Below are 57,671 nucleotides of genomic sequence, written 5' to 3'. Positions count from 1 at the left end.
TTCGCCGACGACCTCGAAGGCGCCCCGCAGGCGGATGTCCTCGGATGAGCCGCCCACGAGGACCCGGATGGGCCCGGGCTCCAGGAGGAAGCGTCCGTCGAGGCCGACGTAGCCGAGCTGGCTCATGGCCACGGTGAACTCGACGGTCGACGCCGAGCCCGGTGCGAGGCTGAGTCGGGTGAACCCGACCAGCTCCTGGGCGGGCCGGGTGACACCGGTGGCCTGGTCGGCCAGGTAAAGCTGGACGACCTCGTCGCCTGCGCGTTCACCGGTGTTGCGCACCGTCAGCCGGACGGACACCGCCGCGTCGATGTCGACCTGGGACGGGCTGATCGCGAGATCGGTGTAGTCGAACGTGGTGTAGCTCAGGCCATGACCGAACGGGAACAGTGGAGTCGACGGCATGTCCAGGTAGCCCTGATGCATGTCGTGTTCGGTCCGCCGGAAGCCGGAGCCGGTCGGCTGACCGACGTGGATCGGAACCTGCCCGGAGTGGCGGGGAAGCGAGATCGGGAGCCTGCCGCCGGGGTTCGCGGTACCGAAGAGAACCTCGGCGAGGGCCGCGGCCGCGTGCTGCCCGCCGTAGTAGCCGTACAGCAGCGCCGGCAGGGATTCGGCGATCGCGGTCAGTGCCAACGGCCGGCCCGTCTGGACGACACCCACGCACGGGGTGCCGGTTGCCACCACCGCCTGGACGAGCGCGACCTGGTTCGCCGGAAGACCGATGTCGGCGGTGTCGCTGCCCTCGCCTTCGGTGATGTCGGCCGTGAACCAGCCGCCCCGGCCGCCCAGGGCGAGGATCACGACGTCGGCGTCCTGGGCCGCCGCCACCGCCGCGGGGATGTCGGCGGGTTCCCCGTCGAGCACTCCGCACCCGGCGGCCACCGTCACCGTGGCGTCGACGGCCGCGGCGCGGACGGCTTCGGCGATGGACTGCGCGCCGTACATCTCGCGCAGGTAGTCGTCGATCGTCTTTTCCAGCGGGCCGGAAAGCTCTTCGATCATCATCCGGACGGCATCCTCCGAGACCGCTCCGGCCATCTGCTCGGTACCGGGAATGGTGGCCCCTTCTCCCCGGAACCGGGCGGCGAACATCTGCAACGCGCCCGGGTAGGTGTAGGCCGGGAAGGCGACCGTGACGCTGTCGGCGTGCGGGCCGATGACCGCGATGCGCCGCAGGCCGCGAGACAGCGGCAGTAGCCCGTCGTTCCTGAGCAGCGTGATGGACTGCTCGGCGAGACGACGTGAGAGCTCGACGCCGTCACGGGCCGTCGCGTTGATGACCACCGGGTCTTCGGGGACGTAGGGCTGGTCGAACAGGCCCAGCGCGAACTTGTCCCGCAGCACCCGCCAGCAGGCCTGATCCAGCTGCCCGATGGGAACGTCGCCGTCGCGGACCGCCCGGGCGAGCGCAGGGCCGTAACCTTCGGCGATCGGCAGCTCGACGTCGAGGCCGGCCGCCAGTGCCAGCTTGCCGGCCTCCGCGGCGTCCCGGGCGACCCGAAGCCGCCGGTGCAGGTGGCCGATGGTGTCGTAGTCGGAGACGACGGTGCCGGTGAAGCCGAGGCGGCCGCGCAGCAGGTTGGTGAGGACGTCACGGCTCGCGCCGGCCGGGACGCCGTCGACGGTGCTGTAGGAGTTCATCACCGCCGCGAGCCCGGCGAGCCTGATGGCGGCCTCGAACGGGCGGGCGTACACCTCGTAGAGCTCGCGGGCGCCGACGGTGGTCTTCGCCATGTTCTGACCTGCCTCGGTGGCGCCGTAGCCGAGGAAGTGCTTGCCGGTCGCGATGGCGCCCTCGCGCAGGTCGGTTCCCTGCAGGCCTCGGGTGAACGCGACACTCATCGCCGAGACCAGATACGGGTCCTCGCCGTAGGTCTCGTGCACTCGACCCCAGCGCGCGTCCCGTGCGACGTCCATCACCGGTGAGAGCACGAACGGATGGCCGATCGCCCGGACCTGCCGGCGCAGGACGCCGGCCATCTCCTCGACCCCGGCCGGGTTCCAGGTCGCGGCCAGCCCGATCGCCGTCGGGAACGTCGAGAAGCCGGGCGATACCACCCCGTTCAAGGCCTCGACATGGAAGATCGCGGGAATGCCGAGCCGGGTACGGGTGACCAGGAAACGCTGGACCTCGTTGACCGCCCTCGCCACCTCGTCGGGTGTCTTGTGACCCAGCATGCCCAGCGCGGAGACGTGCCCGATTCCCAGCCCCAGCAGGCGATCCGCCTCGTCAGGCAGCAGGCCGCCGACACCGAGCAGGCCGACAGGCATGATCCCGGTGATCTGCTGTGCCTTCTCCTCGACGGTGAGCTTCCGCAGGAGTTCGGTCGCGCGCGTCTCCGGACTCGAGGTTGCGTTCAGCTGCATGGATGGCTCCCTGCCGCGCTGTGGTCGGGGTGACCCGACGGCGTGCCGGTGATCGGGACTTCCTCGGCCCGGCCTGCCGGTGCCGCCTCGATGCGGACGTCCACGGGCGGGCAGCCATCGGCGGTGACGGTCACTGTGATCGCGCCCGGCGCGCTGGGACGAACGACGGCGAGCACCCGCCCGTCGAAAGTCATCCGCACCGTGTCGAAGAAGTTCTCCTCCGACCGCGGGTCCGCGCTGCCGAAGCCCTGCAGGATTCCCGGCCCGGCCAGCTCGATGGCGACCCGGCGATCGGCGGTGTTGTACAGATTGCCGTCGGCGTCGACCAGCGTGACGGACACGAAGGCCAGATCGCGATCATCGGCCGTGATCTGGTTCCGGTCGGTCGTGACGTCGAGCCGGACGTCGCCGGTGGCGGAACTCAGACAGGTGCGGCCGGTCTCACCGCCGTCGGTGTAGGCGACGGCGGTGAGCTCGCCAGGCTGGTAGACGGTTTCGAAGGAGGCGGTGAACCGGTTCTTCTCTCCTGCCGGCGCCCTGCCGACCGAACGCCCGTTGACGAGAAGTTCGATCTCATCCGCGGCGGAATAGACGTCGACACGGACCGGCCTGTCCTCGTGGCCGTTCCAGCTCCAGCTGGAGACCGAGTCGCTCCACGACCACCAGGTCGCCAGCCGGACCGGCTCGCGGTGCCGCCCGGGGCGATGGACCGCGATGTAGGGCTCGGTTCGCAGCCCGAAGACGATCTCCCGGTAGTACGAGGCCGGGCGTCGGTGACCGGTGATGTCGATGTCACCACACCAGGCCGTGAGCCACGGGAAAGCACCCCGGTGACCCGGTGTCCCACCAGCCGGCGGTGGGGGATCGCTCTGGTACTCGACCCTGCCGATCCCGGGCTCGCCCAGATAGTCCCAGCCGGTCCAGGTGAAGTCCCCGATGACGTGACTGTTGTCCCGCACCATCCGCCAGTTGCGGTCGATGTCCGACGGGTACGTCTCGGTCCCGACGATCACCCGGTTGGGGAACAGCGTCCGGTCGAGCTCATACCGGGATTCGAGGTAGTTGTAGCCGGCGACATCCAGGTAGGCCATGGACTCCGCGGTCCGGGTCGTCACGAGCTCCGAGGTCATCAACGTCGGCATGAACTCGCGAAAGCGGGTCATGAGCTCGTTGACGTCGCCAGTCCCGCCGCCGGCCGAGCCGCCGTCCGCGGTGCTGCTTTCAGCGGATTCGGCCCTGTCGGCAGCCGTGGTCGAGAAAAGCTCCGGTCCCGCGGCGAGCAGGCCGTTCACGGCGTTCGTGACAAACCGGGTGCCGTCGAGTTCGCGAACCTTCTCGGCGAGCCGGCGACCGAGCACCGCCCCCGCGGCGGTGCCCACCTCCGGGATCTCGTTTCCGATGGAGTAGAGGACCACGCTGGGATGGTTGAGGTCCTTGACGACCATCGAACGCAGGTCCGACTCCCACGAGCCGGCGAAGTCGCCGGCATGGTCGTGAGCGGACTTCGAACGGGTCCAGACATCACTCAGCTCGTCCATCACGAGCATTCCGAGTTCGTCGCACGCCTCGAGCAGCGCCCTGCTGATCGGGTTGTGGGCGCTGCGGATCGCGTTGAACCCGGCCTGTCTGAGGATTTCCACCCGGCGCCACTCGGCCCGGTCGATGGTGGCCGACCCGAGCACACCGTTGTCGTGGTGAACACAGGCACCGCGCAGCTTCACGGTCTCACCATTGATCCGCAGGCCGCGCCGCGGGTCGACGGTCAGCGAACGGATACCGAAGCGCGTCGTCTGCTCGTCGAGCCGCTCGCCGCCGGCGGTGACAGCGGTACGGCAGGTGTAGAGGTTGGGGCGCTCCACACCCCACAACCGGGGGTCGGCGACGAGCAGTCGCTGGCGCAGGACGGCTTCGTCGCCCGGGAACACGGTGACCGGTGCGACGTCCCTGGCGACGATCGCGCCGTCGGCGTCCACGATCTCGTTCGAGACCTCGATGGTCCGTGTCACCGCCGACTCGTTCTGGATCTGGGTCGCCACAGCCACGACCGCCTGGTCGTTCTCGATGACGGGGGTCGTGATCCGTACACCCGCCAACGCCAGGTGCAGCAGCCCGGAAACGATGATGCTCGTGTCGCGATAAATACCGCCGCCGGTGTACCACCGGGTGTCGTCCTCGCTGCGGGCCTCCACCCGGACCTCGTTGTCCGTTCCGTAGCGCAGCAGGTGGTCGGCGCGAATCCAGAAGGCCGAGTAGCCGCTGGCGCGCTGCCCGGCCAGATCGCCGTTGACATAGACACGGCCCTGGCGGTAGACGCCTTCGAACTCCAGCGTGACCCGGCGCTCCTGGTACTCCTCCGGAACGAAGAACGTCTTCTTGTACTCATAGCCGTCCGCCGGGAAGTAGCCCCGGTGACCTGCTTCCGGATCGGTGCCGTTCCGCTCGCGACGGATCATCGCGTCGTGCGGCAACCGCACCGGTTCCCAACCCTCGTTCGCCCTGCCGAGCAGGGCCTGGAAGGCGTCGGGTTTCCGGCGGTACGACCAGCCGTCGTTGAACGATGTACGGATCAATCCAGCTCTCCTGGTCAGGTACCAAGCAGGCCGCCACCGGCGACGGCGGTCGGCGGCAGGACGGATCCCGCGGCAGGCCGGCAGGCCTGGAACCGGGGCGGGCCCGGTGGGGGCGACCCTCTCCGTGGCCGGCGCCACTAGCGGGAGCTAGTGATGTGCGACGTAAGCTAGCATCGACAACTAGCGCGCACAAGTCCGACCTACTTCGGGCTGGGAGGGAGAGGGCGAGACAGTGGCAGTGTCGGAGCCGACCGCCAGCCGGCGGCCGACCGCCCTGGATGTCGCCCGCGAAGCGGGGGTGTCCCGGGCGACCGTCGGGTTCGTTCTGAACAACACCCCAGGCCAGACCATCCCCAAGGGCACCCGCGAACGGGTACTACAAGCGGCGGAACGTCTCGGCTACCGGCCCAACAGCGCCGCACGCACGCTCGCCAGTGGCCGCAGCCGCATCATCCTGCTCGTGCTGCCGGACTGGCCGATCGAGTTCCGGCTGCGCAACTACCTGGACGAAGCCTCTGCCGCGCTCGACAAAGCCGGGTACTCACTGGTCACCTACACCCGCCAGGCCGACCAGACAGCCCGGCCACTGTGGGAGGCGCTCAGCCCCGACCTGGTGGTCGGTCCCGCCCGGTTCAGCCCCTCCGACGTCGCGTCCATGCTCGCCTGCGGGGTCCGGAGGATCTATCCGCATCCCGATCGAGCGGAGCCCGTCGACGCGTCCCTGGCGATCAGCGCCGGGCCGGAGCAACAGGTCGACCACCTCCACGAACGGGGCCACCGAAACCTGGTCTACGCCGCCTTCGCGCAGGCGCACACATCCTCAATGGTCACCGCCCGATACCAGGCCGCGGTCGACCGGGCTCGTACCCTTGGCCTGGCGGAACCCGGCCTGGAATGGATCGACTATCGTGACGGTTCCGGCGAGGCGGTCCGCCGATGGCTCGGCGCGGGCATCACCGGCGTTGCCGCCTTCAATGATGACGTCGCCGCCGCGGTCGCTGGCGCGGTAGTTCGCGCGGGCCTGCGGATGCCGACTGATCTCGCGGTGATCGGCCACGATGATGCGCCGATCGCGACGATGTTCGTACCTGGGCTCTCCACCATTCGGATCGACACGGTCGCACTCGGGCGCAGGTTCGCCGACTTCGCCCTTCACAAAGTCGAACAGCGACCTGGGCCCATCTCACACAACGTGCCGGGGCCTGCTCTCATCCAACGCGAATCCACCTGAACTGCACCTGAACTACATCTGATGGCGCTGGTGCTGCACGAGCCTGCTGGCTGGCAGATGAGGCCGCTGTGGGCGCAGAGGACAGCCCGCGCGGCAGCCTCACCGGTCAGCTCTGGGGTTTCTTGGCGCCACCGAAGCCGAGGCGGGCGCTGCGCTCCTTGAACTCCGGGGTGTTCAGCAGGTTGGTGACCAGCAGACGGTCGAGGTGGCGCTGGGCGGTGCGGTCGGAGATGTCGGCGTACATGTCGACGGCGAGCTTCGCCACGCCGAGCGCCTCGGCCGGGATGGTGGTGAGCTCGCGGCAGAACGCGTACACGTCCTCCAGGAACGTCTCCGTCGGGAAGATGTCGTGCACCAGGCCGATCCGCAGCGCCTGCTCGGCGGTGACCTTGCGGCCGGCCATCGCCATCCACTTTCCCCAGGCGGGGCCGACGATGCGGGTGAGGCGGCTGGTGCCGCCGCTGCCGGCCAGCACCCCGATGTGGATCTCCGGCACCGCGAACTCGGCCTGCGGTGTGCAGAACCGGAAGTCGCACGACACCGCCATCTCCACCCCGCCGCCCAGGCAGATGCCCTGGGCGGCGATGATGATCGGCTTCTCGATCGCCTCGAACTCGTCGTAGAGCGCGTGGTGGCTGCGGTAGTTGCGCCGCATGTTCCAGCCCGGGTGCAGATGCTCCGTCTCCGGGTTTCCCTGCCGGTTGCCGACGGGCTCGGACAGGTCGACACCGGCGGTGAAGTACCGGCCGACACCGGTGATGACCAGGCAGCGCAGGTCGTCCCGGTCGGAGAGCAGGTTGGCGGCCTGCCAGAGGGTGCTGGTGACCTGGGCGCTGATGAGGTTGAGCTTCGGGCGGTCGATCGTCACGGTGAGGATGCCGTCGTGCTCGGTCAGCCGGGCGTGCTGCTCGCCGGCCCCGCCGGCTGGCTGTTGGGCGCTCGTTGCCGTCATGAACTCGAGATCCTTCCGTCTTCTGCTGGGCTCGCGCGGGAGCCGTACCTGTGGTCAGCCGGCGGCGGCCGGCGTGGCGAACGCGCGGCGGACCATCTCGACGAACTGCTCCTCGGCGATGCCTGCCGTCCCGTCGGGGCGGGTCGCCTCGGCGTTGCGGTAGGCCCCGACCATCGACGCGAGCAGCCGGGCGAGACTGTCGGCGTCGCCGCCGCAGATCGTGCCGTCGCGCTGCCCGCGTCGGATCACCTCGGCCTCCAGCCGCATCGCGTCCGTGTACCCGTTGGCGATGTCCTCGCTGAGCTGAGGCGAGACGGCGAGGCCCGACGAGTACAGCCGGCTCATGAGCCGGCCGAAGTCCGGGTAGGCACGATAGAACATGATCTCGCTGCGGACGAGTCCCACGAGCAGGTCGATGCCCGCCCCGTCCGCCTCGGCGAAGGAGCGGATCCGGCCCAGCAGCGCCCCGCCGCGTCGGTCGATGACGGCCCGCAGGAGCTCGTCCTTGTTGGGCAGGTGCAGATAGAGCGCCCCGACCGACATCTCGCACCGCTCGGCGACCTGCCGCAGGCTGGTCTCCCGGAAGCCGTGCCGGCCGAACAGCTCCTCCGCGGCGTCGATCACCCGCTCACGGACCCGCTCGGCCTGTTCACGCTGGCGCAGCTCACGCGGGGAGGCGGTCGTCATCGGGCCGCCGCGGTCCCGCTGCCGACGCCCGCGTCGGCGCTGGTGCCGGTGCCGCTCTCGGTCTCGTTCGCGGCGTCGGTGCCGGGTGGGACGTCGAAGCGTTTGCGCAGGTCCTGCTTGAGGACCTTGCCGGTGGTGTTGCGGGGGAGGCTGCTCACGGTCGTGACGTGCGCGGGCACCTTGAAAGCCGCCAGCGATGCGCCCACCCACGCGCGGACGTCGGCCGGGTCGATCACGGCGCCGTCGCGGGGAACGATCACGGCCAGCACCTCCTGGCCGAGCTCACGGTGCGCCACGCCGATCACCGCGGCGTCGGCCACATCGGCGTGTTCGAGCAGGCGGTTCTCGATCTCGATCGGGTAGATGTTCTCGCCGCCGCGCACGATCATGTCGCGGAGTCGGCTCTCGACCTGGAGCAGACCGCCCTCGAACCGGCCGTAGTCCCCGGTGGGGTACCAGCCCTGGTCGTCCACCGGGCTGACCGGCTCGCCCCAGTAGCCGAGGAAGGTGCTCGGGCAGCGGATCCACAGCTCGCCGATCCGTCCGTCGGTGATCTCGGCACCGGACTCGTCCCGGACGGCGACCTCGGCGGTCGGCGTGGGTACGCCCGCCGAGGTGGGATGCGCAGCGAGGCGCGGGCCGCTGATCGCCGTGCCCAGGCCGCAGGTCTCGGTCATCCCGTAGCCGTTGGTCAGCGGAATACCCGGCATCCGCTGCTCGAGCAGGCGGGGCAGCTCCGGCGAGATCGTCGCGCCACCGCAGCCGACACCCCTGATCGTGGGCCGGGCCATGCGGTCCAGGTCGGGATGCTCCAGCAGACGCAGGATCTGGGTCGGTACGCCGCTCCACTGGGTGACGCCATGGCGGGCGGTCAGCTCCAGATGGACAGCGGGATCCCAGCGACCGGGAGCCGGAAGCACGAGCGTCATCCCGGAGCGAGGCGCCACGGCCGTCAGCGGCCCGAGCCCGGAGATGTGGAAGAACGGCCCGGTCAGCACCGACACGGGCGTGCCCGCCGGCGGGGGAGCGGCCCCGGAGACGGCCTCGACCGCGCCGCGCAGCGCCGCGTCCATCGCGAAGTTGACCAGCCCACGGTGGCTGATCAACGCTCCCTTCGGACGGCCGCTGGTACCGCTGGTGAACAGGATCGCGCAGGCGTCGTCCTCACCGATGGTGGCCGGCTCGAAGGCCGGCGACCCGGACTCCCCGGACTCCCCGGTCTCGCCGGCCGTCTCCGCCGCCGCGGCGACCAGGTCGGTGAACGACACCGCGCCGGCGACCGCTTCCGCGACCACCTTGCTGCCCGCGTCGGCGTCGAGCTGGGTGAGGCGGGCGAGCCGGGGCTCGTCGGCGACCAGCAGCGCCGGTTCGGTCAGCGCCAGACCGGCGGCGAGCTCGGGTCCCGTCCACCAGCCGTTGAGACCGACGACGACGGCGCCGAGCAGGAGCACGCCCCAGATCGTCAGCGCGTGCTCGGCGCTGTTGGCTCCGGCCAGGGCCACCCGGTCGCCGGCGGAGATCCCGTGACGGCTCCGCAGTACCGCGGCGACCGCCCGTGCGGCGTCCGCGGCCTCACCGTAGGTCACCGTCCGCTCCGGCAGCACCAGGTACGGGCGGTCGGGATGCTCCCGGGCGGCCGCGGCGAGCAGCTCCGGCAGGCTGCGCGGCCGCTGGGCGAAGACCGCCATCTCGACCCCGCGGACGTCCTCGCGCACCAGCTCGAACGGCGCGCCCGGCCCGGTCAGGACGGGGAGCAGCGACGGCGGGATGCGGGTGAGATCGGGCCAGCCTGCCATGGTTTCCTCCAGGCTTCGGTCTTCGGTCTTTCGGGACTGGTCGGCGGCCGGTCAGACTCCGACGGCGATGACCTTGGTCTCCAGGTACTCCTCGAACCCGGGCACACCCATCTCACGGCCCAGCCCGCTCTGCCGGTACCCGCCGAAGGGCATGTCGGGCGCGTAGTACTGGCCGCCGTTGACGTTGATGGAGCCGGTGCGCACCCGCCGTGCGATGCCCATCGCCCGGTCCAGCGAACCGGAGCTCACCGACCCGGCCAGCCCGTAGATCGAGTTGTTCGCGATGCGGACGGCGTCGTCGTCGGTGTCGAACGGGATCATCACCGCGACCGGGCCGAAGAACTCCTGCTGGGCGACGGCCGAGTCGGGGTCGACGTCGACGAACAGGGTCGGCTCGGTGAAGAAACCGGTCGGCAGGTGCGCGGGCACACCGCCGCCGACGGCGACCTTCTGCCCCTCGGCCACCCCGACGGCGATCAGGTCGAGGACCCGCTGCCGCTGCACCGCGCTGATCTGCGGGCCCATCAGCACCGACGGGTCGGTCGGGTCGCCGTAGGGGAAGTTCGCCAGCGCCTCGCTCATGGCGGCGACGGCGTCGTCGTAGAGCGGGCGGGCCACCAGCAGCCGGGAGTCGATCGCGCAGCCCTGCCCGGAGTGGAAGCAGGCGACTGTGGCCGCCATCGGGATGACCTTGCCGAGGTCGGCGTCGTCGCACACGATGTGCGCGGACTTGCCGCCCAGCTCCAGGAACGTCTTCTTGATGGTCGGCGCCGCGGCGGCCATCAGGCGCCGGCCCACCGCCGTCGAACCGGTGAAGCTGATCATGTCGACCCGCGGGTCCTCCGCGAGGCGCTGCGCGACCTGGTTGTCCGACGTCGTCACGACGTTGAACACCCCGGCCGGGATGTCGGTCTCCTCGGCGACGAGGCGGCCGAGCACGGTGGCCGTCCACGGTGAGTCCGGTGCCGGCTTGAGCACCACCGTGTTACCGGCGGCCAGCGCCGGCACCACCTTCGCCAGGTTGATCTGCATCGGCACGTTCCACGGCGTGATCGCCGCGACGACACCGACCGGCTCCCGCGCCACCACCCGGCGGCTGGTGGAGTACGTGACCGGCGAGTCGTACACGCCGTGGTCGGTGTCCCAGGCGTACTTCTCGGCCAGGTCCGCCGTGTAGGAGACGATCCCCAACGCCGCGTCGAGGTGCGGGCCGTGGGTCAGCGAGACCGGAGCACCGATCTCGGCGACGGTCAGCCCGCGCAGGTCCTCCTTGTAACGCTCCAGGGCCTCCGACAGCTGGCGTAGGCAGCGCAGCCGCAGCTGCGTGTTCGTCGACCAGTCGGTGGTGTCGAACGCGGTTCGGGCGGCGGCGACGGCAGCGTCCATGTCGTCGGCGCCGGCGTCGGCGACCAGGCCGAGGACCTGCTCGGTCGCGGGGTTGATGTTGGTGAAGGTGCGGCCGGCCCGCGCCTGCACCAGGGCGCCGCCGATCAGCAGCCGCGGCTCGGAGAACACGGAGGTGTCCGCCGGGGCGGCAGAGATGTCGGACATCGAGCTGGCTCCTGTCCCTGTAACGGGTGGTCGTGAGATGGGTCGTCAGGCCGCGGGGTGCCAGAGGATGTCGCGTGCGTCCAGCAGCTCCACCACATGCCCGCCGTGGCTGCGCAGCATGCGGATGAACTCCGCCGCCGCGCTGCCGCCGTCGCCGGCCGCCATCGCCCGCATGACGGCGGCCACTCCGCTCTTCTGCCCCCCGATGGTGCTGGGAACGAGGGCGAAGAAGTTGCCCGGGATGATCCCGGTCATCAGCCGGGAGAACGACGACAGCCGGGGCGAGTTCGCCATCGCGAAGATCTGGCGGAGGAACTGCTCGTTGGCCCGCAGAAGCTCCTCGGCGTCCTCGGCCTGGCACAGCCGGCGCTCCGCGGCGGCCAGCGCCGCGAAGCCGGCCGGGTCACCGCGTTCGGTGGCCTGCTCGGCCGCCAGACCGTAGAGGTGGCCCAGCAGCGCGTAGTAGTCGATGACGGAGTTGCGGTCCAGGCCGTGGACGAACGCCCCGCGGTGCGGCTCGATCGCGATCCAGCCCTCGCTCTCCAACGTGATCATCGCTTCGCGCACCGGGATGCGGCTGACGCCCAGCTCCTCGGCGATCATGTCCTGGCGGACACGGTCACCCTGACGCAGCGCGCCGCTGAAGATCAGGCCGCGGATGTGGTCCGCGACCTGACGTCCACTGCTGCGACGTTCCATGTGCTGCCTGGTCCGGGTCATTCAGCCACCTGGACGGCCGCGGTCGCCGCTGTGGCAGGGGCGGCCGGGGCGGCGCCGGCTGTGGCGTTGCCGAGGTAGGCGGTGGCCAGCGCCTCGGTGTCCAGCTCGCTGGTCGGGCCGGCCCAGGTGATGTGGCCGACGGTGAGGAAGGCGGCGTGCCCCGCGACGGACAGCGCGTTGCGGGTCTTCTCCTCGGCGATGAGCAGGGCCGTTCCCTGCTGCTGCAGCTGGCCGAGCGCGGCGAAGATCTGCTCGGTGACCAGCGGCGCCAGGCCGAGCGACGGCTCGTCGGCGATGAGCAGGCGGGGCGGGCGGACGAGCGCCGGGGCGAGCGTGAGCTGCTGCTGCTCACCGCCGGAAAGCGCACCCGCGGCCTGCCCGCGGCGGCGGGCCAGCGAGGGGAAGGCCTCGTAGGCGCGGTCGCGTTCGTCCCGGTCGCGCAGCCAGATCGTCAGGTTCTCCTCGACGGTGAGGTCGGGGAAGATGCCGCGGCCCTCGGGCGCCAGGTAGATGCCGTCGCGCCGGCGGCGCTGCGCCGGGATCGCGGTGACGTCCTCGCCGGCGAGCTCGATGATGCCCGCGGTGGGGGTGACGAGGCCGCCGATCGCCGCGCACAGCGTGGTCTTGCCGGCACCGTTGCTGCCCAGCAGGGCCAATGCCTCGCCCGGGCCGATCACGAGGTCGACGCCGTGCAGGACCTCGATGTCGTTGTAGCCGGCGTGCAGCCCGCGGACCCGCAGGACGGGCTCCACCGCCGTTTCGAGGGCACCGGCGGCCGTGGGCACGTCGCCCACAGGAACGGCGACCGCTGGTGAGGGAGCCGCCGGGGCAGGCGAGGTCGCACCTGCTGCCGAGCCGGCCTGGCGGCGGCGGCGTTGCTGGGTGGCGCGGCCGATGGCGGCCAGCGCGCCGTCGGGGTCGCGGGCCAGACCGATGGCGCCGAGCCCGAAGAGGATCTGCATGAAGTGGGTGGAGTCCGGGATGTTCTCGAACGCCTGCGGGGCGAGCGCGGCGACGAGGCCGGCGAGGACGGCTCCGGCGGGGCGGCGGATGCTGAAGGTGATGGTGGTCGCCAGCCAGACCAGCCCGAGGAACGCGTCGTAGTCGGTGTTGGTGACCCGGCCGCGGGTGGTCGCGAGCAGCACGCCGCCGAACCCGGCGATGGCCGCGGAGATGACGAAGACCAGCAGCTTCATGCGCCCGACGGCGATGCCGTTGGTCTGCGCGCCGACGTCGCTGGAGCGGACGGCGAGCATCGCCCGGCCCGTGCTGGAGGTGCGCAGGGCGTGGACGAGCCAGATGGTCAGCCCGAGCAGCACCAGCAGCATCACGACCATCCACCGGGGGTTGGCGGTGTCGACGATGCCCAGGTCCGGTGCCGGGATCGCCCAGCCGCCGGAGCCGTTGGAGATGTCGCGGATCTGGAACAGCAGGTTCTGGCCGATGAACGCCAGCGCCAGCGTGGACAGCGCCAGCGGCAGTCCGCCGAGACGCCGGGTCGGCAGCGCGATGACGGCGCCGGTCAGGGCGGCGACGACCACCCCGGCGAGCAGCGCGGGCAGATACGGGACGTCATGGGAGAGCAGGATGCCGGTGGTGAAGGCCCCGGCGAGGACGAAGGCGACCTGCGCGAGGCTGACCATGCCGCCGATGCCGGTGACGACCGTGAACGACATCAGCACGATGGCGGTTGCCAGGCCCTCGGCGAGCAGACCGGCCCAGAAGTCGGTGGCGCCCCAGGCGGTGTAGGAGAGCAGCCCGACGGTGACGACGCCCCACAGCGCGCGCCGGCGCCACGGCGAGACCTCGGTCGGGTCCTCGGCGGGCGGCTTCTCCTCCAGGGTGGTGCCGGCGGAACGGCCGCGTTCGGCGCCGAAGAAGAACAGCAGCAGGAAGAGAATGATGAACGGGACGGCGGTCGGGAATCCCGTGATGTCGAGGTCGACGTAGCCGTCCACCAGGTTCTGCGCGACACCGAGCAGCAGGCCGCCGGCCATCGCGAGCGGAATGGAGGCGAAACGCGCCAGTACCACCGCGGGGATCGAGACGAACAGCAGCGTGTTGTAGGTGAAGTTGGCCAGGCCGAACATCGGGGCCAGCAGGACGCCGACCAGGCCGGCCAGCCCGCAGGAGGTGATCCAGGAGACCGCGGACGCACGGTCCGGGTCGACGCCGCGCAGGGCGGCGATGGCGGGCCGGCTCACCGAGGCGCGCATCTCCAGGCCGATGCGGGTGCGGCGCACGAGGTACCACAGCAGCAGCGCGGAGAAGATCGCGGCGCCGAGAATGGCCAGTTTGTCGCTGTCCAGGATCAGGCCGTTGCCGAGCTTGTAGATCTCCTTGGGGCTGGGCCCCAGGCCCGGGAACCGGAAGACGTCCTCGACGGTCGGCAGGTCCAGACTGGCCTTCTCCCGCAGCATGGCGGTGATCCACAGGCACAGCGCGGGCAGCGCGATGAGCAGGCCGAGGGTGGCGACCATCCGCGCCGCGATGGACGCGTCGCGCAGCGGGTTGAACAGGATCCGGTGCAGCAGCCAGCCCAGCGCCGGCGCGAACACGCCGACGCACAGAATCGCGCTCGGCACGACGGGCAGGCCCTGGCCGGTGTTGAGCTGGAAGAACAGGTAGGCCGTCGAGAAGGCGACGCCGCCCTGCCCGAAGTTGAACACTCCGGAGGTCTGGTAGGTGAGGGTCAGACCGGACGCGAGGATCGCGTATAACGCGCCGGTGACCAGCCCCGCGACCACCAGGTTGAAGAACTCGGTCACGCGATTCCTCCTTGGTCGCGGCCCGCGCCGCCGCCATTTCTGGGACCGCCTGGCCGGGCGCGGATTTTCCGTTCCGGCTCCGGCCAGGCGGTATTACCTGCTGTTGCTGTTGCTGTTGCTGTTGCTGTTGCTGTTTTTGCGTTTCTGTTTTGCTGTTGTGCGGTGGAGCTACTTCTTGATCAGGGAACCGCAGGAGAGCTTGCTGGTGATGTCGTACTTGTCGCCGTTGAGCTGGACGATCGAGGCGCAGGGAGCCGAGATGTTGTGGTTGAGCGGCCACCGCGTCTCGGGCACGGCGCCCTCGACGTAGTAGGAGTAGTCGGAGTTGAGCACCTTCAGGAGCTTGTCGACGGTGAGCTCAGGGCCGACCTTGGTGGCTGCCTGGATGAACATGTCGGCCGCCCAGTACCCGGCCATCGCCGGCAGGCTGATGGCCTGGTCCGGGGCGTACTTGGCGAAGTCCTCGGTGAGCTGCTTGATGGCCGGGACGCTGGTGTCGGCCCCGGGCTGCCACTGCACGATCGTGTAGGACTTCTGCAGGTCCTTGAATCCGGCGAGGCGCGGGTCGTAACCGACCGGGTTGAGGTTCTTGCCCTCGTACCCGGCAGCCGTCATCGCGGCGGTCATCTTGATGACCGAGTTGAAGTCGGCGACGTAGAGGACGACGTCCGGCGGGGCGCCGTTGTTGGACGTCATCAGGGCGTTGACCACCGCGGTGGTGTCGGTGATGCCCGCGACGGGGATCGGGTTCTCCTCGTAGACGGTCTTCACCCCGACGGAGCGAATCTGTTCGCCGAGCTGCTTGAGGCCCGCCCGTGCCGAGTCGTTGTCGACACCGACGAGAGCGGTCGTCTTGCCGGTGGCGTCACCGCCGAACATGGCCTGGATCATCAGGCCGTACGTCGTCGAGGTGACGTCGCCCTCGGGGAACTGGCAGCCGGTGATACCGAAGCCGATCGATGTCTGGCAGAAGCCGAGGTTGAAGCCCCAGCCGAAGAAGGGAACCGTCTCGCCGCAGAAGGTGTCGAGATAGTTCGCGCTGCTTGTCATCACCGGGACCGCGGCGAAGATGTTCTTGTCGACCAGCGCCTTGGCCTGGGCGCTGTTGCGCGCCGGGTCGTTGCCGTCATCCAGGGTGCCCACGTAGTTGATCTTGCGGCCGTTGACGCCGCCCTCGGCGTTCGCCCGGTCGAACCGGGCCTGCGCGCCGAGCTCGGTGCCGGCCATCGAGCTGCCGCTGGCGCTGGTCAGATAGGCCAGGCCACCGATGGTGATCTCGGTGTCGGTGACGCCGCGGGTGGGGTTGGAGGCGGTCTGGCCACACTTCAGGCTGGCCGCGTCGACCGTGTAGCCGCCGTCACTCCAGCCCGACGGCGGGCCTGCCTTCACCGTGTCGGCGGCGACGGTCGGGCCGTCCTGCGGTGTGCCGTCCGACGAGCACCCCACGGCACTCGCGATGACCGCGAGCGCGGTGGCTGCCGCCGCCACTAATCGGATGGTTCGCATTGATGCACTCCCTGGTGATTCCTTGAAACGAACGAGCGGTGCGGGAGCCGTTGTCAGCCGAGGTAGGCGTCGCGGACGGCCTGGTTGGCCTGGATCTCGGCCGGGGTGCCCTCGGCGAGGACGGAGCCCAGGTCGAGCACGGTGATGCGGTCGCAGGTCCGCATCACGAAGGCGGCGTCGTGCTCGACGAGCACCACCGCGCATCCCTCGCCCCGCAGCGACAGCACCAGCTCCCCGAAGCGGTCGGACTCGGCGTGGGCGAGCCCGGACGTCGGCTCGTCGAGCAGGAGCAGCCGGGGGCGGTCGGCGATGGCACGGGCGAGCTCCAGCAGGCGCTGCTGGCCGAGAGGCAGCGCGCCGGCGGAGACCTTGCGCAGCTCCGTGAGGCCGCACCACTCGAGGACCTCCGCGACCCGCTCGCGGCGCTGGTGTTCCAGCGTGCGCCGCGACGGCAGGGAGAGCAGGTCGGCGAGGACACCGCCACCGCCACCGTGCCACTCGAGCCCGGCGAGCACGTTGTCCTCCACCGACAGCCAGCTGAAGACCTGGGCCCGCTGGAAGGTGCGGCGCATGCCGAGCCGCGCGCGCCGGGTGGCCGAGACGGCGGTGACATCGTGGTCCGCGAAGTGGACCGTTCCCTCGGAGGCGGGGGTGATGCCGGAGATGATGTCGAAAAGGGTGGTCTTGCCCGCGCCGTTCGGCCCGATGAGGCCCTGGACGGTTCCGGCGGCGACGGTGAGGTCGACGTCGGTCAGTGCGCGCACCCCGCCGAAGCGCTTGCTGACCGAGGACAGGCGTAACAGCGGCGCTGCTCCGGTGACGGGCGGCGCCGCGGTGGGTGTCGGCGTCGGCATAATGCCTCCAAAACCGCCGTCGGCGGCAACGACTCGGCTGCGATGTCTCATCGGAGTTGTGCTGGATCTGTGGAGATAGGCGCGCCACCCCCGGTGCCAGGAGTCCCGGCCCGGTGCGGGAGCGGCACGGGCCCTGGCGGGGCGGGCGGGTGACCACGCGTGACCCGGGAAGTGGCGTCACTGCAGTGATCTTTAGATATTGTATAATCAATCACATATGCCGGAACGTGGCAAGGGTTTGTGTACCGGCACCACCTTCGTGGTGTTCGTTCCCCCGCCCGACCCTCCAGGCGGCGCTCGGCCGGCGCTCAGTCGACTCCGAGCAGCACCGTCGAGGCCGAGCTGAACCAGCCCCCGGTGGCGTTCACACAGGCCACCCGGGCGTCGGGAACCTGCCGTCCGGTGGCCTCCCCGCGCAGCTGGCGAACGGCCTCGACCAGCAGGAAGATGCCGCGCATGCCGGGATGGCACGCCGACAGCCCGCCGCCGTCGGTGTTGGTGGGCATCGCCCCGCCCACCCGCATCGTGCCGCCCTCCAGGTAGCCGCCGGCCTCCCCGCGGCCGCAGAACCCCAGCGCCTCGAAGGTCAGCAGCACCGTCGAGGTGAACGAGTCGTAGAACTGGCAGACGTCGACGTCCGCGGGGGTCAGCCCGGCCCGGGAGAAGGCCAGCCGGCCGGACACCTCGGCGGGCGATCGGGTGAAGTCCGCCCACTCCGACATCGTCGTCACGTTGCTCGCGGTGCCGGTGCCCAGCACCCGCACCGCCCGGCCCGGCAGGTCGGCGGCACGCCGGGCGGACGTCAGCACCACCGCGCCGCCGCCGTCGCTGCGGATGCAGCAGTGCAGCTTGGTGAACGGCGTCGCCACCATCGGCGCGGCGAGGACGTCGTCGACCGTCAGCGGCTCCCGGTACATCGCGTCCGGGTTGAGGCCCGCGTTGAACCGGGTGTCGACGGCGATGTTCGCGAGCTGTTCGATGGTCGTGCCGAACTCGTGCATGTGCCGCCGCGCCGTCATCGCGTACTTGGCGATCAGGGTGTGCCCCCACGGCACCTCGAACTGGCTCGGCCCGCGCGAGGACAGGGACAGGTTCGCCGTCCGCAGCCGGTTCTTCAGGTCCGAGCGTGCCGTCGACCCGTAGACGAGCAGCACGGTGGTCGCGGTTCCGGCCCGGATCGCGTCGGCTGCGTGCTCGAGCATCACCTCCCACGCGCTGCCGCCCACACTGGTGGAGTCGGTCCAGGTCGGCCGCAGCCCCAGGTACTCGGCCAGCTCGACCGGCGCGAGGACGCCGAGGCCGGTCGAGGCCACGCCGTCGACGTCTGTGTGGCTCAGCCCCGCGTCGGCGAGTGCCCGGGCCGCGGCCTGCTGGTGCAGGGCGAAGGGCGTCGTCGAGTCCACCCGCCCACAGTCGGACAGCGCCGCCCCGACGATGACAACCTGCTCGGTCATTCGATCCTGCCCCATCAACCGGTCCTGCCCCATCAGCGCTTGTCGTAGGTGATGCCAGCGGCCTCGACGTCCCAGGTGCCGGCGGTCACGCCCTCGGCGCGCAGCTCCCGCTTGAGCACCCGGCCGACGGGGCTGCGGGGCAGCTCGGCGCGGAACTCGATGTAGCGCGGCAGCGCGAAGTACGGCAGCGCGTCGACGCACCAGCGGAACAGCTCCTCCTCGGTGAGCGTCGCGTCCGGGGTGAGGATGGCCGTGACCTTGACGTCGTCCTCGGTGAGCTTGCTCGGCACCGCGTGCACGGCGACGTCGGCGAGCTGGCCGTGGCCCATGAGGATGCGCTCGACCTCGAAGCTGGCGATGTTCTCGCCGCGCCGGCGCAGGTAGTCGGCCTTGCGGTCGACGAAGTAGAGGTAGCCGTCCTCGTCGATCTTCCCGATGTCGCCGGTGTGGTACCACCAGTTGCGGCTGGCCTCGACCGTCGCCTCGGGGCGGCCCCAGTAGCCCTCGAACATCACGTGCGGGAGCTTCGGCCGGATGACGATCTCGCCGTCGGTGCCGCGCGGCTGCTCGACGTCGGAGTCGTCGAAGATGCGGACGTCGAAGTAGCGGGTGTTGATCACCCCGGCGGCCCGCGGCCTGTTGCGCACACCGGGCGGCTGCCAGGAGATCAGGCTGGCCTCGGTGACACCGTAGGCGCCGGAGAACGTCTCGATGCCGAACCGTTCGCGGATGACGTCGTCGACCTCGGGCGGCAGCGGGGCCGCTCCCATCAGCCGCAGCGAGCTGTTGGCCTGCGCCGCGCCGGAACGCGGCATCTCCGGCCGGTCGACGTCATGGGCGAGCAGGTAGGCCATGGTGCCCAGCGTCGAGGTGATCGTGGCGCCGGTGCGGTTCATCTCGGGCCAGAAGTTCGACACCGAGAACTTCCGGTAGATCGCCGAGCGGCCTCCGAAGACCAGGGCCCCGACCACCGCGGTGACCAGCGCGTTGTAGTGGAACATCGGCAGCGGCGTCCACAGCACGTCGGACGCGGTGCGCCCCCAGCTGTAGCCGATCTGCTGGGCGAGCGCCTCGTGGTAGTTGTGGCTGAGCATGCAGCCCTTGGACAGCCCGGTGGTCCCACCCGTGTAGATGAAGGTGGCCAGATCGGACGGGTCGCGCTCCACCGGGGCCGTCAGCGGGGTGGCGGCGAGCAGGTCGTCGAGCCGGTGCGCCGTGGCGCCGGGGAACTCCAGCGCGTCGGGCCCGGTCACCACGACGTGGCGCAGGCCGTCGAGGTCGGCGCTGACCGCCTGCGCCCGGTCGGCCAGGTCCGCGCCCACGACCAGCACCGTCGACCCGGAGTCACGCAGCTGGTGGCGCAGGTACTCGCCCTTGTAGGCGGTGTTCACCGGCACCGCGACCGCACCCGCCCACTGGGTCGCCCACCAGACCAGCAGCGCCTCCGGGGAGTTCTCCAGCAGTGTGGCGACCCGGTCGCCGGGTCCGACGCCCAGCTCCCGCAGCGCGCCGCCGAGGGCCGCGGCGGCCGTGACGACCTCGCCCGCGGTCAGCTTGGTCCCACAGACGTCCAGGTACTCCGAGTCGGGCTCCTTGTCGGCCCGCTGCAGCAGTAACTCGGTCGTGGTGTGCCGGGGCGCGCTGCCCCAGACGCCGTCGGTCACGTGGCGCTCCTCGGAAGTCGAGCCGTTTGGGCTTGTGAACTCGGTGAGGCTCATGTTGAATGTCGGTTCAGTGATCGGTTTCAGCCCCTCCCGATCGCCACAGATTGTATATCTTATCCCACCTACGTCACGCTACGGTGCGGACCTTTCTGGGAGGCAGACGCCATGACCACCTCGGACGGGGCCCCGGCCAGCCGTCGCGGCGCCGAGCTCTACGGAACCAACGCGGTCACCACGACCGCCGACGACGAGCTCGTCGGGCTGCCCATGCCGCTGCGCCCCGACACGCTGACCGATCTCTCCCGGCGAACGAAGGTCCGGCGGGAGAGCACGCCCCGCTTCCCGTTCCCGATTCCCAACGGCTGGTTCATCGTCGCCCGGGCCGACGAGGTCGAGCCGGGGCGCACCAAGTCCCTGTTCTACTTCGGCAAGGACCTGGTGCTGTTCCGCGGCACCGACGGCACGCCGTACCTGTTCGACGCCTACTGCCCGCACCTGGGCGCCCACCTCGGCGTCGGCGGCCGGGTCGTCGACGGGTCGCTGCAGTGCCCGTTCCACGGCTGGCGCTTCGACGGCGCCACCGGCTCCTGCGTCGAGGTTCCCTACGACGACATCGACTACATCCCGAAGACGGCGGCCGCCCGCACCTACCCGGTCGTCGAGCGCAACCACATGATCTGGGCCTGGCATCACCTGGAGAAGGAGGCGCCGACCTACGAGGTGCCCGAGGTCGAGGAGTTCCACGACCCCGCCTGGCTGCCGATCGTGGTCAAGGACTTCGAGATCGCGACGTGCTGCCAGGAGATGGCCGAGAACAACGTCGACACCCCCCACTTCCTCTACGTGCACGGCACACCGGCCATCCCCGAGCAGGACTTCGTCATCGACGGCCACTACAAGCGGGCGGTCGCGATGGACGGCAACTTCGTCCGCGAGGGCTACGGGCTGGGCCTCGGTGTGCTGCGGGTGAAGAAGTACACGACGTTCATCTCCTCGACGACACCGATCGACGAGGAGAACGTGCACGTCCGCTGGATCTTCACCGCTCCGGCGAAGAACGGGGAGGACGCGGCGGAGAAGGCCTCGCGCGCCTTCACCGACGGCATCAGCCAGGACCTCCCGATCTGGGAGAACAAGATCTACAAGAACCCGCCGGTGCTGCGCCCCTCCGAGAAGGCGATCACCGAGCAGCGCCGCTGGTGCCAGCAGTTCTACTCCTGGCCGGACGGCGCGACGAAGCACTGACGGCGAGCGCACTGACCGCGAGCCCGGCCGCACTGTAACGGAGCTCGTGCACGCGACGGCGTGACGCGAGCTCTGTTCGTGCTGCCCGAAATCCGCCACCGCCACCATCATGAGGAGGGCCTGATGGGCAACCGTTGGGTACGCACCATCGAGAAGAGCTCCGAGGCCGAGTCCAACGTGGGCAGCGGGTTACCCCCGATCCCGTCGCTGGAAGTGGTCTACCTGACCGACCCGGCGCGCCTCGCCGAGGTGCTGCCGCCGCCGCTCACGCCACCGGAGCAGCCACGGGTGCATGTGCGGGTCACCGACATCGACCTGCACTTCGGTGAACACCACTACAAGGAGCTGGTCGGCTATTTCGCGGTCGACGCCGTCCACGACGGGGTGACCGGTGAGTACCCGCTGCTGATCCCGATCGACCTGGAGTCGGCGATCTCGATCAGCCGGGAGAAGCACGGCGAGCCGAAGAAGCTCGCCAGCCTGGAGCTGACCCGCGACGGCGACCACGTCGAGGGCCGGATCGCGCGCAACGGCGTCACCTTCGTCGAGATCGTCGGGGACGTCGCCGAGACGCTGCCGGTGCCCGCGCCCTACCCGGCGACCCAGTGGTGGTTCAAGTTCCTGCCCGCGGTCTCCGGGTCGGGCTTCGACGGCGACCCGCTACTGGTCCGCTTCGACCAGGTGCGCACCCCGGTCACCATGGAGCGGGTCGAGGGCAAGCTGGTGCTGCGCGACGAGCCCACCGCGCCCGTCGTCGACCTGCCCGTCCTGGAGACGGTGTCGATCACCTACACGACGCGCTCCTCGGCCAACAAGGCCAGCGTCGTCGGCCCCGTCGACCCGGTGGCGTTCGAGCCGTACGCCTTCAGCCGCTACGACCACTGAGTCCTGATCCTGGGGCCCTGAGCCTGACGCCCGTGCCCGCGCGACCGACGACGAGAACGAGAAGGCCGAAGGAACAGAACATGAGCGACCGGTACTTAATCATCTCCACTGACACCCACGCCGGGCTCCCGCCGGAGCAGTACCGCGAGTACGTCGAGCCCCGCTACCGCCAGGCGTTCGACGACGCCCAGGCCGCGGACGTCCAGGCGTCCGCGCTGGTGACCGCCGACGACCACCTGAAGTTCCTCGCCGAGTGGAACTCCGAGATCGGCGACCACGGCGGGATGGAGGGCGCCTGGGACCCGACCGTGCGCACCAAGGAGATGGACTCCGAGGGTGTGGCCGCCGAGGTCGTGTTCCCCGACGCGGACTCGGCGGGTGTCGGCGGCGTCTCGGCGTCGCCGTTCGGATCCGGCCTGAACTCCTCCGGTGACAGCGACCCCGTGCTGGTGATGGCCGGCGCGAAGGCGCACAACCGGTGGGCCGCGGAGTTCTGCCAGAGCGAGCCCGACCGCCGCTACGGCATCGCGATCATCCCGGCGCTGCACGACGTGGCCGCCGCCGTCGCGGAGACCGAGTGGGCGGCCGAGAACGGACTGCGCGGCGGGATCATGATCCCGACGAAGTGGGGCACCTACCCGGCCTACAACGACCCGGTGTACGACCCGCTGTGGTCGGTGTGCGCCGAGGCCGGGCTGGTCGTGCACACTCACTCCGGTGTCGGCCCCACCGACTACACCTGGGCACCCGGTTTCCTGTCCATCTACGCCACCGAGTCGTACTGGTGGGCGGCCCGGCCGTTCTGGGCCCTGCTGCTCGGCGGCGTGTTCGAGCGTCATCCGAAGCTGAAGTACGCGCTGGCCGAGAACGGCGCCTGGTGGGTGCCGGACATCCTGGCCCGGATGGACGCGAAGTGGGAGGGCGACCACTCGACCCGCAAGTTCGGCCCGAAGACCTTCCGCGACGGCATGCGGATGAAGCCGTCGGACTACTACCGGCGCAACGTGTGGATGGCGTCGTCCGTCATGGGCCCGCTGGAGATCGACCGCCGCCACGACATCGGTGTCGACCGGCTGATGTGGGGGCACGACTACCCGCATCCGGAGGGCACCTGGCCGCACACCCGCGAGTGGCTGCGCGACCGGTTCGGTGACGTGCCGGAGGCCGACACCCGGCGCATCCTCGGGCTCAACGCCGCCGAGCTGTACGACTTCGACCTGGCGAAGCTCGCGCCGGTCGTCGACCGGATCGGCCCGACCGTCGAGGAGATCCACGGCCCGGCCCGGGACGGCGGCGCGGCATGAACGCGCCCATCACCGACTTCGCCGGCCGGGTCGTCGTCATCACCGGTGGGGCCGCCGGCATCGGCCGCGCGCTCGGGGAGGCGTTCGCCCGCGCCGGCGCGCTGCTGGTGCTCTCCGACATCGAGGCGGGCGCGCTGGCGGCGACCGTCGACGCGCTGCGTGAACAGACCGGCGCGAAGGTCGACGGCATCGTCGCGGACGTCTCCGACGAGGCCTCCGTCGAGGAACTGGCCGCGGAGGTCTTCCGGCGCTACGGGCGCACCCATGTGCTGGTGAACAACGCCGGTGTCGGCCCGCCCGGGGCGAAGGTGTGGGAGTCGACGCCGAACGACTGGCGCTGGACGTTCGGCGTGAACGTCTACGGCGTCGCGAACGGCATCCGCTCGTTCGTCCCGCGGATGATCGCCTCCGGGGAGCCCGGGCACGTCGTCAACACCTCGTCCGGGGACGGGGCGGTCGAGCCGATGCCGAACGCGTCGGTGTACGCGGCGAGCAAGGCGGCGGTGTCCATCCTCACCGAGTGCCTGGGAGCCCAGCTCGCGGAGGAGGGGCACCCGATCGCGGTGTCGCTGTTTCTGCCCTCGGGCAAGGGACTGCTCGACACCGGCCTGTGGACGTCCGACCGCAACCGGCCGGCGGAGCTGGCCCGGGAGACGCCACGGACCACCCCGGGGATGACCGTGGCCGGGATCGTCGAGAGCGCGGCGAAGGCCGGCCACGAGGTTCCCATCCAGCCGCTGGGGGAGCTGGCCGACGACGTGCTGCGCGGCATCCGGGCGGGGGAGTACTGCCTGATGCTCGGGCGGGACGAGGCCGCCGCTACGCTCCGCGCGCGCGCCGAGCGGTTCGGAGCCGGCGTGAACCCCACCCAGGCCGGGCACACCCTGCTGCCCATCTGAGCTGCCCATCTGAAAGCCAGGAGTGGCCTGGCCGGGCTGCGAAGGGCTGGACGGGGTCGGTTCGCGGGACGGACCCGCCCGATGGAAAAGGCTCAATGTACCGGCCTGCCTGCACGGTACCGGCCTGCCCGCCGTGCGGGCAGGCCGGTACCGTCGCGCGTCAGACGACTGTCACCGAGATACCCGGGACGATGCCCCGGCCTTCAGGCCGGGAAGGAATCCGTTTTCCCGCGGAGCGGGGGAACGAACACGTTGGAATCCTCCGCGTTCACGCGGAGGTGGATGTCAGGGCACGAACGAGCCGGGGCCGACCACGCGGAACGGTGCGGCGGGCGCCTCCTTGATCGACTTGAAGGGCACCTCGAAGTTGAGGACTTCCTTGGTCGTCCGCTTGATGGCCCAGAACGTCGGGTGCTTCTTGTCCGAGCGGTCCCAGGCGATGGCCTGGCCCTCGACGTCGGGCAGCGCGACGGTGGCGACCCAGGTCAGCGTGGTGCCCGCCTCCGGGAGCTCCATGACGTAGACCTCGGCGTTGTCGTGACCGGTCAGCCAGAGCCGGCCGTCGGGGCCCCACGAGCCACCCGAGTTGCTCATCGGACGGAACCGGTCGACCAGGTTCGCCGGGACGATCCAGGCCTCGACGACCTCGAACCTGTCGTTGAGCTTCACGACCTGGGTGTTCTGGCTGCCGCCGCCGTAGGGCCTGCCGTCGGCGCCGTTGGTGTCGTAGTTGGCGAAGCCGGCCCACCAGGCGCCGTCGTGGCGGTCGATCCAGGTCAGCGAACCACGGTCGATACCGAAGCTGAAGGTCTCGATGTGGCGCATGGTCCTGGTGTCGAGGACCTCGATCGAACTCGCCATCGGGACCTGGTTGTAGTTCGAGTGGGCGAGGTAGAGCTTGTTGTCGACGACCGTGCCGCTGTCGAAGTGGATCAGCGGGCCGGTCGCGTCGGAGACAAACTGCAGCAGCGGGGCGCCGGTGGCCCGGTCGTGCTTGGTGACGGTGCGGTTGTCGACGGCGTAGAAGTACCTGCCGTCGACCGCGACACCCTGGTTGGCGTCGAAGGCGGCGTAGCGGCGGATCAGCGTCGCCGCCAGATCCTGCGGTGCGGCTGCCGCCGCGGCGGTCGCCGCCGTGGTCGTGGTCGCGGTGGGCGTCGCGGCGGCGGTGGGCGCCGCGGTCACCGTCGCCGTCGCCGTCGCCGTCGGGGACGGCGTGGCGTCGCCGGCGGTGGTGGCGGCGATCGCGGTCGTGGCGGCGGTGACGGTCAGCGCGGCGACCGCGAGAGACCCGGCCAGGGCTCGGGTCAGGGTGACCCGGGTGTTTCGCAACCGCATGGGATGCTCCGTTTGTCGGTGGTCAAGACGAAACCTGAACCACGCTGGCGGCAACCGGGGACGGCCCGGTAACGGGAGACCCGTCGCGACGTGAATCCCAGGCGAAGCATTGATGCGCACGGTGCCCGGGTGATGTCCGTATCGCAGCAGGTAGCCGACCTGCGGACGCATCCGGCGCAGTACGGCGGCACAACTGGGAACGGGCGTGAATCCGGGTAGTCGCCGGACGTGCTCAGTGCTGTGTGGTACCCCGCTGCGCGGAGGCGTCATCCGCGGTGTTGGTCGCTGCGGGCAGGCCGAAGGCCGGCCAGGCGAAACGAATCACCTGGGCCCGCACCGCCGGGCGGCCCTCCAGATTGGCGTGCGCCGAATGGCTGGCGGCACCCACGAGCCCGAACAGGCTGATGGCGTCGGCATCCGGATTCGGTGAGAAAAGAACGCCCGCGTCATTGCCCGCACGCAGGACGTCAGCCAGGGGCCGCGCGAGGATCCAGCGGATGTCGTCCAGCTTCTCGGCCAGCGGGACCGCGGCGCCCGCGGCGGCGGTGGTGAAGAGCGCCGAGCGTGCGACCTGTCGCGGCTCGAAGAACGTGTCGAGCAGCCGGTCGAGCCAGGCCTCCAGCGCGGCGGCCGGCTCCCGGGCGCGCTCGACGGCCCGGGTCATGGACCGGGCCACCGCCTCGGCCTCGCGGTGGATCAGCGCCAGCAGCAGCGCCTCCTTCGACCCGAAATGCCGGTAGAAGGCCCGGGTCGACAGCCCTGTCCCGGCGAGGACGTCGACGACCGCCATCTCGGCGTGCCCGCTGCCCTTCATGAGCCGGACGGCGGCATCCATGATCATCTGGCGTTCGGTGCCCTCGTCGAACCGGCGCGGGCGCCCGCGCCGGTCCGTGGTCGGTGCGCTTCCCTCGGCCTCGGCCACGGCACGTCCCTCCAGCGTCCGCCTGCTGGTCAACCAGGGTACGGGCCGGCGCGTGGCCCGCTCGCACCTCACCCGGGCCGCACTCCCGGCGGGTTCAGTGGGCGAGCCTGGTGAGCAGGACGCAGCCGGCGATCGGTCCGCCGCCGTTGGAGACGACCGCGACCTCCGGACGGCCCGGCACCTGCCGGGCCTCGGCCTCGCCGCGCAGTTGCAGCACCGCCTCGTGCAGGTACCCGAAGCCGTGCAGGCGGCCGGCGGAGAGCTGGCCCCCGCCGGTGTTCAGCGGTAGCGGCCCGTCGAGCGCGATGCGGGTGCCGCCCTCTACGAACGCCCCGCTCTCCCCGTGGCCGCAGAAGCCGAGCGCCTCCAGCCAGGACATCGCCAGCCAACTGAAGCCGTCGTAGAGCTGAGCCACATCGACGTCGGCGGGGCGCAGGTCGGTGCGAGACCAGAGGTGCCGCGCGGCCGTCCGGGCCGGCATGGTGGTCAGGTCGTCCCACATCTCCCAGGAGGGGCGGCCCCGCAGCGCCGTGCCGACGGCCTCGACCCGGGCGACGGGGTGGTCCACCTCGCGGGCGTGCTCGACCGTGGAGACGACGAGGGCGGTCGACCCGTCGACAGGCACGTCGCAGTCGTAGAGCCGGAACGGTGTGCTGATCATGCGGGCGGCGAGGTACTGGTCGAGCGTGAGCGGCTCCCGGTAGACCGCCTTGGGATTGAGGCCGGCGTTGCGGCGGCCGTTGAGGGCGATCTGGGCCATCTGCTCGGCGGTGGTGCCGAACTCGTGCATGTGGCGCTGTGCGTAGAGCGCCAGGCGGTTGACCGCCGAGTACACCCGGTACGGGCTGGTCCACTGCTGGGCCCCGGTCGCCGGTCCGCCTCCCGTTCCGCTGCCGGCACGGCCGCCGGTGCCCTGGGCCGTCGCCTCGGTGACGGTCCGGTAGACCAGTACGTGGCGCGCCAGGCCTGTCGAGACGGCCATCATCGCGTTCACGACCGCCTGGAGCTGGCCGGGGCCTTCGACACCGCCGCTGTGCCAGTCGAGCGACAGCCGCAGCGCGTCCTGGACGGCCGGCGAGCCGGGCCCCGAGAAGGCCGGGTAGCCGATCCCGCCCGGATAGGTCGCCAGTCCGTCGATCTGGGCGACGGTCAGGCCGGCGTCGGCGATCGCGTCGAGGGCCGCGTCGATGGTGAGGTCGAGGCCGTCGCGGCCGAGCCGCCGCCCGACGGCGGACTGGCCGATGCCCGAGATGACGGCGCGCCGCTCGGCGGCGGTCACGGCCGCACCGGCGTGAAGAGCGGGATGTAGATCGGGCTGTGGTCCTCGAAGACCACCCGCAGGGGCATCCCGATCCGGACCTCCGCCGGGTCGACGCCGACGATGTTGGTCAGCAGGCGGACGTCCGGCTGCTCCTCGATCTCCACCAGGCCGATCACATAAGTGTCACCGGTTCCGTCCCACGGCTGGTGGTTGACGGTGAAGGAGTAGAGGGTGCCGCGGCCGCTCACCGGCGCCGGCGCGACCTGCCGACCGCCGCAGGCAGGGCAGTAGCCGGTCGGCGGGTGGATCAGGTAGGCGCAGGCCTCGCAGCGGAGCAGGCGCAGCCGGCCGTCCGCTCCGGAGGTCCAGTAGAACCCGCTGGGCCCTTCGGTGCTTGGAAGGATGCGGGGCGCTGGTGCTGACATCGGCCTCTCCCTCGTGCGTCCCCCTTGTCGGGCGGGGCGGGAGAACGCTAGCTTATCGAGAATCGATTTTCAAATGTGCCGGCGGAGAGGTTGATGATCGATGGCGGACGGCCCAGCGACGCTCCAGGCGCGGACCAGTGACCACATCACCTGGCTCACCCTGGCCCGGCCGGCCCGGCTGAACGCCTTCACCGTCGCCGACTACCGCGACCTGCGCGTCGCCCTCGAACACGCGATGGCCGATCCGGAGACCCGCGTCATCGTGCTGACCGGCGCCGGGCGGGCCTTCTCCGCGGGCGCCGACAGATCACTGCTCGACGCGACGTCGAACGCGGCGGGCAGGGAAGCGGCCGGAGCGGAGTTCGCCCGGCTTCTCGAGGCGCTGCGCACCTGCGAGAAGCCGCTGCTCGCCGCGGTCAACGGCCTCGCGGTGGGATTCGGCGTCACCCTGCTGCTGTACTTCGACCTTGTGCTCGCGGCCGAGTCGGCGCGCTTCCGCCTGCCGTTCACCGCGCTGGGCATGGTGCCCGAGGCCGGCAGCACCGCGCTTCTTCCCGCCCGGACCCGGCCGGACGAGGCGATGTGGGCGGTGCTGTCCAGCGAGTGGATCGGTTCCCGCGCGGCGCGCGACATGGGTCTGGTCTGGCAGGTCGTGGCGGACGCGTCTCTGGTGGAGCAGACCGGGGCGACGGCGGCGGTGATCGCTGCGCAGGACCCGGCCGCGGTCATGGCGACCAAGCGGTTGATGACCGCCGGCCGGGCTGACGCCGCCCGCGCCGCGATCGACCGTGAACTCGGTGAACAGGCACGCCTGAACCAGACGCCGCGGACGGGGACGCCGGTAGGCGGGTAGGCGGGGCGCGGGCGCCGTCGCCCGGTGGAGGCCGGCCGGCGGCCTACTTCGGCTGGAGGCGGGCGCCGGCGTCGATCCGGATGACCTCGGCGTTGAGGTAGCTGTTGCGCAGCAGCTCGAGCGCGAGCGAGGCGAACTCGTCCGCGGTGCCGAGCCGGTGCGGGAACAGGACGTCCCGCTTGAGCTTGTCCTTGAATTCCTCGGAGGCGGGGCCCTCCCCGTAGATCGGCGTGTCGATCAGGCCGGGGGCGATCGTGTTCACCCGGATGCCGGCCACCGACAGGTCCCGCGCGATGGGCAGGGTCATGCCCACCACGCCGCCCTTGGAGGCCGAGTAGGCGGCCTGGCCGATCTGGCCGTCGAAGGCGGCGAGCGACGCGGTGTTGACGATCGCGCCCCGCTCCCCGTCGGCGAGCGGCTCGGTGGCCGCCATCGCGGTCGCGACGATGCGCACACAGTCGAAGGTGCCGATCGTGTTCACCTCGATCACCTTGCGGAACGCGTCGAGGTTGTGCGCCGAGTCGTAGCTGCCGTCGCGGCCGATTGTGCGCGACGCCCAGCCGATACCGGCGCAGTTGACCAGTGAGCGCACCGGCCCCAGGGTCTTCGCGAGCTCGGTGGCGGCGATGATCTGCTCGGTGGAGGTGACGTCCACATGGGCGAACACGCCGTCGATCTGCTTGGCGACGGCGCTCCCGCGGTCGTCGTCGCGGTCGGCGACCAGGACCCGGGCACCGGCGGCGGCCAGCGCCCGCGCGGTGGCGGCGCCGAGGCCCGACGCACCACCGGTGACGATCGCTGCCGTGGCGCTCAGATCCATCCCGGACTCTCCTCGCGGGTTGCCCGGGCGGCTGCTCAGGCGGGAACGAAGCGGACCGGCATGGCGGTCACACCGTTGACGAAGTTGGAGCGTAGCCGAGTCGGCGGCTCCAGCAGCTCGACTCGGCGCACCCGCTCGACGAGAACCCGGTACATCTGCTCGATCTCCAGAATCGCCAGATGACGGCCGAGGCAGAAATGCGCCCCGCCGCCGCCGAAGCCGATGTGCGGGTTGGGGCTGCGCCCGATGTCGAACGTGTAGGGGTCGGTGAAGACATCCTCGTCGAAGTTGGCCGAGGAGTAGAAGATCACCACCTTGTCGTTCTCCCGGATGAGCTGGCCGCCGAGCTCGAGGTCCTGCGTCGCGGTGCGGCGGAAGGCGTTGACGGGGCTCACCCACCGGACGATCTCGTCGGCCGCGGTCGGCGCGAGGTCCGGGTCGGCGCGCAGCCGCTCCCACTGGCCCGGGTTGTTGATCATCGCGATCATGCCGCCGGTGATGGCGTTGCGGGTCGTCTCGTTGCCGGCGAACATGAGCAGCAGGAAGAACAGGTCGAACTCCAGCTCGGACAGCGCCTCGCCGTTCTCGTCGGGCGAGGTCAGCTTCGTGACGATGTCGTCGGCCGGGTTCGCGCGCTTCGTCGCGCCCAGGTTGTTCGCGTACTCGTAGATCTCGAAGACGGCGGTCGCGGCGTCGCCGCCCTCCTCCAGCTGCAGGTCGGTGGCCGAGGCGAGCCGGTTCGACCATTCGAACAGCCGGTGGCGGTCCTCCAGCGGCACCCCCATCAGCTCGGCGATGACGATGAGCGGCAGGTCGGCGGCGACCAGCTCGACGAAGTCGCCGGTGCCGGCGGCCAGGGCCTTGTCGACGATGACCTCGCTGGCCAGGCGCAGGTGCTCCCGCATCTGGGCGATCACCCGCGGGGTGAAGCCGCGGTTGACCAGGCTGCGCAGCCGGGTGTGCGCCGGCGGGTCCATGTTCAGCATCATCAGCTGCTGCTGTGCGCGGGCCTCCTCGGACATCTCGCCGAGGATCGCGGTGCGCCGGCTGGAGGAGAACAGCTCCGAGCTGCGGGACACGCGCACGACGTCCGGGTGCCGGGTGACGGCCCAGAAGCCTTCCGGAACCTGCGGGTCGGCGTGCCGGAACACCGGCGCCTGCGCGCGCAGGAGCTGGAAGTCCTGGTGCGGGATGCCGATCTCGTAGCGGGCGGCGTCGTAGACGTCGATCGTCTCCAAGGACACGGGGTTCTCCCAACGGCTGGACGGCAGTTGGCCGCATATTTACAGTTCTGCCATCAACTGTCAATTGTGTCGGGAGGCGTTCGCGGCTACGATATATTTTATCCATCGGTGGTCCGCAGATCCCGCCCCCGGACGCGGGCCACCGATGGGTTGCGGGTGCGTCCGGCCCGGTCCCGGCCCGGACATCCGACCACAGGCCCGTCAACATCGCGGCGGGCCTGACCGTGTCGAACGGGAGGTACCGGTGTGAGCGTGACCGCGGACGGCTTACCGCTGAACGAGCTGGGTTTCTACACCCTGGCCGGGCACAGCGCGGCGCCCCGTGACCTGGTCACCGAGGTCCGCGCCGCCGAGAAGCTCGGCATCGGCGCGGCCTTCATCTCCGAGCGCTTCAGTACCAAGGACGCGGCGACGCTCTCCGGTGCGGCCGGCGCCGTCAGCGAGACGATCGGGATCGCCACCGGCGCCACGAACCACAACACCCGCCACCCGATCGTCACGGCCACCATGGCCACGACCATGCACCGGCTCACCGGCGGCAGGTTCGCCCTCGGTCTGGGCCGCGGCTTCGACCGCCTGTTCAAGGCCTTCGGGCTCACCCCGATCACGAGCGCGCAGATCGAGGACGTCGTCGGCGTCCTGCGCCGGCTCTGGCACGGCGAGATGGTGCTGGGCCACGACGGGCCGGCCGGCGCCTGGCCCTACCTGCACCAGGACGCCGACTTCGACGAGGACATCCCGATCATGCTCGCGGCGCTCGGCCCGCGTTCGCTGGAGCTCGCCGGGCGCTGCCTCGACGGGGTCATCCTGCACACCTTCTACTCGGACGCCGCGGTCGCCGAGGCGATGGCCGCGGTGGAACGCGGCGCGAAGGCGGCCGGGCGGGACCCGGGCAGCGTGCGGGTCTGGTCGGTGCTCGCCACCGTCTCCGACGAGGTCGAGGAGGAGCTGCGGCTGCTCAAGACGGTCGGCCGGCTCGGGTCCTACCTGCAGGGCTACGGCGATCTGATGGTCCGGGTCAACGACTGGGACCCGGCGGTGCTGGAACGGTTCCGCGCTGACGACGTCGTCGGCGCGATCAAGGGCGGGATCGACACGAAGGCGACCCGGGAGCAGCTGGAGCACATCGCCACGCTGATCCCGCCGGAGTGGCTGGCCACCGCGGCGACGGGCAGCCCGCGCCAGTGCGCCGAAGCCATCGCCCGCCAGTTCGACCTCGGTGTCACCGGGGTGATCATGCACGGCGCGACGCCGGCCGAGCTGACGTCCGTGGTGGGGGAGTACCGCGAGATCCGGCCCGCCCGGCTCGCGAGCCTGCCCGCCAACCCCGGCCGGATCGCCTGACCGGCGCCGCGACATGCCGCCGGTCGCTTGTCCATCAGCAGGCGACCCGCCGCGCACCGTCGACCTGAGCCCGTTCGCCGTTCGCCTGGATACCAGCCGCGCCGCAGCTGGGCCTGGACGTTGGAGGTCCGACGATGTACCCCGGCACGCACGCGACCACCCATCCGGACTCCCCGGCCGTGATCATGAGTGGCTCCGGCGAGCGGATCACCTACCGGGAGCTCGATGAGCGCTCGCTGCGCCTCGCTCGACTGCTGCAGGCACACGGCCTGCGCGAGGGCGACACGGTGGCGATCGTCGCCGAGAACCACATCCGCTACCTCGAGGTGGTCTGGGCGACCCTGCGCTCCGGGCTGTACCTGACCGCGGTGAACTGGCACCTCGCCCCCGCCGAGGCGGCCTGGCTCGTCGCGGACTCCGGCGCCCGCGCCCTGATCGCGACGCAGCGGTTCGCCGCGACGGCGGCGGAGATCGCCGCCGAGGTCCCCGCCTGCGACCTGCGCCTGATGATCGACGGAACCGGTCACGGAACCGAGGGCGGCGTCGACGGCTTCGACGACTACGAGGCGGCGCTGGCGACCCAGTCCACCGAACCACTGGCCGAGCAGCCTCGCGGCGAGTTCATGCTCTACTCCTCCGGCACGACCGGCCGGCCCAAGGGAATTCGCCGACGGCTCAGCGGCGACCCGGTCGACCGGCCGGCGGGCGGTGGTATCGCCGCCATGGGCACCTTCCTGTTCGGCATGGACGAAAGTTCCGTCTACCTGTGCCCGGCCCCGCTGTACCACGCGGCCAGCCTGCAGTGGGCCGTCTGCGTGCACCAGCTCGGTGCCACCCTCGTCATCCTGGAGAAGTTCGACGCCGAGCAGACCCTGGCCGTGATCGAGCGGGATCGGATCACCCACGTCCAGGTGGTGCCGACGATGCTGGTGCGGCTGCTGAAGCTCCCGGAGAAGGTACGGCTGGGCTACGACACGTCCAGCCTGCGCCGGATCATGCATGCCGCGGCGCCCTGCCCGGTCCCGGTCAAGCAGGCCGTGATCGACTGGGTCGGCCCGATCGTCGACGAGTACTACTCCGGGACGGAGGGCTGCGGCGTCACGTACATCAGCTGCGCCGACTGGCTGGCCCATCCGGGCTCGGTGGGCCGTGCGCTCGTCGGCATTCCGCACATCTGCGACGACGAGGGCGCCGATGTGCCCACCGGCACGGCCGGGCTGCTGTACTTCGAGCAGGACGAGGCGCCCTTCGAGTACCACGGCGACCCGCAGAAGACCCGGGACAGCCGGCACCCCGACCACCCGAACTGGACGACCTGCGGGGACATGGGCTATCTCGACCCCGACGGCTACCTCTACCTCACCGACCGCAAGAACTTCACCATCATCTCCGGCGGCGTGAACATCTACCCCGCCGAGATCGAGGCCGCGATGGTCATGCACCCGCAGGTCGCCGATGTGGCGGTGTTCGGGCTGCCCGACCCGGAGATGGGCGAGTACGTCCACGCCGTCGTGGCGCCGGCCGACGGTGTCGAGGGTACCGACGAGCTCGCCGAAGAGCTGCGGACCTACCTGCGCGGCAGCCTCGCCGGCTACAAGGTGCCCGGCGTCGTCACGTTCCGCGACGAGCTGCCCCGGATGCCCACCGGCAAGCTCGCGAAGGGCCAGCTCCGGGCGGAGTACCTTCCCGCGCCGACCACCTGATCCTTCAGAGGCCAAAGTCCGCACCTTCCGTGGCGGCCCGGCCGAGAAACCACCACCGTTTCCCGCGAGCCCGGGCGCTCAGCCGTCCGGCTCGGTCGCGAAACTCAGGTGAGACTCCTCCCAGGGCTCGATGTTCTTGGCTCTTCGGAACGAGGAGTAGGAGACTCCGTCGACCACCATTGAAAACTGGAGCCAACGCAGGAACGGCCTCCGGGTGGCGCGGATCGTGAAAAGATCGGCGACGAACATCCTGGCGAACTCGGTGAACACCTCGTTCGGGACGGGTTCGAAGATGTAGTCGTCAATCGAGACCCGAGCCTCGTCGATCCAGGTGGCGAAGGTCGCGAAGAGCGTGGATCCGTCGGCGCGTTCAATGAAGAGATCGAAGTGATCAGCGTTGCCGAAGACATGATTCCAGGTGACCTGAGCCGCTGGCGGCAACACCCGACGCAGCTCGAGGACAATTTCCGGCGTGCTCATCGCCGCGGTCGCCGAGCGTGCTGCGGGCCCTTCACCGTCCACGCCGCCACCAGGGCCTCACCGCCTTCTCCTGCCGAGATGCTTCACACGGATCAGCAGAGCCTCCCACAACCCGTCGAAATCAAAGTATTCGGGCTCCGTCACCCGTTTCGAGTACGGATCGTTCTTCATCCTGACGATATAGCGGATTGCAAAGAAGGGATTCAACGGCAGCCACTCCGAGCGCACCCTGACTGGCGGGGGAACTTCGGCCGCCCGCCGGTATCCGAGATCTCCGGCGATTCGGAGCTGCCAGCTCCACAAAACCCATCCGATCGCGAGCAGGAACACCCCGCCGGCAGTGCCGAGCGCCGCCAGCTCTCCAACGGCCGAGGCCAGTGCTACGCAGGCGAGGCCGACCAGGGCTACCGTCAACCTACGACGGGCGCGCAGCCGGCAGGGGTGGAGACCGGCGGCAACAACCATCGAGCCCGCGCCCGCCAGGAAGTGCATCCACCACCACCGGCCTCCAGGCATCCATCTCCCGACCGGCGTAACATCTGGCGATTCTCACGCCTTACCATCCTCCGCGTACCCAGCGCCACGCTTTCCGCCAGGATGATTTTCCGTCGAGGTCGAGGCCGCCGGAGTCGGGGCCGGTGGAGAGGAAGCGGCCGATGTTGGGGTCGTCGAGGCGGACGCCCACGAGGGTGAGGCCGCGGCGGGTGTCGCGGGAGCGTTGTTTGGCGCCGAGCCAGCCGTGGTGGGGGTGGGCCGAGGAGCTGAAAGGGCGTGTGGGTCGACCACCTCGCGCTCTGGCGGCCCCGCACCGGCCTGGCGACCATCTGCACCGTCGTCGACAGGGCCCTGGCCCGGTTCGGTGGCGCGTGCATCGCCGTTGCTGGCACGCAGGACGCGTAACACCGTGCGTAGCCTTGCGTTGTCCGCGGTGAGCCTGCGGATCTCCGCCTGCTGTCGATCGGACGTCGACGGTCGCCTTCGCTCGACCTCGGGTTCGGCCTCGGCCTGACGGATCCAGCCCCGAAGCGCCTCGCGGCTGATGCCGAGGGCATCCGCGACGCTCTCGATCGCCGACCATTCCGAGCGGTGCCGGGATCGGACCTGGGCGACCTGGGCCACCGCCCGGGCCCGGAAGGGCGGTGAATATCTGGTCGGACGGCTCATGCGATGGATGCTCCTGTGCTCACGAACCGGTCAGGCACGCATGCGTTTCGGCTTCCAGGCGCTCGCCGTTGCAGAGAAGACGCGATGGCCGTCTCCCGGCTTGAACCTGTGGCCACACAGCGGACCTGCAGTTTTCGGCTGCGGACGCGTCCACCCCCCGCCCATGTGGGGCCGACGGAGACTATGGCATGAGCCGGCAATCCCTGCTACCGGAACGAGAAAAATTCCGTACTGCTCATGTGTTTCCGCAGTTCACGAACCACAGTGGCTCGCCGCCGCCCCCTCGGTACGCCGTCCTCCCCGGAAGGGTGACCAGACCGATCCACTCGGGCGGTGGATGGCAACGCCCTCAGGGCTGCATCCAGCAGATGAATGTTTCATCCAGGTAACTCACCACTGTGTGCTCCATCTCATATGGCACGCAGCGTGCCCGCACTCGTCGCTTAGCGCGAGTACCCATGGGCGAAATGCCTGTTATGTGCATTTTATTTTTTGCGTCCCGCCTACCTTCCGTGATCAGGCGCCCGGCGCCTGCGATGGGCTCACTACTTTCCGTTCCCCTACCCCAGGGCTCCCGTCCGGGCCACACTTGTCCACCGGTCTTCGCCTCTGCCATTTTTTGGTGCCCATCGCGGTGTTTGGCAGAAGCGGCCATCCGACCGCGCTGTCCTGCTTTTGTTCCAGCGTTTCGCCTGGACGAACGGAGTTGGCGTGCAGCGGCATGGCGTGTTGCGTCGCGGGTGGACATCCCGGTTCTTGTGTGTGCTGTTAGCCGCGCTGCTGGCGGCGACGGTTGTCGACTTTCTGCCGACCGGCCAGAAGGCCGCGCAGGCCGCAACCGAGGATCCCGCCCCAGCGCCGGCTCCTGCCGCGGCCGGGCCGGCGGAACGGCCTGATTTTGTTTCCGCGCAGCTCACGGCACGTGCGGAGAAGCGCCGTATCGAGGTCACCGGTGAGCGGACGGAGACGACCTCGACGTTCGTGAACCCGGATGGCACGGTCACCGTCGACTCGTACTCGGGCATCCGTCGGGTGCGCCGAGGGGAGGACTGGGTCGACGTCGACTCGACACTGGTCCTCGCCGACGGGAAGGTCACGCCGAAGGTCACGAAGGCGGGTGTCGAGCTGTCGGCCGGCGGTTCGAAGGCCGGTGACGTCGCCACCCTCGTCGACGGTGACCGGGAGATCGCCTTCGGCTGGCCAGGTGCACTGCCCGCCCCGGAGCTGAAGGACAACACCGCCACCTACAAGGGCGTCGCCAAGGACACCGACCTGGTCGTCAAGGTCTTCCCGACCGGCTACGACGTGCAGATCGTCGCGCACACCCCGGCCGCCGCGCAGGCGGCACTGTCCCTGCCGATGCGGCTGAAGGGCGTCACCGCCACCCGTACCCCCGGTGGGGAGCTGCGGATGTCCGCCGGCGGGAAGGTGACCGCACGCTCGCCCGTGCCGCTGATGTGGGACTCCCACGTCAACGCGACCAGCAAGCTTCCCGACCGGGTCCGCGACGTCGCCGCGACACTCGACACCGCGAAGGCGGACAGGCCCACGCTGGCGCTGAAGCCGGACAAGGGCTGGCTCACCGACCCGGCCCGGCAGTACCCGGTCACGATCGACCCGGCGGCCACCCTCGCCGACAACCTCGACACCGACGTCAACAACGTTTACACGACCACGAACTACGACACCTACGAGTACCTGCGGGTCGGGAACTACGCCGGCGCGGCGGTGAACCGGTCCTTCCTGCGCTTCGACGACTCGGCCATCAAGGGCAAGCACGTCACCTCCGCCGTGCTGAACCTGTGGCAGGCAGGATCCGCGACCTGCACGACCCAGCCGACGACCGTGCAGGGAGCCGGGGGGATGGGCGCGGGCACCACCTGGGCCACCCAACCCAGCGCGGACGGGATCACCTGGGGGAGCGCCACCTTCAACAACGGTGGATCGTGCACCTCCTCGGGCGGCACGAACATCGACATCACCGGGCTGGTCGACGCCTGGGCGCACAACGGCTATCCATCACCGGAAACCCTCACCCTGCGGGCGCCGAACGAGTCGGATGCCAACCAGTTCAAGTACTTCTACTCGGGCGACACGTTCCTGGCCCCGAACATCTCCACCACGTACAACTCGTATCCGGGCACGGTCGCCGGCCGTTTCACCAAGCCGTGCTCGGCGCAGTGCGGCGGCACCCCGGCGATGGTGCTGACGAACACCACCACCCCGACGCTGTCGGGCGCCTCGCTGGATCCCGAAGGCAGCCCCGTCCGGCTTGATTTCGAGGTGTGGAACTCCGCCGGGACGACCATGGTCACCAGTGGGTCGGTGACGAACGTGACGTCGAACTCGGTCGGCTCGTGGACAGTGCCCTCGGGCCTGCTCACCAACGGGACGGCGTATCAGTGGCGGTCGCGCGCCTACGACGGGGTCGACTACTCACAGGCCTGGTCCGGGTGGATCCCCTTCACCGTCGACACCACCGCCCCCGCCGCGCCGACCGGTCTGAGCTCCGCGGCCTGGGCGTCCGGGGGCTGGGGCACGGCCACCTCCGGCACCTTCTCCTGGACGTCCCCGGGTGGCGACACCCAGTCGTTCCTCTACGGCCTCGACCAGCCCTCACCGGCCACGGAGACGACGGCGACCACCACCCCGACGCTGAGCCCGGGCGGTGGGCTGCACACCCTCTACCTGCGGACCAAGGACAAGTCGGGCAACCTCTCGTCGGTGGTGTCGTACGGGTTCGGGGTCGGCGCAGGGGCGCTGGCGCAGCCGGCCGAGGGCGTACGGGTCCAGCGGTACGCCACGCTGGAAGGGCAGGCTCCCGCGGCGCAGACGAAGGTGACGTTCCAGTACCGGATGGGCACCAACACCGCCACGGCGTGGAGCGACGTCCCGACCGCCGACGTGACAATCGCCGGGACGTCGACCCACCCCACCTGGCCGATGAACCGTAACGGGTCGGGTCTGTTCGACAAGCTGACCTGGGACCTCAACACCACCCTGACCGGGTTCGGCGCACCCGACGGACCGGTGCAGATTCAGGCATGTTTCCGGGACGCGGCGAACACCGTGTCCTGCGCTCCACTGCACACTGTGCAGTTCGCCCGGCGCGCGTTCGCCGACGCCGACGCCACCCAGCCGGTCGGCCCCGGCACCGTCGCACTGCTGACCGGCGACTACTCGGTCTCGGCGACCGACGTTTCGATGCCGACCTACACCGGCGATCTGACCGTCGGCCGCTCCTTCACCACCCTCGCGGTGGGCGGCACAGTCGGGGTGTTCGGCCCAGGGTGGACGGCGAGCATGCCCGGCCCGGACGCCGGCTCCGCGGACCGCACCCTCACCGACTACACAGCGACCGACGGCTACGCAGCGCTCACCGACGAGAACGGCGTGCAGGACATCTACGTCCGCACCGGTTCCGGCACCTACCCGTACACCTACATCGGTGTCGGGGACGTCGCGACGGACGGGTCGAAGCTGGTGAAGGACTCGGCCACCCAGTTCACCCTCACCGAGGTCGACGGCACCCGCACGATCTACGCCGCGCAGACCGTGGGCGGAGCGACGGTGTGGCGGGTCAGCCAGGTCATCGAACCGGGCACGAACACCACCTCCACCTTCACCACCGACTCTTCCGGGCGGACCACCCGCATCCTCGCCCCGGTACCCGCCGGCGTCACCTGCACCACCCTGGTCGCGGGCTGCCGGGCGCTGACCATCGGCTACGCCGCCTCGACCACCGCGACCGGCACCGGCACCGACCCGGCGACCTGGGGTGACTACACCGGCCGGCTGACCTCGGTCGCGATGTCCCTCAACGGCGACGCCCCGGTCAACGTGGCCGCCTACGCCTACGACTCGGCCGGCAAGCTGCGCTCGGCGAAGGACCCCCGCACCGGCCTGACCACCACCTACGCCTACGACGCCGCCGGCCGCCTCGCCCAGATCACCCCACCCGGGCAGGCGACCTGGACCCTGACCTACGACGGCGCCGCCCGCCTGTACACCGCCTCCCGGCCCGCGCCCGGCGGGGGAACCGCGACGCAGACGGTCGTCTACGACGTGGCCGTGACCGGGACGGGGGCGCCGATCGACCTGGCCCCGGCCCAGGTCGCGAACTGGGCGCAGACCGACATCCCGCTGTACGGGGCGGCGGTCTTCCCGGCCGGCCACGTCCCCGCAGCCGTCCCCGCCGCGGCGGACTGGCCCTACGCCGACCTGACCTATCTCAACGCCGACGGCAAACAGGTCAACTCCGCCTCCTACGGCAACGGTGCTTGGCAGATCAGCACCACCGAACACGACAGCAAGGGCAACACCATCCGCAGCCTGTCTGCGGAGAACCGCAACCAGGCACTCACCCCGACAGCCGACACGGACATGACCGTGGCGGCACTGACCAGCTCCGCGGCCCGCTCCCAACTGCTCGACGAACAGACCGTCTACAGCTCCGACGGGGTGACCGTCACCGACACCTACGGCCCGACCCACCAGATCGTCGACAACGCCGGCGCCCGCTACTCCGCCCGCCAGCACGAGCACACCGACTACGACCAGGGCGCCCCCTCCTCGACCGACCCGTACCGGCTGGCAACCACGATCACCACCAGCACCCGCCTGGCCAACGGGACGGACGTCGACTCCCGCAAGACCGTGAACGGCTACGAGGCGAAGACCGGCGCCGACCCGTCCACCTCCGGCTGGGCGCTGCGCAAGCCGACGACGGTCGCCACCTGGATGGGCGGCGGCTCCACCCCCGACATCGTCCGCACCACCTACTACAACGCGGCCGGGAACACGGTCGAGTCGCGCCAGCCGAAGGCGAACGCCGCCGGCACCGACGCGTTCACCACCGTCACCACCTACTACACCGCCACCGGCTCCGGTAGCTGCGTGAACGCCTCCCGCACCGGGCTGGCCTGCACCAGCGGCCCGGCCGCACAGCCCTCCTCAGGCAACCCGCTGCCGGTGTCGACGTACACCTACAACAGCCTCAACCAGGTCCTGACCGAGGTCGAGACGGTCAACAGCACCACCCGGACCACCACCTACGTCTACGACACCGCCGGCCGTAAGACGTCCGAGGCGGTCGTGGCGAGCCCGGCCGCGGACGGCGGCACCACGATCCCCACCGCGACCTACGGCTACGATCCGGCGTCCGGCCAGGCCACGACCACCACCGCGAGCGGGATCACCCTGACCACCGGCTACGACAGCTGGGGCCGGGTGACCTCCCAGACCGACGCCGACGGGAACACCTCCACCACCGGCTACGACATCGACAGCCAGGTCACCTCGTCGACGGACGGAAAGGGCATCTACACCTACACCTACGACGGCGCGAACGAGCACCGCGGCCTGGTGACCAGCCTGAACGTCGGCGCCGGATCGGCACCGTCCACCTTCACCGCCGCCTACAACGCCGACGGCAAACTCACCTCCCAGACCTACCCAAACGGTCTGGTCGCCACCACCCGCTACGACAACAACGCCGAACCCACCAGCCTCACCTACGCCAAGAGTGGCACACCCTGGCTGGCCTTCACCCAGGCCAACTCCATCCACGAACAGGTCCGCCTCGACACCTCACCGGTCTCCGCGAAAAACCTCGGCTACGACCTCTCCGGACGACTCACCTCCGTCGCCGACACGGTCGGATACGGCGGCCCCGCCTCCTGCACCACCCGCGCCTACACCTACGACCCGGATTCCAACCGGACCGCGCTCACCAGCTATCCCGACGCCGGCGGCAGCGAAACAGGAACCTGCTCCACCAGCACCACCCCAACCGGCTACGGATTCACCTATGACCAGGCCGACCGGCTCACCAACTCCGGTTTCGCCTACGACCTGTTCGGTCGCACCACCACCGACCCCTACCCACCCGCCGGCAGCTCGGCGACCATCGGTTACTACGTGAACGACCTCGTCGCCTCCGAAACCGTCGCCGGTACCACCCGCACCTACGCCCTAGACCCAGCCCGCCGGCTGCGTTCCTGGACCGTCGGCGCCACCACCACGACCAATCATTACACCTCTGCCTCGGGCGACAGCGCCGCCTGGATCGGTTCCGGCGCAACCTGGACCCGCAACATCACCGGCATCGGCGGAGACCTCGCCGCCACCCAGACCGACACCGGCGCGGTCACCCTGCAGCTCGCCAACCTCCACGGCGACATCATCGCCACCGTCGACGACACCACCACCGCCAGCTCCATCACCAGCTACAGCGAATCCACCGAGTTCGGCGTCCCCTACTTCAGCTCCGCGGCCTACGCCCGCTACGGATGGCTCGGCGCCAAACAACGCTCCCGCGACACCCTCTCCGGCCTCACCCTCATGGGCGTCCGCCTCTACGACCCCAACCTCGGCCGCTTCCTCTCCACCGACCCCGTCCCCGGCGGCTCCGACAACCCCTACGACTACGCCCACCAGGACCCCTATAACACCCTCGACCTCGACGGACGCATGTTCGGATGGGCGAAGAAGGCCGCGAAGAAGGCATGGAAGTATCGCCGACAGATCACCGGTGGACTTGCCTTGGCGGCTTGCTTCGGCGGCCCCCTGCTTTGCGCCGGAGCCCAGACCCTCGCCTTCGTCACTCGGGCCTCCTACCGAATCCAGCACCAGGGATTCCGTAGGTCGCTGAGAGCGAACGTCGGTGACGCGATCTTCTCGACGATGAACTACGGCGGCGTGTGGCTGCCACTGAAGAAGGCCGGCAGCGCGGTAAGATTTGACCGCAAGTACACTAAGTTGATCCTGAAGGCTGGAGGCGGCCTGAGCGGGGGCGCAAACTTTGCCGGTGGCTTCTCCAGGCGGCGGAACCGTAGCTACTACGCACCCTGACCAGGTGGAGGCGACGATGAGTGTCGACGGTGTGGTTCTGCGGCCACGTCTCTACCGTTGGCTGGCGACAGCTCCCGCGTTTGGGTTCGCACTCGTTGGTGTAGCCGGCCTCATGGTCCCGTCTGAGGATGCCGGCGGCGTCGGCGGTCGAATCGTCGCTGGCCTGATCGCAGCGACAGCCATTTTCGCGATTGTCAGGATCCTTCGCCTTCGAGTAGTCATCGGAGAGACTGGGGTATCTTTTGTCAGACTTCAGAGGAGTCGGCGGATCGGCTGGGATGAGATTGATTCCTCGATCGTTGTCGATGCGGGAGAGATCCTTCCCTGGAAAATTCCCGTCGTATCCTTGAAAAGCGGTCGAGAGCTGCGCCTTGACGAGTATCGTACCCTTCGAAAGGATCCCGCTTCCTCGATTGCCGAGTCAGTCGTCCGCGCCCTGGGGGATGCGCAGAATAAGTACGACGGAAAGCGTTGATCTCCGAACGTGAGTGACGGCCAGGTCATGTTGATCGTTTGTGGGTTGCTGGCTGGCAGGGTTTGTCCGGTGCCCCCCAGGGAGGCGATCGGCGATGGGCGTGGTCCTGGTCGCGCATATAAATCCATCGCTGCTGCTCATACTGCTGCCCGTCTACGGCGTCGGGCTGGGCCTGGTGATGCGGCGAATACATCCCGTCACACACCCTGATCCGTGAGCCGGTCACCGGCTGGTAGAAAAACCTTCAACGTCGAGTCGGCGGAATACGCGGAGCCCCCGGCGCACCAGTAACAGACCGGTGCGCCGGGGGCTCCGTGCGCAGCGGGCAACGGCCTGTCATCGCCCCGCCCGCGGTGGTACTTCCGACGGGTTCCGACCGTCGGAGGCAGGTCCCCGTCAGGATCCACGATCCCGACGGTAGAAACGCTGGTCCTTCGACCGGACATGAACTGGAAGGTGAATTTCGGTCGATGGACTTGTGGCAGGATCGGCGGTTGCGCGCCCTGGCGTTTTCGCCGGTATCCGCGGATAATTTGTCGTTGGCGATCCCGTTCGCCCTGACCGGACTCTCGGGACCGATTGTGCTGCGGGGCCTTCTGCGGTCCATCGGTAGGTGCAAAAAGGGCGCTTTGGGTAGCCGTCGGCGCGGAAGTCGCCACTGGGGTCAATATAAACAAGTGGTCGTGAAGCTTGACGGTCTTATATTGTGGGTGAATGTAGATGGCTCTTATATTGTGGGTGAATGTAGATGGCTGAGAGCGGAGCGCTTATCGCCCCGGAGAGAGGCGCTTCGTCTATGCGGGATAGCAGTAGCCAAAGGGTGCGTCTGAGCCGCCCTGGCCTCCGAGGAACTCAGGGCGGCTCACCGATGCGTCAGATGATCTCGATGACCATTGCGGCGCCCATGCCGCCGCCGGCGCACATGGAGACGACGCCCAGGCTCGCGCCGCGCCGGCGAAGCTCGCCGATCATGGTGACGATCATCCGGGCGCCGGTCGCGGCGATCGGGTGGCCGAGGCTCGCGCCGCTGCCGTTGACGTTGACGATCGCGGGGTCGAGGCCGAGCTTGCGGATGGCGGCGACCGGCACCGAGCAGAACGCCTCGTTGATCTCGAACAGGGCGATGTCGGAAATGGTCAGCCCGGCGCGGTCGAGGGCCTTGGGGATCGCCAGTGTGGGGGCGAGGCCCGTCAGCGCCGGGTCGATCCCGGCGGTGGCCCAGGAGCGGATCCGTGCCAGCGGGGCGAGGCCGTGGGTTGCGGCGTAGTCGTCGCTGGTCAGGGTGACCGCGGCGGCGGCGTCGTTGAGCCCGGCCGAGTTCGCGGCGGTGACGGTGGGGTTCGGGTAGTCGGGGCGGATCACCGGCAGTTCGGCGAGGCGCTCCAGGGTCGTCCCGCGGCGGGGGTGTTCGTCGGTGTCGAACCGCTTGGTCGTGCCGTCGGGAAGGGTGACGTCCAGCGGGATGATCTCGTCGACGAAGGCGCCGGAGTCGATGGAGGCCAGCGCGCGCTCCTGGGTGTAGACGGTCCACTCGTCGACGTCGCGGCGGGTCAGCCCCATCTCGCGGGCGGTGTTCTCACCGACGGTGATCGGCATGTCGAACGAGGGCGCCTCCGGCGTGTCCGGGTTCGGCGGGGACATCCAGATCTTCTGGTTGCCGTCGGCGTCGCGGCGCGAGCCGAGGATCTGGTTACTGAGGCTTTCGGTGCCGCCGGCGACGACGACCTTCTCCATCCCGGCGCGGATGCCGGCGGCGGCGATCGCGACGGCGCTCAGGCCGGAGGCGCAGTGCCGGTTGGTGGCCAGGCCCGACACGTCGGTCAGGCCGATGCGCACCGCGGTGTGCCGGGCGATCACGCCACCGCCCTGGTAGCTCTCGGCCAGCACGAGGTCGTCGATGTCGCTGACGGGCACGCCGGCGCGCTCCACCACAGCGGGAACGACCGCCTCGGCGAGGGCGAAGGCGTCCAGCCCGACGAGGGAGCCCTTGCGGGCCCTCCCGATGGCGGTGCGGGCGGTCGACACAACAACAGCGTCGGTCACGGGTGTCTCCTCGGGAGGTCTGCGGCGGCACGGCAGGTGCCAGTTCGCAGTTTGAATATTATATTCGACCTGACGACGGCGCCTCCGGTGCTGACAGCCGGCCGGCCAGCTGGTCTGCTGGGCATCGTCGAAGGTCACCGTGACCCGGGAGAGGTGCGGCATGGCGGATGAGGCGCTGCGAGCGTTCGGCGCGGATGACCACTACGACGCTGATCTGGACCTGACCCGCCGGTCGACGCCCGCCGGCCCTGCCCGCCACCACCTGCCGACCTCCGAAGGATCATGAAGCCATGGCGTTTCCCCTGGGAGTCCCGGTCATCGACACGATGATCGCCTTTCCGACCAAGGACTCCTCCCAGTACGACTTCATCCGGCGTCAGCTCAAGGACTCCGAGTCGAGGGCGTTCGCGTTCCCGGCCGAGTACATGTTCAAGAGCGTGCCGCACGATCTGCCCACTGATGACCCGGTGAGCGTCACGCTGGGCGAGATGGACCGCTACAACGTCGAGAAGGGCCTGATCGGCTGCCGCGGTGAAGCCGCCCAGGTGGCCCTGCGTACCTTCCCGGACCGGTTCGTGCCGAGCGCGACGATCGAGAACCCGTCGGATGTCATGGGCAGTGTTCGCGGACTGGTCGCCGACTACGAGACCCATGGGGTGAAAGCGGTGGGTGTCTTCCCCGCCGGCACCTACCCGCAGGTCGCGATCAACGACGAGAAGATGTACCCGATCTACGCCAAGTGCGTCGAGCTGGGGATTCCCATCTTCGTCTGCGCCGGGGTGCCCGGCCCGCGGCTGCCGTTCGCGCCGCAGAAGGTCGAGCTCATCGACCAGGTGATGTACGACTTCCCGGACCTGGTGTTCGTCACCCGGCACGGTTGTGAGCCGTGGACGGAGCTGGCGGTGAAGCTGCTGCTCAAGTGGCCGAACCTCTACTACTCGACGTCCGCCTTCGCGCCGAAGTACTACCCGAAGGACATCATCGACTTCGCGAACAGGCGCGGGGCCGACAAGGTCATCTACGCGGGTTACTTCCCCATGGGGCTGACCCTCGAGCGCATCATGCGGGACATGCAGGACGTCCCGTTCCGCGACGAGGTGTGGCCGAAGTTCCTGCATGAGAACGCCCGCCGAGTTCTGAAACTGGACGCCTGAGCCGGCAGCGGCACGGCAGCTAACGGCAGCTAGGAGAGACAGACGTGTCCATCGGTCTTGACGACGACCACGCGGCACTCGCCGACTCGGTGCGAGGGTTCGTGGCCCGCCACGCGCCGTCCGCCGCGGTCCGGGCGGCGATGCCGGAGTGGGTCGGCGGCGCACTGCCCGACTACTGGCCGGGCGTCGTCGAACAGGGGCTGACCGCCCTGCACCTGCCCGAGGAGCACGGCGGGGCCGGCGCCGGGCCGGTGGCGCTGGCGGTCGTGGTCGAGGAGGCCGCGCGCGGCCTGCTCCCCGGGCCGCTGCTGCCATCCCTGCTGACCAGCTCGGTGCTGGCCCGCTACGGGGATGACGACCTGCGCAAGCGGACCCTGCCGGCACTGGCGGAAGGGTCCGTCGGGGCCACCGCGCTGTCGGTCACCGGGCTGTCGGCGCAGCCGGCCGGGGACGGCGGCTACCGGGTGAGCGGTACGACCGATCCGGTGCTCGGCGCGCCCGGCGCCACCCTGCTGCTGCTGGGTGCGACCGCACCGGCCGGTGACGAGATCTGGTTCGTCGTGGAGCCCGGCCCCGGGGTGGACGTCCGCGCCGGCGAGCCGGTCGACCACACCCGAGCCGTCGGCCCGGTGACCCTGAACGACGTGCTGATCAGCGCCGACCGGTGCGTCGCGGTCGGCTCCGCGCAGGTGCGGGCCGTCGCCGCGGTGCTCTTCGCCGCCGAGGCGACCGGCCTCGCCCAGTGGTGCGTCGACACCGGCGTCGCCTACGTCAAGGTGCGGGAGCAGTTCGGCCGGCCCGTCGGCTCCTTCCAGGCGATCAAACACAAGTGCGCCCGGATGTTCGTCGACGTCCAGACCATGGCCGCCGCCGCGTGGGACGGCGCCCGGGCGCTCGACGAGAGCGACGAGCAGCTCGCCGTCGCGGCGGCCGGGGCGGCGGCGGTCTGCCTGCCCGGCGCCACCGACCTCGGCCTCGCGACGATCACCCTGCTCGGTGGCATCGGCTACACCTGGGAACACGACGCCCACTTCTACTGGCGCCGGGCGATGGTGCTCGAGAACCTGCTCGGCCCGGCCAGCCGCTGGCAGCGTGAGCTCGGCGAGCGGGTCCGGACGACGTCCCGCGACTTCGACGTCGACCTCTCCGACGCCGACCCGGCGTTCCGGGAGCGGATCGCCGGCATCCTCGCCGAGGTCGCGGCGCTGCCCGCCGACGGCCCCGCCCGGCGCCTGCGCCTGGCCGAGGAAGGGCTGGTCGTGCCGCACTACCCGCGGCCGTACGGCCTCGGCGCGAGCCCGATCGAGCAGCTCGTCATCCAGCGTGAGTACGAGCGTGCCGGCCTGACGCCGCCGATGCTCATCGTCGGTGACTGGGCGCTGCCGACGGTCCTCGCCCACGGCACCGACGCCCAGCGGGACTTCTTCGTCCCGGCGACGCTGCGCGGCGACATCGAATGGTGCCAGCTGTTCAGCGAGCCCGGCGCCGGCTCCGACCTCGCCGCGCTGTCCACCCGCGCCGAGAAGGTCGACGGCGGCTGGCGGCTCAACGGGCAGAAGGTCTGGACGTCGAAGGCACACGAGGCGCAGTACGGCATCTGCCTGGCCCGCACCGACCCGGACGCCCCCAAGCACAAGGGCATCTCCTACTTCCTGGTCGACATGGCCGCCCCCGGGCTGGAGATCCGCCCGCTGCAGGAGGCCAACGGCGGGTTCCTGTTCAACGAGGTGTTCCTCAACGACGTGTTCGTGCCGGACGACCGGCTGGTCGGCGAGGTGAACCAGGGCTGGACGCTGGCCCGCACCACGCTCGGCAACGAGCGGGTCAGCATCAGCGGCATGCAGCACATCCCGGTCGGGCTGGTGGAGCTCGCCGGCGAGCCGGGCCTCGCGGCGGAGCAGTCGGACGTCCTGCGGGAGCTGGGGGAGACGTTCGGGCCGGCGCACGCGCTCGCCGCGCTGGCGCTGCGCACCACACTGCGCAGCCTGTCGGGGCTGCGCCCCGGGGCGGAGTCGAGCGTCTCCAAGGTGCTGGCGGGCACCCTGGCCACCCGGGTGGCCGAACGGGCGATGCGCTGGACCGGGCCCGGCGCCGCCGTCGCCGACGGTCCGGCCGGGGCCCGTGCGCAGGGCTATCTCACGGTGCCGCCGAAGCTGATCGGCGGCGGGACCGTCGAGATCCAGCTGAACGTGATCGCCGAACGCATCCTCGGCCTGCCGCGTGGCTGACGCCGCCGGCGCTGCGCCTTCTCCTCTGTCGCCTCTGTTCACCGGCCTACTGACGGGAATCTGATGGGCATCACGATCGATCTGACCGGCCGGCGCTTCCTGGTGGTGGGGGCGTCGTCCGGCATCGGGCGGGCGACCGCTCTGGCCCTGGGCCGCGCCGGCGGGCGGGTCGCTGTGGTCGGGCGGCGCGCCGCGCAGCTCGACGAGGTCGTCGCCGCCCTGGACGGCGGGCTCGCGTTACCCGCAGACCTGCGCGTGGACGCCGAATGCGAGCGTGCCGTGGTGGCGGCGACCGAGGCCTTCGGCGGCCTGGACGCGGTGCTGTTCCCGATCGGGTACTCCCCGCTGAGCCTGCTGACGAGGACGGACGCCGCCACCTGGTCCGACGTCTTCGCCACGAACGTGACCGCACCGGCGCTGGTGACCGCGGCCGCGGTCACCGCGCGGGGCGACGAGCCGGGCCTGTTCGTCTACCTGTCGTCCAACTCGGTCGGGAACCCGGTGCACGGGCTCGGCGCCTACACGGCGAGCAAGGCCGCGCTCGAGCACACCATCCGCAGCTGGCGCCGCGAACACCCCGAGCACCGGTTCCTGCGCCTCTCGGTCGGGGCGACGATGCCCACCGAGATCCACCGGGAGTTCGGCGACGACATCCTCGGTGAGCTCCTGCCGAAATGGGCGTCCTCCGGCCTGGTCACCGCCGACTTCATGCACGTGGACGACGTCGGCGCGGCGGTCGCGCAGAGCACGGCCCTCGCGCTCATGTATGGAGGGATCGCGCTCGACGACGTGACGCTCAACCCCGCCAGCGCTCCGCTCGATCCGGCGGCGCTGCAGGAACTGGGCGCGCACGCGGCCACCGGCGAACGGCCCGACGGGACCACCGGCCAGTGGAGCACCGGCTGATGGGCGTGGCGCCGGCCCCGGGGCCGCTGGTGACCGTCGAGCAGGTGGACGGCTTCGCGGTGCTCACGCTGAACGACCCGGCGCATCGCAACGCGCTGTCGTACGAGATGAGCTGCGCGATCGCGGAGGCGGTCGAGCTGGTGCTCGCCGCGGACGCCGGTGCGATCGTGCTCACCGCGGCCCCGCCGGTGTTCTGCGCCGGCGGCAACCTGGACGACCTGATCGCGCCGCGCGTCCCGCTCGCCGACACCTACGCGGGCATGCTCGCGCTCGCGCACGCCCCGGTGCCGACGATCGCGGCCGTCGGCGGGGCGGCCATCGGCGCGGGGGTGAACCTGCCGCTGGCCTGCGACATCATCATCGCCGGGGAGTCGGCGTCGTTCGACCCGCGCTTCCTCGACGTCGGTATCGCTCCCGGCGGCGGTCATCTGTGGCGCCTCGCCGGGCGGATCGGCACCCAGGGCGCCGCCGCGCTCGTGCTCTGCGGGGACAGGCTGACCGGCGCGGAGGCCGCCCGCAGCGGGCTGGCCTGGCGATGCGTTCCCGACGACGAGCTGACCGCGGTCGCGACCCGGCTGGCCCGGCGGGCCGCCGGGCGCCAGCACGACCTGGTGGCCCGCACCAAGGAGACGCTGCGGACCACGGCCGCGCTCGCGGACGCGGACGCGGCGGTCGCGGCCGAGCTCGTCGTGCAGCAGTGGTCCGTCGACCGGCCCGGCTTCGCCGATCACGTCCGCGGGATACGTGACCGGCTGCGAGCACCCCGCAGCGCGTGAACAGCTGTCAGACAGGCAACGACGAACGTGACAGTGATGTCACGCCCAGAAGCGGAGGCCCGGCATGAAAGCGGACGATCTCATCCTCATCAGCGTGGACGACCATCTGGTCGAGCCACCGAACATGTTCGACGGGCGGCTGCCGGCCCGGTTCGCCGACGTGGCGCCGCGGGTGCGCCGGCTCGACGACGGCTCCGACGTGTGGACCTTCAACGGGTCGGTCATCCCGAACATCGGGCTGAACGCGGTGGCCGGGCGGCCCAAGGAGGAGTACGGCGTCGAGCCGACGGCCTTCGACGAGATGCGCCCGGGTTGCTTCGACATCCACGAGCGGGTGAAGGACATGAGCGCCGGCGGGGTGCTGGGCTCGATGTGCTTCCCGTCGTTCCCCGGCTTCAGCGCCCGGGTGTTCTCCGCGGCCGACGACAAGGATCTCGCCCTGGCGGTCGTTCGGGCCTACAACGACTGGCACATCGACGAGTGGTGCGGGGCCTACCCGGGCCGGTTCATCCCGATGGCGCTGCCGATCCTGTGGGATCCGCACCTGGCGGCCGCGGAGGTGCGCCGCCTCGCGGCCAAGGGCTGCCACTCGATCACCTTCACCGAGAACCCGGCGACGCTGGGGCTGCCCAGCTTCCACGACGAGCACTGGGACCCGCTGTGGCAGGCGCTGGTCGACGAGAACGTGGTGCTGTCGATCCACCTGGGCTCCTCGGGCAAGCTGTCGGTGACCGCGGCCGACGCCCCGGTCGACGTCATGATCACCCTGCAGCCGATGAACATCTGCCAGGCCGCCGCCGACCTGCTGTGGTCGCGTGTGATCAAGAAGTTCCCGGGGATCCGGATCGCCCTTTCCGAGGGCGGAACCGGCTGGATTCCGTACTTCCTCGACCGCATCGACCGCACCTACGACATGCACCACCTGTGGACGGGCCAGGACTTCGGCGGGAAGCTGCCCAGCGAGGTGTTCCGCGAGCACTTCCTGACCTGCTTCATCGCCGACCCGGTGGGCATCAAGCTGCGGGACATGATCGGCCTGGACAACATCGCCTGGGAGTGCGACTACCCGCACTCGGACTCGTCCTGGCCGAACGCGGGCGAGGAACTGGCCGTGGTCGCCGCCGACGTCCCCGACGACGAGCTGAACAAGATCACGTTCGAGAACGCGATGCGCTGGTACTCGTTCGACCCGTTCGCGCATCGCCCGCGCGAGCGCTCCACGGTCGGCGCGCTGCGCGCGGAGGTCGCCGGGCACGACGTCACCACCCGCTCCTTCGACAAGGGCCGATTCGAGCGCACCGGCGCCGGCACCGACCTGTCCGCCCTCGCAAGCAACGCCACCGCCTGACCAGCGCGGACCTGGCGCGGTGGCGCCGCCGCGCCGCCGCCGCGGCTGGTCTTGCTACCGGATAAGCGTGAAGGATGTTTGTCGTCCCAATGACCGAAATCCTTCACGCTTGTCACCTCCTCAAAGCGGAATCAGGAATCCGGCCGCGTTGGTGGAGCGCGAGCTTCACCAACGCGGCAACGTGCTGGGGGTCTTGGCGGAGTAGCCAGGTCGGGAACCTGAGCACGAGCCGGTCGTCGAGGACGCCCAGGTTCTGTCGGGCGAGATCGTCCCACCACTGGCGGGATTCCCGATGTGCGGCACCGTCGATCTCCACCCAGACCCGCCATGGCGCGTACCAGACGTCGAGATATCGGCGGCCGTCGAGGTCGACGGCGGCCTGCCGTTGCGCGGCCGGAAGGCCGTAGCGCCGTTCGATACGCCGGTAGGCGATCTCGGCGACCGTGATGACACCGTCCTGCTCCTCGGCAATCGTCTGCCAGTGGAGCGGGAACGTTTCTGTCGGCGTCGGTGGCACCACTCCACATTCGCGAAAATCTCGCGAGTACGCCGATCATCCCCGAACTTGTGGAAAACTACACCGTACCCCGCAGCGGTGGATAACCTTAACCTGACTGTCCCGCCGACCGCCGCCAGCCGAAAAGTCGGCGGATTTCAGTAGTCGGAGCGATTCGGCATGATCGTGGTCTGTGGCGGGTAATCGCCCGGATCTGCCACTCCTCGGGACCGCATCACCCTCTCGGGTGCGTCCGAGATCTTCGGCCTTTTCGATGCTTTCGCCCGGATCCCGGGTTCGGTCGCGTTGTTGGAGCGCGAGCCTCGCTCGCACGACCCCGGACCGGGAGAGTTTGACGGGATATGGTCACCGCGCGCTCCGACCCGAGAACCGTGAGGTGCTGGAGGAGGTTGGGAGGTGGCAAGCGTGAAGGATTTTGGTCGTTCCAACGACCAAAATCCTTCACGCTTGCCAGGTAACAAACCAGGCGCGGAGCGGTCCGGCTCCGCCGCTCCGCGCCGCGGCCGCGCTGGATACTACGACCAGCTCCAGGACCAGGACGACCAGAATCGTTCACTCGTCGGGTCAGCTCTAATCCTGAGCGCGACGGTCATCGGCTGCGGGGTGGCGCGATCGGCTGTTGATACTCGCTGAGTCGTACCTCGCGGGTCAGGGCTGCCAGATTCCGAGGATCTCGTCGGTGGTGGTGATCGTGGCGACCAGCGAGAGAGTGTTCGCGATGAGGACATCGGCGTAGTCGGTGGGCACTCCGCAGATCGCGTCGCGGGGGAGGACCACCTGGTAGCCGAGGTTCACCGCGTCGAACACCGCGTTGGGAATCGCGATGTTGGCGGACACGCCGACGATGACCAGGGTGCGGGCGCCGAGGTTGCGCAGCAGGGCGTCGGCGTCCGTGCCTGCGATGGGGGACAGGCCCGCCAGCCGGGTGGAGACGAGATCGGACGGGGCGCGCCCGATCTCGTCGACGACCTCGACCGCCGGGGTGCCGAGCAACTGCTGGACCGGCGCGCGTTCCACCGCGGCAAACAGCCGGGCGTTGTGGCTGGCGCCGCGGCCGTCCGGCCGGCGGGCCGCGATGGCGTGCAGTACCCCGGCCCCGGCGGCCCGGGCGGCCGCGGCGAGCCGGCCGACGTTGGCCAGCATGCCGCTGTCCCGGGCCGCCGCGGCCAGCGCCGGCAGCGAGCTCTGGGCCCCGACCACGCCGTTCTGGCATTCCTGGGTGAGCAGGACCGTGTGCGCCGGGCGCAGCAGCTCGGCGAGGTCGACGGGCATCTCTCGGCTCCTCGGCTTCTCGGCTCCTCGGCTCCTGGGGTCAGAAACGCATGCCGGGGGCGCGGGTCTCGAACAGGTCCTGGTTGATGACCTCGCTGAGCTTCGTCGCGTCCCACCGCTTCTGGCCGGCGGCGATGACCTTGCGCTCCTTCCAGCCCTGCATCCAGATGATGCGGTCCTCGATCGAGCGGATGACCTGGCCGGTCACGTGGTCCGCCTCGTCGCTGGCCAGCCAGGCGACCAGCGGCGAGCTGTTGGACGGGTCCATCGCGTGCCACTCGTCGTCGGCCACCGCGTCCGGCTCGAACGAGTCGCCCATGCCGGGGATGCTGGCGGTGATCCGGGTGAGTCCGGACGGGCCGACCGCGTTCACCGTGACACCTGAGCGGTACAGCTCCATCGCGAGCGTCTGGGTGATCGCGACGATCGCCGCCTTGGCGGCGGCGTAACTGGTCTGGCCGAAGTTGCCGCCGAGCCCCGCGCCGGAGGTGGTGTTGATGATCCGTCCATGCACGGTCTCGCCGCTCTTGGCGGCCGCCCGCCAGTAACGCGCCGCATGGTGGCAGGTCGACCAGGTGCCGCGGACGTGGACGCGGATGACCGCGTCGAAGTCCTCCGGAGGCATGTTCCAGATCGCCGCGTCGCGCACGATGCCGGCGTTGTTCACGAGGATGTCGAGCCGGCCGAAGGCGTCGATGGCCCGCTTGATCAGCGCGCCGCACTGCTCGTGGTCGCCCACGTCGGAGTAGTCGGCGACCGCGGTGCCGCCGCGCTTCTCGATCAGCGCGACGGTCTCGTCGGCCGCCCGCCCCTGCCCCTCGCCGCGCACCGATCCGCCGAGGTCGTTGACGACGACCTTCGCCCCGTGCCGGGCCAGTTCGAGCGCGTGCCCGCGCCCGATGCCGTGGCCGGCGCCGGTGATGATCGCGACCTTGCCGTCGAGCAGCCCCATGGCGTGCCCTCCCATCCGCGCCGACCGGGGGTGGGAACGCCACCCCCGGTCGGCTGTTCGCCTACAGGATCAGATGATCAGATGTCTGGTGTTTCGATCGGCCCGAACGCGCCGGCGGCGCGCGCGGCGGCGATCCGCTCGTCGTCGTAGCCGAGTTCGCCGAGGATCTCGGCGGTCTGCTGCCCGGGGGTCGGGGCCCGCCGTGCCGGCACGGGATTGCGGCCGTCGAGGCGCACCGGGAACGGCAGCTCGTCCACGCCGAGGTCGGCGGCCGGCAGCCAGGGCAGCCGGTCGGCGAACTGCGGGTCGGTGTCGATCGCCTCGGGTGAGTTCACCGGCGACAGCGTGGTGTCGACCTCGCCGCCGAAGCGCACCCACTCGGCGGTCGTGCGGGTGGCGAAGATCTTGCGCAGCTCGTCGCGCAGCTCCATGTCACCGCGGGCGTGGTCGGCGTACTCGGCGCCGGGCCGGGCCTCGTACAGGTCCATCCGGCCGACCCCGGCGCAGAAGTTGCGCCAGAACCGCCGCTCCGAGGCCATGAACAGCACGTGGCCGTCGGACGTCGCGTACACCTGGTAGCGCACGGCGTCGCGCATCCCACCGGTGCCCGGGGGGCGGCGCTCGTAGTTGTCGGACGGGTTGCCGGTGACCTCGTCCTCGGGGCGCTGGTAGGCCCGGTACGTCTCGATCCGCAGCCAGTCCATCGCGGCCGCGGCGTCGGACTGGCCGACTTCGACGTGACGGCCCTGCCCGGTCTCGCGGGCGGAGAGCACCGCGGCGACCAGCGTCAGTGCCCCGTACAGGGGCCCCGCGTGGATGCCGATCGAGGCGTGGTCGGGCAGGTAGGTGAAGCCGTCCTCGTCGACGGCGGGGGCGACCACACCGGCCCAGGTGTCGTAGGCGATGCCGTGGCTGGGTAGGTCCCGGTACGGACCGCTCGCCCCGTAGCCGGAGATCGACGCCAGCACGATCCGTGGGTTCAGCTCGCGCAGGGCGGCGAAGCCGAGGCCGCGTCGCTCCAGCGCACCGGGGCGCATCGCCTCGACCACCGCGTCCGCGCCGCGGACCAGGTCGTGGAACACCGCGACCCCCTCGGGCGTGCGCAGGTCGAGGACGATGCTGCGTTTGCCCCGGGAGATGTGCAGGTGCAGCAGGGACACCCCGTCGACGAACGGCCAGACCATGCGCCGCACGTAGTCGCCGCCGGGCGGCTCCACCTTGATGACGTCCGCGCCCAGGTCGGCGAGGTGTGTCGTGAGCGCGCCGGGCCCGAGCATCGACACGTCGACAACCCGGACGCCGGCGAGCGGCGCTGTCGCGTCGGGCATCCCAGCACTCCGTTCTTCCGGACCTTCGATTGAATAACTTATATAATCTGCGACTGTCGCGTGTCGCGTTGTGGGTGATAGCGCCCGTCCCGGCGGCCGCGGCACCGGGCCGCACATCGGTGCTCGAAGCCGGGCCGGCCCTCCCGACGGCGAAGGGTGCCACATGAGCACACGACCACAGGCTGCGGTGACGACGGCAGACACCACGGCGACGACAACGGTGACCACGCCGGCGGACACGGCGCCGGGCGGCATGGCGTCGGCGCACCAGGCCTCGGCGGAAGTGGCGTCGGCGGAGACCGCGGACAGTCCTGAGCAGGTGCCGGCGACGATCCCGGCGGCGCTGGCCCGGGCGGCGACGCGGTGGCCACACGACGAGGCGATCGTCGACGGCGACCAGCGGCTCACCTTCGCCGATCTCGACGCGCGCACGGCCGAGGTGGCCCGCGCGCTGGTGGCCTCGGGCGTCCGCGCCGGTGACCGGGTCTCGGTGTGGGCGCCGAACACCTGCGAGTGGGCGCTGGTCGCCCTGGGTGTCTACCGGGCCGGGGCGGTCCTCGCGCCGATCAACTCCCGCTTCAAGGGCGCCGAGGCGGCCCGGATCCTGAGTACCGCCGGCTCCCGGCTCCTGTTCGTCGTCGACGGCTTCCTCGACACGGACTACCTGGCGATGCTCGCCGAGCAGCCGGCCCCGCCGGAGTTGGTGGAAATCGTGCTCCTGGGTTCAGCCGCAGGCAGGGCGGGGGCGACCGGCTGGCCGGACTTCCTCGCCCGTGCCGAGGAGCAGCGCGGAGCCCTCGACGCCGAGGTGGCGGCACGGTCGGCGGCGCTGAGCGGCGATGACCTGTCCGACATCGTGTTCACCTCGGGGACGACCGGTGCGCCGAAGGGCGCCATGCTCACCCACGGCGCGTCGACCGGTGTCTACACCTCCTGGTCGCAGCTCGTCGGGCTGCGCCACGGCGACCGCTACCTGCTCGTCTACCCCTTCTTCCACACCGCGGGACTCAAGTCGGGGATGCTCGCCTGCCTGCTCGTCGGCGCGACGCTGGTGCCGCACCCGGTGTTCGACGTCCCGAGCGTGCTGCGGCGTGTCGCGCAGGAGCGGATCACGATGCTGCCCGGCCCGCCGGCGATCTACCAGAGCATCCTCAACACCGACCTGGCCGGCTACGACCTGTCCAGCCTGCGCCTGGCCGTCACCGGCGCGGCCGCGGTACCCGTCGAGCTGGTCCGCCGTCTGCGCTCGGAGCTCGGCCTGCAGACGGTGCTCACCGCGTACGGCCTCACCGAGACCACCGGCACCGCCACCGCGTGCCGGCAAAGCGACGACCCGGAGACGATCGCACTGACGTCCGGCCGGGCCATTCCGGGGGTGGAGGTCCGGGTCGTCGACGACACCGGCGCCCCGCTGCCGCCGGGGGAGCCCGGGGAGATCGTCATCCGTGGCTACAACGTGATGCGCGGCTACTTCGACAACCCCGAGGCGACCGCCGAGGCGATCGACGCCGACGGGTGGCTGCACTCCGGCGACATCGGGGTGCAGGACGAGGCCGGCAACATCCGGATCACCGACCGCAAGAAGGACATGTTCATCGTCGGTGGCTTCAACGCCTACCCGGCGGAGATCGAGGCGATGCTGCTGGAACACGGCGGGATCGCGCAGGTCGCCGTGATCGGAGTGCCCGACGAACGGCTCGGCGAGGTCGGCATGGCCTTCGTGATCCCCCGGGCGGGAGTGACCGTCGACCCGGCCGAGGTGATCGCGTGGAGCCGGAAGCGGATGGCGAACTACAAGGTGCCCCGCCGG

At 70.3% G+C, this 57,671-nt stretch carries 44 protein-coding genes and 1 pseudogene (2 of these 45 cut by a window edge); 19 read left to right on the top strand and 26 right to left on the bottom strand.

The annotated features are described in order from the left end of the window. Both AWX74_RS06825 and AWX74_RS06820 read right to left on the bottom strand, forming a co-directional pair. A protein-coding gene (locus AWX74_RS06825; RefSeq protein WP_091272750.1) for a glycoside hydrolase family 3 N-terminal domain-containing protein crosses the window boundary here: on the bottom strand, positions 1–2,370 show its 5' portion. The gene continues 90 nt to the left of window position 1, outside the view; 2,370 of the gene's 2,460 nt are visible here — the first part of the coding sequence; the start codon lies at positions 2,368–2,370; its stop codon lies off the left edge, out of view. Continuing rightward, positions 2,361–4,940 (bottom strand): glycoside hydrolase family 2 TIM barrel-domain containing protein, encoded by a 2,580-nt coding sequence (locus AWX74_RS06820; protein WP_091272747.1) that lies wholly within the window; start codon positions 4,938–4,940, stop codon positions 2,361–2,363. Before AWX74_RS06820 ends, AWX74_RS06825 begins: the two co-directional genes overlap by 10 nt. A 232-nt stretch (positions 4,941–5,172) precedes the next feature. On the opposite strand from AWX74_RS06820, the gene AWX74_RS06815 reads away from it, so the two are divergent. Further along, entirely contained in the window at positions 5,173–6,171 is a 999-nt protein-coding gene (locus AWX74_RS06815; RefSeq protein WP_091272744.1) for a LacI family DNA-binding transcriptional regulator, read from the top strand. Between the two features lie 106 nt (positions 6,172–6,277). On the opposite strand, the gene AWX74_RS06810 is transcribed toward AWX74_RS06815, so the two are convergent. The 10 genes from AWX74_RS06810 to AWX74_RS06765 form a co-directional block, all read right to left on the bottom strand. Continuing rightward, on the bottom strand, positions 6,278–7,123 hold the full coding sequence (locus AWX74_RS06810) for an enoyl-CoA hydratase/isomerase family protein (protein WP_091272742.1): 846 nt from the start codon (positions 7,121–7,123) through the stop codon (positions 6,278–6,280). 54 nt (positions 7,124–7,177) lie between these two features. Continuing rightward, a complete protein-coding gene (locus AWX74_RS06805; RefSeq protein ID WP_091272739.1) occupies positions 7,178–7,810 on the bottom strand; it encodes a TetR/AcrR family transcriptional regulator in 633 nt (210 codons plus the stop codon). Further along, positions 7,807–9,606, bottom strand: a complete 1,800-nt coding sequence (locus AWX74_RS06800) for a class I adenylate-forming enzyme family protein (RefSeq protein ID WP_091272737.1) — start codon at positions 9,604–9,606, stop codon at positions 7,807–7,809. The genes AWX74_RS06805 and AWX74_RS06800 overlap by 4 nt, the downstream gene beginning before the upstream one ends. 51 nt (positions 9,607–9,657) lie before the next feature. Next, entirely contained in the window at positions 9,658–11,157 is a 1,500-nt protein-coding gene (locus tag AWX74_RS06795) for an aldehyde dehydrogenase family protein (RefSeq protein WP_091272735.1), read from the bottom strand. A 45-nt stretch (positions 11,158–11,202) separates the two neighbouring features. Beyond that, positions 11,203–11,877, bottom strand: a complete 675-nt coding sequence (locus AWX74_RS06790; protein WP_054567577.1) for a GntR family transcriptional regulator — start codon at positions 11,875–11,877, stop codon at positions 11,203–11,205. Then, positions 11,874–14,645 (bottom strand): ABC transporter permease subunit, encoded by a 2,772-nt coding sequence (locus AWX74_RS06785; RefSeq protein ID WP_091272733.1) that lies wholly within the window; start codon positions 14,643–14,645, stop codon positions 11,874–11,876. The genes AWX74_RS06790 and AWX74_RS06785 overlap by 4 nt, the downstream gene beginning before the upstream one ends. A 168-nt stretch (positions 14,646–14,813) precedes the next feature. Beyond that, a complete protein-coding gene (locus tag AWX74_RS06780) occupies positions 14,814–16,151 on the bottom strand; it encodes an ABC transporter substrate-binding protein (protein ID WP_091272730.1) in 1,338 nt (445 codons plus the stop codon). Between the two features lie 53 nt (positions 16,152–16,204). Next, complete coding sequence (locus AWX74_RS06775; RefSeq protein WP_091272727.1) at positions 16,205–17,005, bottom strand: ABC transporter ATP-binding protein; 801 nt, start codon at positions 17,003–17,005, stop codon at positions 16,205–16,207. A gap of 308 nt (positions 17,006–17,313) precedes the next feature. Continuing rightward, positions 17,314–18,459, bottom strand: a complete 1,146-nt coding sequence (locus AWX74_RS06770; RefSeq protein ID WP_054567573.1) for a thiolase C-terminal domain-containing protein — start codon at positions 18,457–18,459, stop codon at positions 17,314–17,316. Positions 18,460–18,491: 32 nt separating this feature from the next. Continuing rightward, complete coding sequence (locus AWX74_RS06765; protein ID WP_091272725.1) at positions 18,492–20,123, bottom strand: AMP-binding protein; 1,632 nt, start codon at positions 20,121–20,123, stop codon at positions 18,492–18,494. 165 nt (positions 20,124–20,288) lie between these two features. On the opposite strand from AWX74_RS06765, the gene AWX74_RS06760 reads away from it, so the two are divergent. The 4 genes from AWX74_RS06760 to AWX74_RS06745 all read left to right on the top strand — a co-directional run bounded on the left by AWX74_RS06760 (position 20,289) and on the right by AWX74_RS06745 (position 24,456). Further along, positions 20,289–21,368 carry a Rieske 2Fe-2S domain-containing protein gene (locus tag AWX74_RS06760; protein ID WP_091272722.1) on the top strand — a complete coding sequence of 360 codons (1,080 nt, stop codon included), beginning with the start codon at positions 20,289–20,291 and terminating at the stop codon, positions 21,366–21,368. 123 nt (positions 21,369–21,491) lie between these two features. Next, positions 21,492–22,253 carry an acetoacetate decarboxylase family protein gene (locus tag AWX74_RS06755; RefSeq protein ID WP_091272966.1) on the top strand — a complete coding sequence of 254 codons (762 nt, stop codon included), beginning with the start codon at positions 21,492–21,494 and terminating at the stop codon, positions 22,251–22,253. 80 nt (positions 22,254–22,333) lie between these two features. Then, positions 22,334–23,557 (top strand): amidohydrolase family protein, encoded by a 1,224-nt coding sequence (locus AWX74_RS06750; protein WP_091272719.1) that lies wholly within the window; start codon positions 22,334–22,336, stop codon positions 23,555–23,557. Next, positions 23,554–24,456, top strand: coding sequence for an SDR family NAD(P)-dependent oxidoreductase (locus AWX74_RS06745; RefSeq protein WP_091272717.1), 903 nt, complete (start codon positions 23,554–23,556; stop codon positions 24,454–24,456). Before AWX74_RS06750 ends, AWX74_RS06745 begins: the two co-directional genes overlap by 4 nt. A gap of 285 nt (positions 24,457–24,741) precedes the next feature. Here AWX74_RS06745 and AWX74_RS06740 read toward each other — a convergent pair whose 3' ends face one another. From AWX74_RS06740 to AWX74_RS41145, 4 genes are all read right to left on the bottom strand, one after another. Then, positions 24,742–25,794 carry a hypothetical protein gene (locus AWX74_RS06740; protein ID WP_091272716.1) on the bottom strand — a complete coding sequence of 351 codons (1,053 nt, stop codon included), beginning with the start codon at positions 25,792–25,794 and terminating at the stop codon, positions 24,742–24,744. Between the two features lie 232 nt (positions 25,795–26,026). Then, a complete protein-coding gene (locus AWX74_RS06735) occupies positions 26,027–26,716 on the bottom strand; it encodes a TetR/AcrR family transcriptional regulator (protein WP_091272715.1) in 690 nt (229 codons plus the stop codon). Positions 26,717–26,810: 94 nt separating this feature from the next. Continuing rightward, positions 26,811–27,995, bottom strand: a complete 1,185-nt coding sequence (locus AWX74_RS06730) for a thiolase family protein (protein WP_242666110.1) — start codon at positions 27,993–27,995, stop codon at positions 26,811–26,813. Continuing rightward, positions 27,992–28,402, bottom strand: a complete 411-nt coding sequence (locus tag AWX74_RS41145; RefSeq protein WP_226930850.1) for a Zn-ribbon domain-containing OB-fold protein — start codon at positions 28,400–28,402, stop codon at positions 27,992–27,994. Before AWX74_RS41145 ends, AWX74_RS06730 begins: the two co-directional genes overlap by 4 nt. Positions 28,403–28,502: 100 nt before the next feature. Between AWX74_RS41145 and AWX74_RS06725 the strand changes: the two genes are divergently transcribed. Next, positions 28,503–29,255, top strand: a complete 753-nt coding sequence (locus AWX74_RS06725; protein ID WP_091272714.1) for an enoyl-CoA hydratase/isomerase family protein — start codon at positions 28,503–28,505, stop codon at positions 29,253–29,255. 43 nt (positions 29,256–29,298) lie between these two features. Here the strand turns inward: AWX74_RS06725 and AWX74_RS06720 are convergent, their stop codons facing one another. Together AWX74_RS06720 and AWX74_RS06715 are read right to left on the bottom strand one after the other, a co-directional pair. Beyond that, entirely contained in the window at positions 29,299–30,075 is a 777-nt protein-coding gene (locus tag AWX74_RS06720) for an SDR family NAD(P)-dependent oxidoreductase (protein ID WP_091272713.1), read from the bottom strand. Between the two features lie 35 nt (positions 30,076–30,110). Beyond that, positions 30,111–31,319 carry a cytochrome P450 gene (locus AWX74_RS06715; protein WP_091272710.1) on the bottom strand — a complete coding sequence of 403 codons (1,209 nt, stop codon included), beginning with the start codon at positions 31,317–31,319 and terminating at the stop codon, positions 30,111–30,113. Between the two features lie 252 nt (positions 31,320–31,571). Here AWX74_RS06715 and AWX74_RS06710 point away from each other — a divergent pair, with 252 nt between their 5' ends. After that, on the top strand, positions 31,572–32,663 hold the full coding sequence (locus AWX74_RS06710; RefSeq protein WP_397313016.1) for a TIGR03857 family LLM class F420-dependent oxidoreductase: 1,092 nt from the start codon (positions 31,572–31,574) through the stop codon (positions 32,661–32,663). A gap of 134 nt (positions 32,664–32,797) precedes the next feature. Continuing rightward, on the top strand, positions 32,798–34,366 hold the full coding sequence (locus AWX74_RS06705) for an acyl-CoA synthetase (protein ID WP_091272705.1): 1,569 nt from the start codon (positions 32,798–32,800) through the stop codon (positions 34,364–34,366). Between the two features lie 78 nt (positions 34,367–34,444). Here AWX74_RS06705 and AWX74_RS06700 read toward each other — a convergent pair whose 3' ends face one another. Both AWX74_RS06700 and AWX74_RS06695 read right to left on the bottom strand, forming a co-directional pair. Next, on the bottom strand, positions 34,445–34,888 hold the full coding sequence (locus AWX74_RS06700) for a hypothetical protein (RefSeq protein ID WP_091272704.1): 444 nt from the start codon (positions 34,886–34,888) through the stop codon (positions 34,445–34,447). Positions 34,889–34,903: 15 nt separating this feature from the next. Further along, positions 34,904–35,338, bottom strand: a complete 435-nt coding sequence (locus AWX74_RS06695) for a hypothetical protein (protein ID WP_091272702.1) — start codon at positions 35,336–35,338, stop codon at positions 34,904–34,906. Between the two features lie 279 nt (positions 35,339–35,617). On the opposite strand from AWX74_RS06695, the gene AWX74_RS41980 reads away from it, so the two are divergent. Beyond that, on the top strand, positions 35,618–35,746 hold the full coding sequence (locus AWX74_RS41980; protein ID WP_278184619.1) for a hypothetical protein: 129 nt from the start codon (positions 35,618–35,620) through the stop codon (positions 35,744–35,746). A gap of 30 nt (positions 35,747–35,776) precedes the next feature. Here the strand turns inward: AWX74_RS41980 and AWX74_RS42415 are convergent. Next, positions 35,777–36,010: pseudogene (locus AWX74_RS42415) on the bottom strand (transposase); the annotation flags it as partial. A 762-nt stretch (positions 36,011–36,772) separates the two neighbouring features. On the opposite strand from AWX74_RS42415, the gene AWX74_RS06685 reads away from it, so the two are divergent. From AWX74_RS06685 to AWX74_RS41975, 3 genes are all read left to right on the top strand, one after another. Next, the gene (locus tag AWX74_RS06685) at positions 36,773–42,862 is read left to right on the top strand and encodes a DNRLRE domain-containing protein (protein WP_242666109.1); all 6,090 of its coding nucleotides are present in this window, start codon (positions 36,773–36,775) and stop codon (positions 42,860–42,862) included. A 16-nt stretch (positions 42,863–42,878) separates the two neighbouring features. Beyond that, complete coding sequence (locus AWX74_RS39415; protein ID WP_131799414.1) at positions 42,879–43,337, top strand: hypothetical protein; 459 nt, start codon at positions 42,879–42,881, stop codon at positions 43,335–43,337. A 94-nt stretch (positions 43,338–43,431) separates the two neighbouring features. Continuing rightward, positions 43,432–43,554, top strand: coding sequence for a hypothetical protein (locus AWX74_RS41975; RefSeq protein ID WP_278184618.1), 123 nt, complete (start codon positions 43,432–43,434; stop codon positions 43,552–43,554). A gap of 656 nt (positions 43,555–44,210) precedes the next feature. Here the strand turns inward: AWX74_RS41975 and AWX74_RS06680 are convergent. Next, positions 44,211–45,380, bottom strand: a complete 1,170-nt coding sequence (locus tag AWX74_RS06680; RefSeq protein ID WP_091272699.1) for a thiolase family protein — start codon at positions 45,378–45,380, stop codon at positions 44,211–44,213. 160 nt (positions 45,381–45,540) lie between these two features. Here AWX74_RS06680 and AWX74_RS41970 point away from each other — a divergent pair, with 160 nt between their 5' ends. The 6 genes from AWX74_RS41970 (at position 45,541) to AWX74_RS06655 (ending at position 51,792) form a co-directional block, all read left to right on the top strand. After that, positions 45,541–45,666 carry a hypothetical protein gene (locus tag AWX74_RS41970; RefSeq protein ID WP_278184617.1) on the top strand — a complete coding sequence of 42 codons (126 nt, stop codon included), beginning with the start codon at positions 45,541–45,543 and terminating at the stop codon, positions 45,664–45,666. Positions 45,667–45,670: 4 nt separating this feature from the next. Beyond that, on the top strand, positions 45,671–46,534 hold the full coding sequence (locus tag AWX74_RS06675) for an amidohydrolase family protein (RefSeq protein ID WP_091272697.1): 864 nt from the start codon (positions 45,671–45,673) through the stop codon (positions 46,532–46,534). 44 nt (positions 46,535–46,578) lie between these two features. Then, on the top strand, positions 46,579–48,762 hold the full coding sequence (locus tag AWX74_RS06670) for an acyl-CoA dehydrogenase family protein (protein ID WP_091272696.1): 2,184 nt from the start codon (positions 46,579–46,581) through the stop codon (positions 48,760–48,762). Positions 48,763–48,825: 63 nt separating this feature from the next. Then, complete coding sequence (locus AWX74_RS06665) at positions 48,826–49,668, top strand: SDR family oxidoreductase (RefSeq protein WP_091272694.1); 843 nt, start codon at positions 48,826–48,828, stop codon at positions 49,666–49,668. Further along, positions 49,668–50,444, top strand: coding sequence for an enoyl-CoA hydratase-related protein (locus AWX74_RS06660; protein WP_091272964.1), 777 nt, complete (start codon positions 49,668–49,670; stop codon positions 50,442–50,444). The genes AWX74_RS06665 and AWX74_RS06660 overlap by 1 nt, the downstream gene beginning before the upstream one ends. Positions 50,445–50,508: 64 nt before the next feature. Further along, the gene (locus tag AWX74_RS06655) at positions 50,509–51,792 is read left to right on the top strand and encodes an amidohydrolase family protein (RefSeq protein WP_091272692.1); all 1,284 of its coding nucleotides are present in this window, start codon (positions 50,509–50,511) and stop codon (positions 51,790–51,792) included. Positions 51,793–51,904: 112 nt separating this feature from the next. On the opposite strand, the gene AWX74_RS06650 is transcribed toward AWX74_RS06655, so the two are convergent. The 4 genes from AWX74_RS06650 to AWX74_RS06635 all read right to left on the bottom strand — a co-directional run bounded on the left by AWX74_RS06650 (position 51,905) and on the right by AWX74_RS06635 (position 55,861). Then, positions 51,905–52,309: a hypothetical protein gene (locus tag AWX74_RS06650; RefSeq protein WP_226930851.1), complete on the bottom strand. Its 405-nt coding sequence runs from the start codon at positions 52,307–52,309 to the stop codon at positions 51,905–51,907. 648 nt (positions 52,310–52,957) lie between these two features. Continuing rightward, positions 52,958–53,581: an isochorismatase family protein gene (locus tag AWX74_RS06645; RefSeq protein WP_091272690.1), complete on the bottom strand. Its 624-nt coding sequence runs from the start codon at positions 53,579–53,581 to the stop codon at positions 52,958–52,960. Positions 53,582–53,621: 40 nt separating this feature from the next. Further along, positions 53,622–54,533: an SDR family NAD(P)-dependent oxidoreductase gene (locus tag AWX74_RS06640; RefSeq protein ID WP_091272688.1), complete on the bottom strand. Its 912-nt coding sequence runs from the start codon at positions 54,531–54,533 to the stop codon at positions 53,622–53,624. 77 nt (positions 54,534–54,610) lie between these two features. Further along, complete coding sequence (locus tag AWX74_RS06635; RefSeq protein ID WP_091272685.1) at positions 54,611–55,861, bottom strand: CaiB/BaiF CoA transferase family protein; 1,251 nt, start codon at positions 55,859–55,861, stop codon at positions 54,611–54,613. A gap of 163 nt (positions 55,862–56,024) precedes the next feature. Between AWX74_RS06635 and AWX74_RS06630 the strand changes: the two genes are divergently transcribed. After that, on the top strand, positions 56,025–57,671 hold the 5' portion of the coding sequence (locus tag AWX74_RS06630) for a FadD3 family acyl-CoA ligase (protein WP_226930852.1). 114 nt of this gene lie beyond the right edge of the window; the window shows 1,647 of its 1,761 coding nt (coding positions 1–1,647); its start codon is at positions 56,025–56,027; its stop codon lies off the right edge, out of view.

Source organism: Parafrankia irregularis, assembly GCF_001536285.1.
GTDB lineage: Bacteria > Actinomycetota > Actinomycetes > Frankiales > Frankiaceae > Parafrankia > Parafrankia irregularis.
Note: the sequence above shows the minus strand (reverse complement) of the source record. Positions and strands in the feature narration are given on the sequence as shown.

What these genes read in the sequence shown, in the direction of transcription:
- AWX74_RS06720 (WP_091272713.1), bottom strand. Translation starts at nt 30,075, where the DNA reads ATGGATCTGAGCGCCACGGCAGCGATCGTCACCGGTGGTGCGTCGGGC.
- AWX74_RS06770 (WP_054567573.1), bottom strand. Translation starts at nt 18,459, where the DNA reads ATGACCGAGCAGGTTGTCATCGTCGGGGCGGCGCTGTCCGACTGTGGG.
- AWX74_RS06760 (WP_091272722.1), top strand. Translation starts at nt 20,289, where the DNA reads ATGACCACCTCGGACGGGGCCCCGGCCAGCCGTCGCGGCGCCGAGCTC.
- AWX74_RS06660 (WP_091272964.1), top strand. Translation starts at nt 49,668, where the DNA reads ATGGGCGTGGCGCCGGCCCCGGGGCCGCTGGTGACCGTCGAGCAGGTG.
- AWX74_RS41145 (WP_226930850.1), bottom strand. Translation starts at nt 28,402, where the DNA reads ATGTCAGCACCAGCGCCCCGCATCCTTCCAAGCACCGAAGGGCCCAGC.
- AWX74_RS06635 (WP_091272685.1), bottom strand. Translation starts at nt 55,861, where the DNA reads ATGCCCGACGCGACAGCGCCGCTCGCCGGCGTCCGGGTTGTCGACGTG.
- AWX74_RS06675 (WP_091272697.1), top strand. Translation starts at nt 45,671, where the DNA reads ATGGCGTTTCCCCTGGGAGTCCCGGTCATCGACACGATGATCGCCTTT.
- AWX74_RS06645 (WP_091272690.1), bottom strand. Translation starts at nt 53,581, where the DNA reads ATGCCCGTCGACCTCGCCGAGCTGCTGCGCCCGGCGCACACGGTCCTG.
- AWX74_RS06810 (WP_091272742.1), bottom strand. Translation starts at nt 7,123, where the DNA reads ATGACGGCAACGAGCGCCCAACAGCCAGCCGGCGGGGCCGGCGAGCAG.
- AWX74_RS06655 (WP_091272692.1), top strand. Translation starts at nt 50,509, where the DNA reads ATGAAAGCGGACGATCTCATCCTCATCAGCGTGGACGACCATCTGGTC.
- AWX74_RS41975 (WP_278184618.1), top strand. Translation starts at nt 43,432, where the DNA reads ATGGGCGTGGTCCTGGTCGCGCATATAAATCCATCGCTGCTGCTCATA.
- AWX74_RS06780 (WP_091272730.1), bottom strand. Translation starts at nt 16,151, where the DNA reads ATGCGAACCATCCGATTAGTGGCGGCGGCAGCCACCGCGCTCGCGGTC.
- AWX74_RS06805 (WP_091272739.1), bottom strand. Translation starts at nt 7,810, where the DNA reads ATGACGACCGCCTCCCCGCGTGAGCTGCGCCAGCGTGAACAGGCCGAG.
- AWX74_RS06745 (WP_091272717.1), top strand. Translation starts at nt 23,554, where the DNA reads ATGAACGCGCCCATCACCGACTTCGCCGGCCGGGTCGTCGTCATCACC.
- AWX74_RS06725 (WP_091272714.1), top strand. Translation starts at nt 28,503, where the DNA reads ATGGCGGACGGCCCAGCGACGCTCCAGGCGCGGACCAGTGACCACATC.
- AWX74_RS06665 (WP_091272694.1), top strand. Translation starts at nt 48,826, where the DNA reads ATGGGCATCACGATCGATCTGACCGGCCGGCGCTTCCTGGTGGTGGGG.
- AWX74_RS06695 (WP_091272702.1), bottom strand. Translation starts at nt 35,338, where the DNA reads ATGCACTTCCTGGCGGGCGCGGGCTCGATGGTTGTTGCCGCCGGTCTC.
- AWX74_RS06795 (WP_091272735.1), bottom strand. Translation starts at nt 11,157, where the DNA reads ATGTCCGACATCTCTGCCGCCCCGGCGGACACCTCCGTGTTCTCCGAG.
- AWX74_RS06740 (WP_091272716.1), bottom strand. Translation starts at nt 25,794, where the DNA reads ATGCGGTTGCGAAACACCCGGGTCACCCTGACCCGAGCCCTGGCCGGG.
- AWX74_RS06755 (WP_091272966.1), top strand. Translation starts at nt 21,492, where the DNA reads ATGGGCAACCGTTGGGTACGCACCATCGAGAAGAGCTCCGAGGCCGAG.
- AWX74_RS06800 (WP_091272737.1), bottom strand. Translation starts at nt 9,606, where the DNA reads ATGGCAGGCTGGCCCGATCTCACCCGCATCCCGCCGTCGCTGCTCCCC.
- AWX74_RS06705 (WP_091272705.1), top strand. Translation starts at nt 32,798, where the DNA reads ATGTACCCCGGCACGCACGCGACCACCCATCCGGACTCCCCGGCCGTG.
- AWX74_RS06750 (WP_091272719.1), top strand. Translation starts at nt 22,334, where the DNA reads ATGAGCGACCGGTACTTAATCATCTCCACTGACACCCACGCCGGGCTC.
- AWX74_RS06640 (WP_091272688.1), bottom strand. Translation starts at nt 54,533, where the DNA reads ATGGGGCTGCTCGACGGCAAGGTCGCGATCATCACCGGCGCCGGCCAC.
- AWX74_RS41970 (WP_278184617.1), top strand. Translation starts at nt 45,541, where the DNA reads ATGGCGGATGAGGCGCTGCGAGCGTTCGGCGCGGATGACCACTACGAC.
- AWX74_RS06775 (WP_091272727.1), bottom strand. Translation starts at nt 17,005, where the DNA reads ATGCCGACGCCGACACCCACCGCGGCGCCGCCCGTCACCGGAGCAGCG.
- AWX74_RS06790 (WP_054567577.1), bottom strand. Translation starts at nt 11,877, where the DNA reads ATGACCCGGACCAGGCAGCACATGGAACGTCGCAGCAGTGGACGTCAG.
- AWX74_RS39415 (WP_131799414.1), top strand. Translation starts at nt 42,879, where the DNA reads ATGAGTGTCGACGGTGTGGTTCTGCGGCCACGTCTCTACCGTTGGCTG.